55 protein-coding genes are annotated in these 56,277 nt (G+C 60.8%); 39 read left to right on the forward strand and 16 right to left on the reverse strand.

Annotated features, from left to right (window positions below; all coding sequences use genetic code 11):
* Positions 1-124 precede the first annotated feature (124 nt).
* The 21 genes from rpmH to glmS all read left to right on the forward strand — a co-directional run bounded on the left by rpmH (position 125) and on the right by glmS (position 20,327).
* Positions 125-259 carry a 50S ribosomal protein L34 gene (gene rpmH / locus LT40_RS16050; protein ID WP_043192020.1) on the forward strand — a complete coding sequence of 45 codons (135 nt, stop codon included), beginning with the start codon at positions 125-127 and terminating at the stop codon, positions 257-259.
* Positions 260-272: 13 nt separating this feature from the next.
* A complete protein-coding gene (gene rnpA / locus LT40_RS16055) occupies positions 273-677 on the forward strand; it encodes a ribonuclease P protein component (protein ID WP_043192022.1) in 405 nt (134 codons plus the stop codon).
* Positions 670-915: a membrane protein insertion efficiency factor YidD gene (gene yidD, locus LT40_RS21375; protein WP_084139832.1), complete on the forward strand. Its 246-nt coding sequence runs from the start codon at positions 670-672 to the stop codon at positions 913-915. Before rnpA ends, yidD begins: the two co-directional genes overlap by 8 nt.
* Positions 916-917: 2 nt before the next feature.
* Complete coding sequence (yidC, locus tag LT40_RS16060; protein ID WP_043192024.1) at positions 918-2,603, forward strand: membrane protein insertase YidC; 1,686 nt, start codon at positions 918-920, stop codon at positions 2,601-2,603.
* Positions 2,604-2,682: 79 nt separating this feature from the next.
* On the forward strand, positions 2,683-4,053 hold the full coding sequence (mnmE, locus tag LT40_RS16065) for a tRNA uridine-5-carboxymethylaminomethyl(34) synthesis GTPase MnmE (RefSeq protein WP_043192026.1): 1,371 nt from the start codon (positions 2,683-2,685) through the stop codon (positions 4,051-4,053).
* A 458-nt stretch (positions 4,054-4,511) separates the two neighbouring features.
* Positions 4,512-6,410, forward strand: coding sequence for a tRNA uridine-5-carboxymethylaminomethyl(34) synthesis enzyme MnmG (gene mnmG / locus LT40_RS16070; RefSeq protein WP_043192028.1), 1,899 nt, complete (start codon positions 4,512-4,514; stop codon positions 6,408-6,410).
* 5 nt (positions 6,411-6,415) lie between these two features.
* Positions 6,416-7,054, forward strand: a complete 639-nt coding sequence (rsmG, locus tag LT40_RS16075; RefSeq protein WP_148308621.1) for a 16S rRNA (guanine(527)-N(7))-methyltransferase RsmG — start codon at positions 6,416-6,418, stop codon at positions 7,052-7,054.
* Positions 7,055-7,072: 18 nt separating this feature from the next.
* Positions 7,073-7,864, forward strand: a complete 792-nt coding sequence (locus tag LT40_RS16080) for a ParA family protein (protein ID WP_043192032.1) — start codon at positions 7,073-7,075, stop codon at positions 7,862-7,864.
* Between the two features lie 8 nt (positions 7,865-7,872).
* A complete protein-coding gene (locus tag LT40_RS16085) occupies positions 7,873-8,745 on the forward strand; it encodes a ParB/RepB/Spo0J family partition protein (protein ID WP_043192035.1) in 873 nt (290 codons plus the stop codon).
* A gap of 148 nt (positions 8,746-8,893) precedes the next feature.
* Positions 8,894-9,301 (forward strand): F0F1 ATP synthase subunit I, encoded by a 408-nt coding sequence (locus LT40_RS16090; RefSeq protein WP_043192037.1) that lies wholly within the window; start codon positions 8,894-8,896, stop codon positions 9,299-9,301.
* Between the two features lie 16 nt (positions 9,302-9,317).
* Positions 9,318-10,187, forward strand: coding sequence for a F0F1 ATP synthase subunit A (gene atpB, locus LT40_RS16095; RefSeq protein ID WP_043192040.1), 870 nt, complete (start codon positions 9,318-9,320; stop codon positions 10,185-10,187).
* 134 nt (positions 10,188-10,321) lie between these two features.
* A complete protein-coding gene (gene atpE, locus LT40_RS21385; RefSeq protein WP_002555987.1) occupies positions 10,322-10,579 on the forward strand; it encodes a F0F1 ATP synthase subunit C in 258 nt (85 codons plus the stop codon).
* Positions 10,580-10,636: 57 nt separating this feature from the next.
* Positions 10,637-11,107 carry a F0F1 ATP synthase subunit B gene (locus LT40_RS16105; protein WP_043192045.1) on the forward strand — a complete coding sequence of 157 codons (471 nt, stop codon included), beginning with the start codon at positions 10,637-10,639 and terminating at the stop codon, positions 11,105-11,107.
* A 12-nt stretch (positions 11,108-11,119) separates the two neighbouring features.
* The gene (locus LT40_RS16110) at positions 11,120-11,656 is read left to right on the forward strand and encodes a F0F1 ATP synthase subunit delta (RefSeq protein WP_043192047.1); all 537 of its coding nucleotides are present in this window, start codon (positions 11,120-11,122) and stop codon (positions 11,654-11,656) included.
* A gap of 21 nt (positions 11,657-11,677) precedes the next feature.
* Entirely contained in the window at positions 11,678-13,222 is a 1,545-nt protein-coding gene (gene atpA, locus LT40_RS16115) for a F0F1 ATP synthase subunit alpha (protein ID WP_043192050.1), read from the forward strand.
* A gap of 50 nt (positions 13,223-13,272) precedes the next feature.
* Positions 13,273-14,133 (forward strand): F0F1 ATP synthase subunit gamma, encoded by an 861-nt coding sequence (gene atpG, locus LT40_RS16120; protein ID WP_043192052.1) that lies wholly within the window; start codon positions 13,273-13,275, stop codon positions 14,131-14,133.
* Between the two features lie 27 nt (positions 14,134-14,160).
* Positions 14,161-15,537, forward strand: a complete 1,377-nt coding sequence (gene atpD, locus LT40_RS16125; RefSeq protein ID WP_043192053.1) for a F0F1 ATP synthase subunit beta — start codon at positions 14,161-14,163, stop codon at positions 15,535-15,537.
* Between the two features lie 42 nt (positions 15,538-15,579).
* Entirely contained in the window at positions 15,580-16,005 is a 426-nt protein-coding gene (locus LT40_RS16130; protein ID WP_043192055.1) for a F0F1 ATP synthase subunit epsilon, read from the forward strand.
* A 112-nt stretch (positions 16,006-16,117) separates the two neighbouring features.
* Entirely contained in the window at positions 16,118-17,485 is a 1,368-nt protein-coding gene (gene glmU, locus LT40_RS16135; protein WP_043192057.1) for a bifunctional UDP-N-acetylglucosamine diphosphorylase/glucosamine-1-phosphate N-acetyltransferase GlmU, read from the forward strand.
* Between the two features lie 227 nt (positions 17,486-17,712).
* Complete coding sequence (locus tag LT40_RS16140) at positions 17,713-18,480, forward strand: DeoR family transcriptional regulator (RefSeq protein WP_043192059.1); 768 nt, start codon at positions 17,713-17,715, stop codon at positions 18,478-18,480.
* Positions 18,481-18,491: 11 nt separating this feature from the next.
* On the forward strand, positions 18,492-20,327 hold the full coding sequence (gene glmS, locus LT40_RS16145) for a glutamine--fructose-6-phosphate transaminase (isomerizing) (protein ID WP_043192061.1): 1,836 nt from the start codon (positions 18,492-18,494) through the stop codon (positions 20,325-20,327).
* A gap of 70 nt (positions 20,328-20,397) precedes the next feature.
* Here the strand turns inward: glmS and LT40_RS16150 are convergent, their stop codons facing one another.
* Positions 20,398-20,928 carry a DUF1003 domain-containing protein gene (locus tag LT40_RS16150; protein ID WP_043192063.1) on the reverse strand — a complete coding sequence of 177 codons (531 nt, stop codon included), beginning with the start codon at positions 20,926-20,928 and terminating at the stop codon, positions 20,398-20,400.
* A 158-nt stretch (positions 20,929-21,086) separates the two neighbouring features.
* On the opposite strand from LT40_RS16150, the gene LT40_RS16155 reads away from it, so the two are divergent.
* The 7 genes from LT40_RS16155 to LT40_RS16185 all read left to right on the forward strand — a co-directional run bounded on the left by LT40_RS16155 (position 21,087) and on the right by LT40_RS16185 (position 27,040).
* Positions 21,087-21,824, forward strand: coding sequence for an IclR family transcriptional regulator (locus tag LT40_RS16155; RefSeq protein WP_043192065.1), 738 nt, complete (start codon positions 21,087-21,089; stop codon positions 21,822-21,824).
* 59 nt (positions 21,825-21,883) lie between these two features.
* A complete protein-coding gene (locus LT40_RS16160; protein WP_043192067.1) occupies positions 21,884-22,639 on the forward strand; it encodes a transporter substrate-binding domain-containing protein in 756 nt (251 codons plus the stop codon).
* Positions 22,640-22,718: 79 nt separating this feature from the next.
* A complete protein-coding gene (locus tag LT40_RS16165; protein WP_043192069.1) occupies positions 22,719-23,384 on the forward strand; it encodes an amino acid ABC transporter permease in 666 nt (221 codons plus the stop codon).
* An 11-nt stretch (positions 23,385-23,395) separates the two neighbouring features.
* Positions 23,396-24,157, forward strand: coding sequence for an amino acid ABC transporter ATP-binding protein (locus LT40_RS16170; protein ID WP_202807715.1), 762 nt, complete (start codon positions 23,396-23,398; stop codon positions 24,155-24,157).
* Between the two features lie 40 nt (positions 24,158-24,197).
* Complete coding sequence (locus LT40_RS16175; RefSeq protein ID WP_043192073.1) at positions 24,198-25,616, forward strand: formimidoylglutamate deiminase; 1,419 nt, start codon at positions 24,198-24,200, stop codon at positions 25,614-25,616.
* Positions 25,613-26,416, forward strand: coding sequence for an N-formylglutamate deformylase (gene hutG, locus LT40_RS16180; RefSeq protein WP_052393451.1), 804 nt, complete (start codon positions 25,613-25,615; stop codon positions 26,414-26,416). The genes LT40_RS16175 and hutG overlap by 4 nt, the downstream gene beginning before the upstream one ends.
* Positions 26,417-26,440: 24 nt before the next feature.
* The gene (locus LT40_RS16185; RefSeq protein WP_043192075.1) at positions 26,441-27,040 is read left to right on the forward strand and encodes a HutD/Ves family protein; all 600 of its coding nucleotides are present in this window, start codon (positions 26,441-26,443) and stop codon (positions 27,038-27,040) included.
* An 85-nt stretch (positions 27,041-27,125) separates the two neighbouring features.
* Here LT40_RS16185 and LT40_RS16190 read toward each other — a convergent pair whose 3' ends face one another.
* Both LT40_RS16190 and cls read right to left on the reverse strand, forming a co-directional pair.
* The gene (locus tag LT40_RS16190; RefSeq protein WP_084139833.1) at positions 27,126-28,424 is read right to left on the reverse strand and encodes an acyltransferase family protein; all 1,299 of its coding nucleotides are present in this window, start codon (positions 28,422-28,424) and stop codon (positions 27,126-27,128) included.
* A gap of 125 nt (positions 28,425-28,549) precedes the next feature.
* Positions 28,550-29,989 (reverse strand): cardiolipin synthase, encoded by a 1,440-nt coding sequence (gene cls / locus LT40_RS16195; protein WP_043192077.1) that lies wholly within the window; start codon positions 29,987-29,989, stop codon positions 28,550-28,552.
* Between the two features lie 147 nt (positions 29,990-30,136).
* Here cls and LT40_RS16200 point away from each other — a divergent pair, with 147 nt between their 5' ends.
* Together LT40_RS16200 and zigA are read left to right on the forward strand one after the other, a co-directional pair.
* Positions 30,137-30,664 (forward strand): DUF3617 domain-containing protein, encoded by a 528-nt coding sequence (locus tag LT40_RS16200; RefSeq protein WP_043192079.1) that lies wholly within the window; start codon positions 30,137-30,139, stop codon positions 30,662-30,664.
* A gap of 160 nt (positions 30,665-30,824) precedes the next feature.
* Positions 30,825-32,036: a zinc metallochaperone GTPase ZigA gene (zigA, locus tag LT40_RS16205; RefSeq protein ID WP_043192081.1), complete on the forward strand. Its 1,212-nt coding sequence runs from the start codon at positions 30,825-30,827 to the stop codon at positions 32,034-32,036.
* 11 nt (positions 32,037-32,047) lie between these two features.
* Here zigA and LT40_RS16210 read toward each other — a convergent pair whose 3' ends face one another.
* Positions 32,048-32,398, reverse strand: coding sequence for a hypothetical protein (locus tag LT40_RS16210; protein WP_043192083.1), 351 nt, complete (start codon positions 32,396-32,398; stop codon positions 32,048-32,050).
* A 26-nt stretch (positions 32,399-32,424) separates the two neighbouring features.
* On the opposite strand from LT40_RS16210, the gene LT40_RS16215 reads away from it, so the two are divergent.
* On the forward strand, positions 32,425-33,390 hold the full coding sequence (locus LT40_RS16215) for a CobW family GTP-binding protein (RefSeq protein WP_043192085.1): 966 nt from the start codon (positions 32,425-32,427) through the stop codon (positions 33,388-33,390).
* 5 nt (positions 33,391-33,395) lie between these two features.
* On the opposite strand, the gene LT40_RS16220 is transcribed toward LT40_RS16215, so the two are convergent.
* Positions 33,396-33,785 (reverse strand): DUF3301 domain-containing protein, encoded by a 390-nt coding sequence (locus tag LT40_RS16220; protein ID WP_043192087.1) that lies wholly within the window; start codon positions 33,783-33,785, stop codon positions 33,396-33,398.
* 117 nt (positions 33,786-33,902) lie between these two features.
* Here LT40_RS16220 and pdxY point away from each other — a divergent pair, with 117 nt between their 5' ends.
* Entirely contained in the window at positions 33,903-34,769 is an 867-nt protein-coding gene (pdxY, locus tag LT40_RS16225; RefSeq protein WP_043192089.1) for a pyridoxal kinase PdxY, read from the forward strand.
* Here the strand turns inward: pdxY and LT40_RS16230 are convergent.
* Positions 34,766-35,251, reverse strand: coding sequence for an acyl-CoA thioesterase (locus LT40_RS16230; RefSeq protein ID WP_043192091.1), 486 nt, complete (start codon positions 35,249-35,251; stop codon positions 34,766-34,768). The genes pdxY and LT40_RS16230 overlap by 4 nt on opposite strands.
* 248 nt (positions 35,252-35,499) lie before the next feature.
* On the opposite strand from LT40_RS16230, the gene LT40_RS16235 reads away from it, so the two are divergent.
* Positions 35,500-37,254: a cation:proton antiporter gene (locus LT40_RS16235; RefSeq protein ID WP_043193761.1), complete on the forward strand. Its 1,755-nt coding sequence runs from the start codon at positions 35,500-35,502 to the stop codon at positions 37,252-37,254.
* Between the two features lie 100 nt (positions 37,255-37,354).
* Here LT40_RS16235 and LT40_RS16240 read toward each other — a convergent pair whose 3' ends face one another.
* The 4 genes from LT40_RS16240 to LT40_RS16255 form a co-directional block, all read right to left on the reverse strand.
* Positions 37,355-37,762 (reverse strand): SMI1/KNR4 family protein, encoded by a 408-nt coding sequence (locus LT40_RS16240; protein ID WP_043192094.1) that lies wholly within the window; start codon positions 37,760-37,762, stop codon positions 37,355-37,357.
* Positions 37,763-37,879: 117 nt separating this feature from the next.
* Positions 37,880-38,731, reverse strand: coding sequence for a Tim44 domain-containing protein (locus LT40_RS16245; RefSeq protein WP_043192096.1), 852 nt, complete (start codon positions 38,729-38,731; stop codon positions 37,880-37,882).
* A 191-nt stretch (positions 38,732-38,922) separates the two neighbouring features.
* Entirely contained in the window at positions 38,923-41,106 is a 2,184-nt protein-coding gene (gene uvrD, locus LT40_RS16250) for a DNA helicase II (protein WP_043192098.1), read from the reverse strand.
* 413 nt (positions 41,107-41,519) lie between these two features.
* The gene (locus LT40_RS16255) at positions 41,520-41,753 is read right to left on the reverse strand and encodes a hypothetical protein (RefSeq protein ID WP_043192100.1); all 234 of its coding nucleotides are present in this window, start codon (positions 41,751-41,753) and stop codon (positions 41,520-41,522) included.
* A gap of 651 nt (positions 41,754-42,404) precedes the next feature.
* On the opposite strand from LT40_RS16255, the gene hexR reads away from it, so the two are divergent.
* Together hexR and LT40_RS16265 are read left to right on the forward strand one after the other, a co-directional pair.
* Complete coding sequence (hexR, locus tag LT40_RS16260) at positions 42,405-43,280, forward strand: transcriptional regulator HexR (RefSeq protein WP_043192102.1); 876 nt, start codon at positions 42,405-42,407, stop codon at positions 43,278-43,280.
* Positions 43,281-43,380: 100 nt separating this feature from the next.
* The gene (locus tag LT40_RS16265; protein WP_043192104.1) at positions 43,381-43,596 is read left to right on the forward strand and encodes a PA3496 family putative envelope integrity protein; all 216 of its coding nucleotides are present in this window, start codon (positions 43,381-43,383) and stop codon (positions 43,594-43,596) included.
* On the opposite strand, the gene LT40_RS16270 is transcribed toward LT40_RS16265, so the two are convergent.
* A complete protein-coding gene (locus LT40_RS16270) occupies positions 43,538-44,500 on the reverse strand; it encodes a LysR family transcriptional regulator (protein WP_043192105.1) in 963 nt (320 codons plus the stop codon). The genes LT40_RS16265 and LT40_RS16270 overlap by 59 nt on opposite strands.
* A gap of 188 nt (positions 44,501-44,688) precedes the next feature.
* On the opposite strand from LT40_RS16270, the gene LT40_RS16275 reads away from it, so the two are divergent.
* Both LT40_RS16275 and oadA read left to right on the forward strand, forming a co-directional pair.
* The gene (locus LT40_RS16275) at positions 44,689-46,104 is read left to right on the forward strand and encodes an acetyl-CoA carboxylase biotin carboxylase subunit (RefSeq protein ID WP_043192108.1); all 1,416 of its coding nucleotides are present in this window, start codon (positions 44,689-44,691) and stop codon (positions 46,102-46,104) included.
* Positions 46,105-46,115: 11 nt separating this feature from the next.
* Entirely contained in the window at positions 46,116-47,939 is a 1,824-nt protein-coding gene (gene oadA, locus LT40_RS16280; protein WP_043192110.1) for a sodium-extruding oxaloacetate decarboxylase subunit alpha, read from the forward strand.
* Between the two features lie 66 nt (positions 47,940-48,005).
* Here oadA and LT40_RS16285 read toward each other — a convergent pair whose 3' ends face one another.
* Positions 48,006-48,683 (reverse strand): GNAT family N-acetyltransferase, encoded by a 678-nt coding sequence (locus LT40_RS16285; protein ID WP_043192112.1) that lies wholly within the window; start codon positions 48,681-48,683, stop codon positions 48,006-48,008.
* A gap of 8 nt (positions 48,684-48,691) precedes the next feature.
* A complete protein-coding gene (locus LT40_RS16290; RefSeq protein WP_043193762.1) occupies positions 48,692-49,138 on the reverse strand; it encodes a GNAT family N-acetyltransferase in 447 nt (148 codons plus the stop codon).
* Positions 49,139-49,480: 342 nt separating this feature from the next.
* On the opposite strand from LT40_RS16290, the gene LT40_RS16295 reads away from it, so the two are divergent.
* The gene (locus LT40_RS16295) at positions 49,481-50,692 is read left to right on the forward strand and encodes a YeeE/YedE family protein (protein ID WP_043192114.1); all 1,212 of its coding nucleotides are present in this window, start codon (positions 49,481-49,483) and stop codon (positions 50,690-50,692) included.
* 98 nt (positions 50,693-50,790) lie between these two features.
* On the opposite strand, the gene LT40_RS16300 is transcribed toward LT40_RS16295, so the two are convergent.
* From LT40_RS16300 to LT40_RS16310, 3 genes are all read right to left on the reverse strand, one after another.
* A complete protein-coding gene (locus LT40_RS16300; RefSeq protein ID WP_043192115.1) occupies positions 50,791-51,789 on the reverse strand; it encodes an asparaginase in 999 nt (332 codons plus the stop codon).
* 12 nt (positions 51,790-51,801) lie between these two features.
* Positions 51,802-53,244, reverse strand: coding sequence for an alanine/glycine:cation symporter family protein (locus LT40_RS16305; RefSeq protein ID WP_043192117.1), 1,443 nt, complete (start codon positions 53,242-53,244; stop codon positions 51,802-51,804).
* Between the two features lie 213 nt (positions 53,245-53,457).
* Positions 53,458-54,882: an aspartate ammonia-lyase gene (locus LT40_RS16310; RefSeq protein ID WP_043192120.1), complete on the reverse strand. Its 1,425-nt coding sequence runs from the start codon at positions 54,880-54,882 to the stop codon at positions 53,458-53,460.
* A 249-nt stretch (positions 54,883-55,131) separates the two neighbouring features.
* On the opposite strand from LT40_RS16310, the gene LT40_RS16315 reads away from it, so the two are divergent.
* Positions 55,132-56,040, forward strand: coding sequence for a LysR substrate-binding domain-containing protein (locus LT40_RS16315; RefSeq protein ID WP_043192122.1), 909 nt, complete (start codon positions 55,132-55,134; stop codon positions 56,038-56,040).
* The last annotated feature ends 237 nt before the right edge of the window (positions 56,041-56,277 follow it).

Raw genomic sequence — 56,277 nt, forward strand, 5'->3', positions numbered from 1 at the left:
GAGGAAAGGGGATAAAAAGTAATAGCTGGTTGGAAATTGACCTTCTGCCGCGCTTTCACTAGAATCGCCGGTCTCTTAAAACGGGGTCCATTCCGGCCCGTTGTGGACGAACCAGGTAACAACCATGAAACGTACTTTCCAACCCAGCACCATCAAGCGCGCTCGCACCCACGGTTTCCGTGCTCGCATGGCTACCAAGAACGGCCGTACCGTCCTGTCGCGTCGTCGCGCCAAGGGCCGCAAGCGTCTGGCAGTTTGATCCTTCGGCACGGGTGGTGAGTCAGGACTACGGTCGGGAAAAGCGTCTGCTGACAGCCCGGCATTTCAAAGCAGTCTTCGACTCGCCATCTGGCAAGGTACCCGGCAAGAACCTGCTGCTTCTTGCGCGTGAAAACGGCCTCGAGCATCCCCGTCTGGGGCTGGTCATTGGTAAAAAGAGCGTCAAGCTCGCCGTTCAACGCAACCGCTTGAAACGTTTGATGCGTGATTCGTTTCGCCTGCACCAGGGAATCCTGGCCGGCTGGGACATTGTCATTGTCGCGCGCAAAGGTTTGGGCGACGTGGAAAACCCTGAATTGCATGAGCATTTTGGCAAGCTCTGGAAGCGCCTTGCACGTAACCGGCCCGCTCCAGTGGTGAAGACCGAACCTGCAGGAGTGGACAGTCAAGATGCGTAAACTGGCAATCGTTCCGATCCAGTTCTACCGCTACGCCATCAGCCCTCTCATGGCGAATCACTGTCGTTTTTATCCCAGTTGCTCTTGCTACGCGCTCGAAGCCATCGAAATCCACGGCCTCTTGCGTGGAAGCTGGCTGACCGTTCGTCGCCTAGGCCGCTGTCACCCATGGAATGCCGGTGGTTTCGACCCGGTTCCAGACGCCCCATCACCCCGTACTTCTTCGATAGCCGAGTAATCATGGATATTAAACGCACGATCCTGATCGTCGCCCTGGCAGTCGTGGCCTACGTCATGGTCCTGAAATGGAACCAGGACTACGGTCAAGCCGCCTTGCCGACTCAGAATATGGCTACCCAGAATCCGACACCGGCCTTGCCGGAAACGGTACCGGGCACCAACACTCAAGCCAGTGCCGATGTACCCAGCGCCAATCCTGATGCCAATCTGCCCGTGCCGACCCCCGTTGTGGTCAGCAAGGACCTGATCTGGGTCAAGACCGACGTGCTCAACTTCGCTATCGATCCCACCGGTGGTGATATCGTCCAGCTGAACCTGCCTGAGTATCCTCGTCGCCAGGACATGCCGAACATTCCGTTCCAATTGTTCGACAACGGTGGTGAGCTGACCTACCTGGCCCAGAGCGGCCTGACCGGTACCAATGGCCCGGATGCACGTCCAAGCGGACGTCCCGTGTACAGCGCCACGCAGAAAAGTTATCAACTGGCCGATGGTCAGAACCAGCTCGTGGTCGACTTGACCTACAGCGACAACGGCGTCAACTACCTCAAGCGCTTCACCGTCGATCGTGGTGAATACGACCTGAAAGTCAGCTACCTTGTGGATAACCAGAGCGCGCAGAACTGGAGCGGCAACATGTTCGCCCAGCTCAAGCGTGACAACAGCTCCGATCCTTCGTCCACCACGGCAACCGGTACCGCTACCTACCTGGGCGCCGCCCTGTGGACAGCTGGCGAGCCGTACAAGAAAGTGTCGATGAAAGACATGGACAAGGCCGGCCTGAAGGAAACCGTCCAGGGCGGTTGGGTTGCCTGGCTGCAGCACTACTTCGTGACCGCCTGGATCCCGGCCGCGGGTGACAGCAACAACGTCATGACGCGCAAGGACAACCAGGGCAACTACATCATCGGCTATACCGGTCCTGTGTTGTCTGCAGCGCCAGGCGGCAAGGTCGAGACCACCGCTACCCTGTACGCAGGCCCCAAGGTTCAGGACAAACTCAAGGAGTTGTCCCCAGGCCTGGAGCTGACCGTCGACTACGGCATCCTGTGGTTCATTGCCCAACCAATCTTCTGGCTGCTCAAGCACATCCACGCAATCTTGGGTAACTGGGGCTTCTCGATCATTTGCCTGACGATCCTGATCAAGCTGTTGTTCTTCCCGCTGTCCGCCGCCAGCTACAGGTCGATGGCGCGCATGCGCGCCGTGGCACCGAAACTGGCTGCCCTCAAGGAACAGCATGGCGATGACCGGCAGAAAATGTCCCAGGCCATGATGGAGCTGTACAAGAAAGAGAAGATCAATCCGCTGGGCGGCTGCTTGCCGATCCTGGTGCAGATGCCAGTCTTCCTTTCCCTGTACTGGGTATTGCTGGAAAGTGTCGAGATGCGTCAGGCGCCTTGGCTGCTGTGGATAACCGACCTGTCGATCAAGGATCCGTTCTTCATCCTGCCGATCATCATGGGTGCGACCATGTTCATCCAGCAGCGCTTGAACCCAACGCCTCCGGATCCGATGCAGGCCAAGGTGATGAAGATGATGCCGATTGTGTTCACCTTCTTCTTCCTGTGGTTCCCGGCAGGTCTGGTACTGTACTGGGTGACCAACAACACCCTGTCGATTGCCCAGCAGTGGTACATCACGCGCAGCATCGAAAAAGCCGCGGCAAGCAAACCTGCCGTCTGACGGGTTGCTCGGCTAACCTGTGTACAAAGCGCCCCCTCGTGGGGCGTTTTGCTATCTGAAATTCGACCGGAGTACTTGCATGAATGTCGTTCGCGAAACCATCGCTGCCATTGCCACGGCTCAAGGTCGAGGGGGAGTAGGGATCGTACGCATCTCCGGGCCGCTGGCCAGCCAGGCCGCTCAGGCTATCATCGGCCGCGTGCCGACCCCTCGCCATGCACACTATGGCCCGATGCTCGATGCACAGTCGCAGGTCATCGATGAAGGGTTGGGCCTGTACTTTCCAGGGCCCAACTCATTCACCGGCGAGGACGTGCTTGAGCTACAGGGCCATGGCGGACCTGTGGTGATGGACATGTTGCTGCAGCGCTGCCTGGAACTGGGCTGTCGCCTGGCACGTCCCGGCGAGTTCAGCGAGCGGGCCTTTCTCAACGACAAGCTGGACCTGGCTCAGGCTGAGGCCATTGCCGATCTCATCGAAGCAAGCTCCGCTCAGGCAGCGCGTAACGCAGTACGTTCGTTGCAGGGTGCTTTCTCACGGCGTGTGGATAACTTGACCGAGCAGCTCATCGCGCTGCGGATCTATGTGGAAGCTGCCATCGACTTTCCTGAGGAAGAAATCGACTTCCTTGCCGATGGCCACGTGTTGAGCATGCTCGACAGGGTTCGCAGCGAGTTATCCATCGTACTGCGCGAAGCCGGGCAGGGTGCCTTGCTGCGTGACGGGATGAACGTCGTGATTGCCGGGCGACCGAATGCCGGCAAGTCCAGCCTGCTCAACCTGCTGGCCGGACGCGAGGCGGCCATTGTCACTGATATCGCCGGGACCACCCGTGACGTACTGCGTGAACATATCCACATCGACGGCATGCCGTTGCACGTGATCGATACCGCAGGGTTGCGTACCACCGCCGATGAAGTCGAGCAGATCGGCGTCCAGCGTGCGCTGAAGGCCATTGCCGAAGCGGATCGCATCCTGCTGGTAGTGGACGCGACTTCGGCCGAGGCTGCTGATCCGTTCGCCGTCTGGCCGGAGTTTCTCGAGCTTGCGCCCGACATCGGCAAGGTCACGGTCATTCGCAACAAGGCGGATCTGAGCGGTGAAGTGATCGGTATCCAGAATGACGACAATGGTCACGTGACCTTGAGTGTCACGGCCAAGGGAACTGGCCATGGCCTGGAATTGCTGCGTGACCATCTCAAGGCCTGCATGGGGTACGAGCAGACGGCTGAAAGCAGTTTCAGCGCTCGTCGACGTCATCTGGACGCCTTGCGCCATGCCGGTGACTATCTTGACCACGGACGTGATCAGCTGACGCTGGCGGGCGCTGGCGAGCTTCTGGCTGAAGACTTGCGCCTGGCCCAACATGCGCTGGGCGAAATTACCGGAGCATTCAGTTCGGACGACCTGCTGGGGCGTATTTTCTCGAGCTTCTGTATCGGCAAGTAGAAATCCCGGTATCCATGGCTGACCGCATGGCTCCCCCAAGCCACCTTTCGAGGTGGCTTTTTTTTTATACACGCTTCAGGAGCCCTGTGGAAAACCATGGCTAAGCCAGGTTGATAAGCAGGCCTGAAACCTGATGATAAAAGGGGCTGTGGGTAAGCGCACCTGTTATCAACAGGTTAATCCGAGTTATACACCTAGCTCATTGCCAGGTGAACACAACCTTTAATTCCTCTGTACATCAACAAATACGTGGCGCTCAGAGCTTTATCCACAGAACGCAGGGTGCATAGTAATAAACATAAAAACAAAGCTTTAATAAATCTCTCTCTTTTAATTTCTATTACCGAGTCTATCCACAGCTGGTTATTTTTTGTGCAGAAGGGTTCTTTAGCCGAGGCAAATTCCCTATACTGCGCAGCTATCCCAATTACCCACATAGAACAGGCACGAGGTGCGTGGTGGATTTCCCTTCCCGTTTTGAAGTGATCGTCATCGGCGGCGGTCATGCCGGTACCGAGGCAGCACTGGCCTCAGCACGCATGGGTGCAAAGACCCTGCTGTTGACGCACAACGTGGAAACCCTCGGTGCCATGAGTTGCAACCCGGCCATCGGCGGCATCGGCAAGAGCCATCTGGTTAAAGAAATCGATGCGCTCGGCGGTGCCATGGCGCTGGCCACCGATAAGGGCGGCATTCAGTTTCGCGTGCTCAACAACCGCAAAGGCCCAGCGGTGCGGGCTACCCGTGCGCAGGCCGACCGCGTTCTGTACAAGGCAGCGATTCGCGAGATTCTTGAGAATCAGCCCAACCTGTGGATATTCCAGCAGCCTGCCGACGACCTGATCGTCGAGCAGGACGAGGTCAAGGGTGTGGTCACGCAGATGGGCCTGCGTTTCATGGCTGACTCCGTGGTGCTGACCACCGGAACGTTCCTGGGCGGACTTATCCACATCGGTTTGCAAAATTATTCGGGTGGCCGTGCCGGCGATCCGCCATCCATCGCGTTGGCTCATCGTTTGCGCGAGCTGCCCCTGCGGGTAGGTCGCTTGAAGACCGGCACACCGCCGCGTATCGACGGCAAGTCGGTGGACTTCTCGGTCATGACCGAACAGCCAGGCGATACACCCATTCCGGTGATGTCGTTCATGGGCTCCAAGGCGCTGCACCCGCGCCAGGTCAGTTGCTGGATTACCCATACCAACGCGCGCACCCATGAAATCATCGCGGCCAACCTCGATCGCTCGCCGATGTACTCGGCTGCCGGCGAAATCGAAGGTGTTGGCCCACGGTACTGCCCGTCGATCGAAGACAAGATTCACCGCTTCGCCGACAAGCAGAGCCACCAGGTGTTCATCGAGCCCGAAGGCCTGACCACCCACGAGCTGTACCCCAACGGTATTTCCACGTCCTTGCCGTTCGACGTGCAGTTGCAGATCGTGCGTTCGATCCGCGGCATGGAAAACGCGCACATCATGCGACCCGGCTATGCCATCGAATACGATTACTTCGATCCACGCGATCTGAAGTACAGCCTGGAAACCAAGGTCATCGCCGGGTTGTTCTTCGCCGGGCAGATCAACGGCACCACCGGTTACGAAGAGGCCGGCGCCCAAGGGCTGCTGGCCGGTGCCAACGCCGCCTTGCGTGCCCAGGGCAAGGACGCCTGGTGCCCTCGCCGCGACGAGGCGTACATCGGCGTACTGGTCGACGACCTGATCACCCTGGGAACCCAGGAACCGTACCGGATGTTCACCTCGCGAGCCGAGTACCGCCTGATCCTGCGCGAAGACAACGCCGACCTGCGCCTGACCGAAAAGGGCCGTGAACTGGGTCTGGTCGATGACGCTCGCTGGGCGGCCTTCAGTGCCAAGCGCGAAGCGATCGAAATCGAAGAACAACGGCTCAAGAGCACTTGGGTACGGCCCAACACCGCCCAGGGCGATGCCGTTGCCGAGAAATTCGGTACACCGTTGACCCATGAATACAACCTGCTTAACCTGCTCAGCCGACCCGAGATCGACTATGTCGGCCTGGTTGAAGTGACGGGTGGGGGGGCGCAGGATCCGCAAGTGGCCGAACAGGTCGAGATCAAGACCAAGTACGCTGGCTACATCGATCGGCAACAGGACGAGATCGCCCGCCTGCGCGCCAGCGAAGAAACACGCCTGCCTGTGGATATCGACTATGTCGGTATTTCCGGGCTGTCCAAGGAAATCCAGGGCAAGCTGGGTGCGACCCGTCCTGAAACCCTGGGTCAGGCATCGCGAATCCCGGGCGTGACGCCTGCGGCCATTTCCCTGTTGATGATTCACCTGAAAAAACGCGGCGCAGGCCGTGAGTTGGAGCAAAGCGCTTGAGTTCCATGGTCACCGAACAACACCGCAAAGAGTTGTCCACAGGCGCCCGGCAATTGGGCGTGGAACTGTCTGAAAGTCAACGCGAGCAGCTATTGGCCTATCTGGCCCTGTTGATCAAATGGAACAAGGCGTACAACCTGACGGCTGTGCGCAACCCCGATGAGATGGTATCGCGGCACCTGCTCGACAGCCTGAGCATCCTGCCGCACCTGGGCGATGCCCAGCGTTGGCTGGACGTGGGCAGCGGCGGTGGCATGCCGGGCATCCCGCTGGCGATCATGTTTCCCGAAAAATATATCGCCACCCTCGACAGCAACGGCAAGAAGACCCGCTTCCAGACTCAGGTAAAACTGGAGCTGGGGCTGGCCAATCTGCACGTTATCCACAGCCGGGCCGAAACGTTCATCCCCGAGCAGCCTTTTGCCGGGATCGTTTCCCGCGCCTTCAGCAGCCTGCACGACTTCGCCCACTGGACGCGTCACCTGGGTGACCGCGATACACATTGGCTGGCGATGAAAGGGCTGCATCCGGCCGACGAACTGGTAGCATTGCCAGCGGACTTCCACCTTGATAGCGAACACGCCCTGGCCGTACCTGGTTGCCAAGGCCAACGCCATCTGCTGATACTGCGCCGCACGGCATGATTGGGAACACAAGCAATAATGGCTAAGGTATTCGCGATAGCGAACCAGAAAGGTGGTGTGGGCAAGACCACCACCTGCATCAACCTCGCAGCATCGCTGGTCGCGACCAAGCGCCGTGTGCTGCTGATCGACCTCGACCCGCAGGGCAACGCCACCATGGGTAGCGGTGTGGACAAGCATGCGCTGGAAAACTCGATCTACGACGTGTTGATCGGTGAGTGCGACCTGGGTCAGGCCATGCACTTCTCCGAACACGGCGGTTACCAGTTGCTGCCGGCCAACCGCGACCTGACGGCAGCCGAGGTAGTGCTGCTGGAAATGCAGATGAAGGAGAGTCGGCTGCGCAGTGCCTTGGCACCTGTGCGCAACAACTACGACTACATCCTCATCGATTGTCCGCCTTCGCTGTCGATGTTGACCCTCAATGCCCTGGTTGCCGCCGACGGCGTGATCATTCCCATGCAGTGCGAATATTTCGCGCTGGAAGGATTGAGCGACCTTGTGGATAACATCAAGCGCATCGCCGAGCTGCTGAACCCGGACCTCAAGGTCGAGGGCCTGCTACGAACCATGTACGACCCGAGGCTTAGCCTGATGAACGATGTCTCGGCACAGCTCAAGGAGCATTTTGGCGATCAGCTCTACGACACGGTGATCCCGCGCAACATTCGCCTGGCCGAAGCGCCCAGCTACGGGATGCCGGCGCTCACGTACGACAAATCATCGCGCGGCGCCCTGGCCTACCTGGCCCTGGCTGGCGAGATGGTTCGCCGGCAGCGTCGCCAATCTCGCACCGCTGCAGTCATTTAAGGAATCCAATGGCCGTCAAGAAACGTGGTCTCGGGCGTGGACTGGATGCGCTGCTCAGCGGTCCGACCGTCAGTGCGCTCGAGGAGCAGGCCGTCACGGTCGACCAGAACGAGCTGCAGCACCTGCCCCTGGACCTCATCCAGCGCGGCAAGTACCAGCCGCGCCGGGACATGGACCCGCAAGCGCTCGAAGAGCTGGCGCACTCGATCAAGACCCAGGGTGTGATGCAGCCGATCGTGGTGCGGCCGATAGCCAATGCGCGTTTCGAGATCATCGCCGGGGAGCGTCGCTGGCGCGCCGCGCAACAGGCCGGTCTGGAAACCATTCCGGCCATGGTTCGCGATGTGCCCGACGAAGCGGCGATTGCCATGGCGTTGATCGAGAACATCCAGCGTGAAGACCTCAATCCGGTGGAAGAGGCGATCGCTCTGCAACGTCTGCAGCACGAGTTCCAGCTGACCCAGCAACAGGTGGCCGATGCAGTGGGCAAGTCGCGTGTGACGGTGGCCAACCTGCTGCGCCTGATTGCCCTGCCTGAGGTCATCAAGACCATGCTTTCGCATGGCGATCTGGAAATGGGCCATGCGCGTGCATTGCTCGGTCTGCCTGAAGAACAACAGGTCGAAGGGGCGCGACACGTTGTCGCACGGGGCCTGACCGTACGTCAGACCGAGGCTTTGGTTCGCCAATGGCTGAGTGGCAAACCCGAGCCGGTCGAGCCTGCAAAACCCGACCCGGACATTACCCGGCTGGAACAGCGACTCGCCGAACGGCTGGGCTCTGCGGTGCAGATCCGCCATGGGCAGAAAGGAAAAGGCCAGCTGGTCATCCGCTACAACTCGTTGGATGAGCTGCAGGGTGTGCTTGCACACATTCGCTGAAACAATTCCTTGTGTAGCGCGCAGTCGGAAATCACTACCCGGCAGTTGAATAGGGGAGGAACCGCCCCTATACTCTGCGCGCATTTTGTCGGCACATTTTATGCCAAGTTACGGCTTATGGCACGTCGACCATTGAGGAGTCGTCACGATGGAAACCCGCACGCCAAACCGCCTGCCGTTCCATCAGTGGGTCGTTTTCCCGATGTTGTTGGCGCAAGGTGTCGTCGTGTTGCTGGCAGCGCTGGTGCTGTGGCAATGGCTCGGGGCGGTCAGCGGTTATTCGGGTCTTTGCGGAGGCCTGATCGCCTGGTTGCCTAATCTGTATTTCGCCTGGAAGGCTTTCCGGTTCACCGGGGCCCGGGCCGCACAAGCTATCGTCCGGTCGTTCTACGCCGGCGAGGCAGGCAAACTGATTTTGACGGCAGTGCTGTTCGCATTGACGTTCGCAGGAGTGAAACCACTGGCGCCGCTGGCTGTATTCGGCGTCTTCGGGCTGACCCAACTGGTCAGCTGGTTCGCACCCCTGCTCATGAAAACAAGACTTTCGAGACCTTAGGGCGTTTGAGGCAACCATGGCAGAAACAACCGCTTCGGGCTATATCCAGCACCACTTGCAGAACTTGACCTTCGGTCAGCTACCAGAAGGCGGCTGGGGCTTTGCCCACACCGCTGCAGAAGCCAAGGAAATGGGGTTTTGGGCGTTCCACGTCGATACCCTCGGCTGGTCGGTTGCCCTGGGCCTGATCTTCATCCTGATCTTCCGCATGGCGGCGAAGAAGGCGACGTCCGGTCAGCCGGGTGCCCTGCAGAACTTCGTCGAGGTGCTGGTCGAATTCGTCGATGGCAGCGTGCGTGACAGCTTCCACGGCCGCAGCGCGGTGATCGCGCCGTTGGCGCTGACGATCTTCGTCTGGGTGTTCCTGATGAACGCCATCGACCTGGTTCCAGTCGACTGGATTCCAATGGCCGCGGCCTGGATCTCCGGCGACTCGCACATTCCGTTCCGCGCCGTGCCGACCACCGACCCGAATGCGACCCTGGGCATGGCCCTGTCGGTGTTCGCGCTGATCATCTTCTACAGCATCAAGGTCAAGGGCATCGGCGGCTTCATCGGCGAACTGACCCTGCACCCGTTCGGCAGCAAGAACATCTTCGTTCAGATCCTGCTGATTCCGGTGAACTTCCTGCTCGAATTCGTCACCCTGGTCGCCAAGCCGATCTCGTTGGCCCTGCGACTGTTCGGCAACATGTATGCCGGCGAGCTGGTGTTCATCCTGATCGCCGTGATGTTCGGCAGCGGCCTGTTGTGGCTCAGCGGCTTGGGCGTCGTGCTGCAGTGGGCGTGGGCTGTGTTCCACATCCTGATCATCACGCTGCAGGCGTTCATCTTCATGATGCTGACCATCGTCTACCTTTCGATGGCTCACGAAGAAAATCATTAAGACGCGCCTGGCGAGTCTGATGCCCCTCGCGCTCTGGTGCGAGGGAGGCCCATGCGGGTCGAAACACCGGTTTGTAACACCGCTTTAAAACCTAAAAACCAAGCAAAAGACGACGTAAAAAGTCGGGAGGAAAGATGGAAACTGTAGTTGGTCTAACCGCTATCGCTGTTGCTCTGCTGATCGGCCTGGGCGCACTGGGTACCGCTATCGGCTTCGGCCTGCTGGGCGGCAAGTTCCTGGAAGGCGCTGCTCGCCAGCCAGAAATGGTCCCAATGCTGCAAGTTAAAATGTTCATCGTCGCCGGTCTGCTCGACGCCGTGACCATGATCGGTGTTGGTATCGCTCTGTTCTTCACCTTCGCGAACCCCTTCGTTGGTCAACTCGCTGGCTGATCTCTCGAACCTTCGAGTGGATTGGTGTGATGGACAAAGAACGAGCGAGGTGTTGGCGTGAACATTAATGCAACCCTGATTGGCCAGACCGTTGCGTTCTTCATTTTTGTGCTGTTCTGCATGAAGTTCGTGTGGCCTCCGGTCATCGCGGCTTTGCACGAACGTCAGAAGAAGATCGCTGATGGTTTGGACGCTGCCAGCCGAGCAGCTCGCGACCTGGAGTTGGCCCAAGAGAAAGTGGGTCAGCAACTGCGCGAAGCGAAAGCTCAGGCAGCCGAAATCATTGAGCAGGCAAAGAAACGCGGCAACCAGATCGTCGAAGAGGCCGTTGAAAAGGCCCGTATCGACGCTGACCGCGTGAAAGTGCAGGCTCAAGCCGAGATCGAGCAGGAACTGAACGGCGTCAAAGACGCGCTGCGTGCCCAACTGGGCGTGCTGGCCGTAGGCGGTGCCGAGAAGATCCTGGGCGCCACAATCGATCAAAACGCGCACGCGGAGCTGGTTAACAAACTGGCTGCTGAAATCTAAGCGAGGGCGATCATGGCAGAACTGACCACGTTGGCCCGACCTTACGCTAAGGCGGCCTTCGAGCACGCTCAGGCCCACCAGCAGCTGGCCAATTGGTCAGCCATGCTCGGCCTGGCTGCAGCGGTGGCGCAAGACGCCACCATGCAGAGCCTGCTCAAGGCCCCGCGACTGACTAGCGCAGACAAGGCCGCCACGTTCATTGACGTGTGCGGCGACAAGTTCGATGCCAAGGCACAGAATTTCATCCACGTCGTTGCCGAAAACGACCGTCTCCTGCTGTTGCCGGAGATCGCCGAACTGTTCGACCTGTACAAGGCCGAGCAGGAAAAATCGGTCGATGTGGAAGTCACCAGTGCCTTCGCATTGAACCAAGAACAGCAAGACAAACTCGCCAAGGTTCTCAGTGCACGACTCGACCGGGAAGTGCGCCTGCAAGTTGCGGAGGATGCCAGCCTGATCGGTGGCGTCGTCATCCGCGCCGGCGACCTGGTTATCGATGGCTCGATTCGCGGCAAACTCGCGAAACTGGCCGAAGCATTGAAATCTTGAGTTTGAAGGGGCAGCAGAGCAATGCAGCAACTCAATCCTTCCGAAATAAGTGAAATCATCAAGGGTCGCATCGACAAGCTCGATGTGACCTCCCAAGCCCGTAACGAAGGCACCGTCGTCAGCGTTTCCGACGGTATCGTACGGATTCACGGTCTGGCCGACGTCATGTACGGCGAAATGATCGAGTTTCCTGGCGGCGTCTTCGGCATGGCACTCAACCTGGAGCAGGACTCCGTAGGCGCCGTGGTACTGGGCGCGTACACCAGCCTGGCCGAAGGCATGAGCGCCAAGTGCACCGGCCGCATCCTGGAAGTTCCGGTCGGCAAGGAACTGCTGGGTCGCGTCGTCGACGCACTGGGCAACCCTGTCGATGGCAAGGGTCCTCTGGGCAACACCCAGACCGACGCAGTCGAAAAGGTTGCACCGGGCGTTATCTGGCGTAAGTCGGTAGACCAGCCTGTACAGACTGGCTACAAGGCTGTCGACGCCATGATCCCTGTCGGCCGTGGCCAGCGCGAGCTGATCATCGGTGACCGTCAGATCGGCAAGACCGCTCTGGCGATCGACGCGATCATCAACCAGAAGAACTCCGGTATCTTCTGCGTCTACGTTGCCATCGGTCAGAAGCAATCGACCATCGCCAACGTGGTTCGCAAGCTGGAAGAAAACGGCGCCCTGGCCAACACCATCGTGGTGGCTGCCAGTGCTTCGGAATCTCCTGCGCTGCAATTCCTGGCACCTTATGCCGGTTGCACCATGGGCGAGTTCTTCCGTGACCGTGGCGAAGACGCACTGATCGTCTACGACGACCTGTCCAAGCAAGCAGTGGCCTACCGCCAGATTTCCCTGCTGCTGCGTCGTCCACCAGGCCGTGAAGCCTACCCAGGCGACGTGTTCTATCTCCACTCCCGCTTGCTGGAGCGTGCATCGCGCGTTTCCGAAGAGTACGTCGAGAAGTTCACCAACGGCGCAGTGACTGGCAAGACCGGTTCCCTGACCGCGTTGCCGATCATCGAAACCCAGGCTGGCGACGTTTCCGCGTTCGTTCCGACCAACGTGATTTCCATCACCGACGGTCAGATCTTCCTGGAATCGGCCATGTTCAACTCGGGCATCCGCCCTGCAGTGAACGCCGGTGTTTCGGTATCCCGCGTAGGTGGTGCCGCTCAGACCAAGATCATCAAGAAGCTGTCCGGTGGTATCCGTACCGCCCTGGCTCAGTACCGTGAACTGGCGGCATTCGCCCAGTTCGCTTCTGACCTGGACGAAGCCACCCGCAAGCAGCTCGAACACGGCCAGCGCGTGACCGAGCTGATGAAGCAGAAGCAGTACTCGCCTATGTCGATCGCCGACATGGCGCTGTCGCTGTATGCAGCCGAGCGTGGTTTCCTGACCGACGTCGAGATCACCAAGGTTGGTAGCTTCGAGCAGGCCCTGATTGCTTACTTCAACCGCGATCACGCCGACCTGTTGGCGAAGATCAACGTGAAGGGTGACTTCAATGACGAAATCGACGCTGGCCTCAAGGCTGGTATCGAGAAGTTCAAGGCCACCCAAACCTGGTAAGCCGCAGCAGGGGCCGCAAGGCCCCTGCTTGCTAACCTGATAGGTGTTACATGGCAGGCGCAAAAGAGATTCGCAGTAAGATTGCGAGCATCAAAAGCACGCAAAAGATTACCAGCGCCATGGAAAAAGTGGCGGTCAGCAAAATGCGCAAGGCACAAATGCGCATGGCAGCCAGCCGTCCCTACGCGGAACGTATCCGCCAGGTGATTGGGCATCTGGCCAACGCCAACCCGGAATACCGCCACCCGTTCATGATCGAACGCGCCGTCAAGCGCGTCGGCTATATCGTGGTGAGCAGCGACCGTGGTCTGTGCGGCGGCTTGAACACCAACCTGTTCAAGGCCCTGGTCAAGGACATGGCGGCCAATCGCGAACGCGGTGTCGAGATCGACCTGTGCGTGATCGGCAGCAAGGGTGCAGCGTTCTTTCGCAACTTCGGCGGCAACGTCGTGGCAGCGATCAGCCATCTGGGCGAAGAGCCGTCGATCAATGATCTGATCGGCAGCGTCAAGGTGATGCTGGACGCGTACCTGGAAGGCCGTATCGATCGCCTGTCCGTGGTGTCCAACAAGTTCATCAATACCATGACGCAACAACCGACGGTGGAGCAGTTGATCCCGTTGGAGGCAACCCCGGATCAAGAACTCAAGCATCACTGGGATTACCTGTACGAACCCGACGCCAAAGAGCTGCTTGAAGGCCTGATGGTGCGTTACGTGGAGTCGCAGGTGTACCAGGCGGTGGTCGAGAACAACGCTGCTGAACAAGCGGCGCGGATGATCGCGATGAAGAATGCAACCGACAACGCCGGCGACCTGATCAGCGATTTGCAGCTGATCTACAACAAGGCACGTCAGGCTGCGATCACCCAAGAGATCTCGGAAATCGTCGGCGGCGCTGCCGCGGTTTAACGGTTCAAATATTCAGAGGATCCAGCTATGAGTAGCGGACGTATCGTTCAAATCATCGGCGCCGTTATCGACGTGGAATTTCCACGCGACAGCGTACCGAGCATCTACAACGCGCTGAAGGTACAAGGCGCTGAAACCACTCTCGAAGTCCAGCAGCAGCTGGGCGACGGCGTGGTTCGTACCATCGCCATGGGTTCCACCGAAGGCCTGAAACGCGGCCTGAACGTGCTCGACAGCGGCGCAGCCATTTCCGTCCCTGTCGGCAAGGCCACCCTGGGCCGCATCATGGACGTTCTGGGCAACCCGATCGACGAAGCGGGCCCGATCGATACCGAAGAGCGCTGGGGCATTCACCGTCCAGCACCTTCCTTCGCGGAACAGGCAGGCGGCAACGACCTGCTGGAAACCGGCATCAAGGTCATCGACCTGGTCTGCCCGTTTGCCAAGGGTGGTAAAGTCGGTCTGTTCGGTGGTGCCGGTGTCGGCAAGACCGTGAACATGATGGAACTGATCCGTAACATCGCCATCGAGCACAGCGGTTATTCCGTGTTCGCCGGTGTGGGCGAGCGTACCCGTGAGGGTAACGACTTCTACCACGAGATGAAGGACTCCAACGTTCTGGACAAAGTGGCACTGGTTTACGGTCAGATGAACGAGCCGCCGGGTAACCGTCTGCGCGTCGCCCTGACTGGCCTGACCATGGCCGAGAAATTCCGTGACGAAGGTAACGACGTTCTGCTGTTCGTCGACAACATCTATCGTTACACCCTGGCCGGTACCGAAGTATCCGCACTGCTGGGCCGTATGCCTTCGGCAGTAGGCTACCAGCCGACCCTGGCCGAAGAGATGGGCGTTCTGCAGGAACGTATCACTTCGACCAAGGAAGGTTCGATCACTTCGATCCAAGCGGTATACGTACCTGCGGATGACTTGACCGACCCGTCGCCGGCGACCACCTTCGCCCACTTGGACGCCACCGTCGTACTGTCCCGTGACATCGCCTCCCTGGGTATCTACCCAGCGGTCGATCCACTGGACTCGACGTCGCGCCAGCTGGACCCGAACGTGATCGGCCAGGAGCACTACGACACCGCTCGCGGCGTCCAGTACGTGCTGCAGCGCTACAAAGAGCTGAAGGACATCATTGCGATCCTGGGTATGGACGAGCTGTCGGAAGCCGACAAGCAGTTGGTAAACCGTGCTCGTAAGATCCAGCGCTTCCTGTCGCAGCCGTTCTTCGTGGCTGAAGTCTTCACCGGTGCCTCGGGTAAATACGTTTCCCTGAAAGACACCATCGCAGGCTTCAAAGGCATCCTCAACGGCGACTACGACCACCTGCCGGAACAAGCGTTCTACATGGTCGGCGGCATCGAAGAAGCAATCGAGAAAGCCAAGAAACTGTAATCCTGGCGCCCGGCGACGGGCGCTAATCAGGTTGAGGCAAGTATGGCTATGACAGTCCATTGCGATATCGTCAGCGCGGAAGGGGAAATCTTTTCCGGTCTGGTCGAGATGGTGATTGCGCACGGTAACCTGGGTGATATCGGTATCGCTCCAGGCCACGCCCCGCTGATCACCGATCTCAAGCCAGGTCCGATCCGCCTGATCAAGCAGGGTGGCGAAGCCGAGGTGTTCTACATCTCTGGTGGTTTCCTCGAGGTTCAGCCGAACATGGTCAAGGTTCTTGCCGACACCGTGCAGCGCGCTGCCGACCTGGATGAAGCTTCCGCTCAGGAAGCCGTCAAGGCTGCCGAGAAGGCCCTGAACGAAAAAGGCGCAGACTTCGATTACGGATCTGCCGCCGCACGTCTGGCCGAGGCTGCAGCCCAGCTGCGCACCGTCCAGCAGATCCGCAAGAAATTCGGCGGCTGATGCGTCGATTCACTTGCGATTGAGTAAAAGGGTAGCCTCGGCTACCCTTTTTCTTTTTCAGCATTTCCTCCCCGGTCAGCCTGCTGGCCATTCTCCGGATTGGTAGCCGTCCATGTCTCTCGATATCGTCATTCTCGCCGCTGGCCAGGGCACGCGCATGCGCTCGGCTCTGCCCAAGGTATTGCACCCGGTCGCCGGCAATTCCATGCTCGGCCATGTTATCCACAGCGCGCGCCAACTCCAGCCGCAGGGCATTCACGTGGTGATCGGCCATGGCGCCGATGCGGTACGCGAACGCCTCGCTGCCGATGATCTGAATTTCGTGTTGCAGGACAAGCAACTGGGGACAGGCCATGCGGTTGCGCAGGCAGTTCCGGGCCTGAGCGCCGACAATGTATTGATTCTCTACGGTGACGTACCGCTGATCGAAGTCGCTACCCTGCAGCGGCTGCTGCAGAAGGTCAGCGCCGATCAGTTGGGTCTGCTCACCGTCAACCTGACCGACCCCACAGGGTATGGGCGCATCGTCCGTGATGGCGATGGGCAGGTGCAGGCCATCGTTGAGCACAAGGACGCCAGCGACGCGCAGAAAGCGATCAAGGAAGGCAACACCGGTATTCTTGCGGTCCCAGGGAAGCGCCTGGCCGAGTGGCTGGCGCGCCTGTCCAACGACAACGCCCAGGGCGAGTATTACCTGACCGACGTGATCGCCATGGCGGTCAGCGACGGCTTGGTGGTTGCCACTGAAACCGCCCAGGACCCGATGGAAGTGCAGGGCGCCAACGACCGCCGTCAGCTTGCGGAATTGGAGCGGCACTATCAGTTGCGTGAAGGTCGTCGCCTGATGGCCCTAGGTGTGACCTTGCGCGACCCGGCACGCTTCGATGTGCGCGGAGACGTCACCGTGGGCCGCGATGTCCTGATCGACGTCAACGTGGTGCTCGAAGGCCGCGTGGTGATCGAGGACGACGTGGTCATCGGTCCCAATTGCTACATCAAGGACAGCACCCTGGGCCGTGGTGTGGTGGTCAAGGCCAACAGCCATCTGGACGGCGCGGTGTTGCACGAAGGCAGCGACGCCGGCCCGTTCGCGCGGCTGCGACCGGGTACGGTGCTGGAAGCTCGCGCCCATGTGGGTAACTTCGTCGAGCTGAAGAACGCGCGCATTGGCGAGGGCGCCAAGGCCGGTCACTTGAGCTACCTGGGCGATGCGGACATCGGTGCTGGCAGCAACATCGGTGCGGGGACCATTACCTGCAACTACGACGGCGCGAACAAGTGGAAGACCACGATCGGTGAAGACGTGTTCATTGGTTCGAACAATTCACTGGTAGCGCCTGTGGATATCTTGGCGGGGGCAACCACTGCTGCGGGTTCGACCATTACCCAAGAGGTGCCGGAAGGGCAGTTGGCAGTGGCGCGGACCCGGCAGCGCAATGTCGAAGGGTGGAAACGGCCGGTGAAGATCAAAAAGCCCTAGTTATCCACAGCACAGTGATCTTGTCACTGGCCTCTTCGCAGGCAGAGGGCTTGGCCGCCCGCCCCGTTCCAACAGTGTCCTGTGTTCCCAACTCGTAAGAGCGAGGCGGGCGGTTAGCCCTCCGCCCCACGAAGAGGTTACAGAAAAGCCTTGCCTAACCATTGACGAACCTTTCAGTTTAGGTTTCTATTGCCTTCGTTATCTTTCGAAACGAAACTTAGGTCGTCATGTCGAAGCGCAATACGCCCCAACGTCGTCACAGCATTCTCGCCTTGCTCAATGAGCAGGGCGAAGTGAGTGTGGATAACTTGGCCAAGCATTTCGCCACTTCCGAAGTGACTATTCGCAAGGATCTTGCCGCCCTTGAAAGTCATGGACTGCTCCTGCGTCGCTACGGCGGTGCGGTGACCATGCCTCAAGAGCTCATTGGCGAACCGGGTCCACGCGTCTCGGCCATCAAGCAATCCATTGCCCGTGCAGCCGTTCTGCGTATCAAGGAACACGCGCGGATCATCATCGACAGTGGCAGCACCACGGCGGCGATGATTCCGGAGTTGGGCAAGCAGCCGGGTCTGGTCGTCATGACCAACTCGCTGCACGTGGCCAACGCTCTGGGTGCGCTGGAGCACGAACCCGTACTGCTGATGACTGGTGGCACCTGGGATCCGCACTCCGAGTCGTTTCAGGGCCAGGTGGCCGAGCAGGTGTTGCGTTCCTACGACTTCGATCAGCTCTTCATCGGTGCCGACGGCATCGATCTGGAGCGCGGCACGACCACCTTCAACGAGTTGCTGGGCCTGAGCAGGGTAATGGCCGAAGTCGCCCGCGAAGTGATCGTCATGGTCGAGTCCGACAAGGTCGGACGCAAGATTCCCAATCTGGAGCTGCCCTGGGGCCGCATCAGTACCCTCATCACCGATGATCGTCTGCCGCTCGAAGCGCGCGATCAGATTCAGGCGCGCGGGATCGATCTCGTGCTCGCCGCTACCAGCTAGGAGAAGCGAATATGTGTGGAATCGTCGGCGCCATTGCGGAGCGCAACATCACAGCCATTCTGGTCGAGGGTCTCAAGCGCCTGGAATATCGCGGCTACGACAGCGCCGGTGTCGCGGTGCTGGACGAGGCTGGCAGCGTGCAGCGCCGACGTCGTGTGGGCAAGGTCGCCGAACTGCAAACGGCGCTGGCGGATGAGCCACTGCTCGGCAAGCTCGGGATTGCTCACACCCGTTGGGCTACTCACGGTGCGCCGACCGAACAGAACGCTCACCCGCACTTTTCCACAGGCGAAGTAGCCGTGGTGCACAACGGCATCATCGAAAACCACGAAGTGTTGCGCACTCAGCTCAAGGAGCTGGGCTACGTGTTCACCTCGCAGACCGATACCGAAGTCATCGCCCACTTGCTGCACCACACCCTCAAGGCCTTGCCGGACCTGGCCGACGCGCTCAAGGCGACGGTCAAGCAACTACACGGCGCCTACGGCCTGGCTGCCATCAGCGTGCACCAGCCCGATCGTCTGGTTGCCGCCCGCAGCGGCAGTCCGCTGGTGATCGGCCTGGGCATGGGCGAGAACTTCCTGGCCTCCGACCAGTTGGCCCTGCGCCAGGTGACCGACCGCTTCATGTATCTCGAGGAGGGTGACATTGCCGAGATCCGCCGTGAAAGCGTGCAGATCTGGGATGCCGCGGGCGCACCTGTGGAACGCGAAAGCGTGCAGTACCACGAAGGCGCCGAGGCTGCCGACAAGGGCGAATATCGCCACTTCATGATGAAGGAGATCCACGAGCAACCTACCGTGGTACAGCGCACCCTGGAAGGCCGTCTTGGCCAGAACCAGGTGCTGGTGCAGGCCTTCGGCCCGCAAGCAGCCGAACTGTTCGCCAAGGTGCGCAACGTACAGATCGTAGCGTGCGGCACCAGCTATCACGCGGGTATGGTTGCCCGCTACTGGCTCGAAGGCCTGGCCGGCATCCCTTGCCAGGTCGAAGTGGCCAGCGAGTTCCGCTATCGCAAGGTCGTGGTGCAGCCCAACACGCTGTTCGTCTCCATCTCCCAGTCCGGCGAAACGGCCGATACCCTGGCCGCGTTGCGCAACGGCAAGCAACTCGGGTTTCTCGGCAGCCTGGCCATCTGCAACGTCGGCATCAGCTCGCTGGTGCGCGAGTCCGACCTGACCTTGCTGACCCAGGCAGGCCCGGAGATCGGCGTCGCTTCGACCAAGGCGTTCACCACTCAGCTGGTCGCGCTGATGTTGCTGACACTTTCCCTTGGCCAGGTACACGGATCCTTGGAGGAGGGTGTCGAGGCGCAGCTGGTGGCCGAACTCCGCCGCCTGCCCACCCGCCTGGGCGAAGCCCTGGCCATGGACACCACCATCGAGCGTATCGCCGAGCTGTTCGCCGAGAAACACCACACGCTGTTCCTGGGCCGCGGCGCACAGTTCCCGGTGGCAATGGAAGGTGCGCTGAAGCTCAAGGAGATCTCCTACATCCATGCCGAAGCCTATCCTGCTGGCGAATTGAAGCACGGCCCGCTGGCGCTGGTGGACAAGGACATGCCGGTGGTCACCGTGGCGCCGAACAACGAGCTGCTGGAAAAACTCAAATCCAACCTGCAGGAAGTGCGCGCACGCGGCGGCGAGCTGGTGGTGTTCGCTGATGAACAGGCGCAATTGAGTAACGGCCCCGGCACCCACGTCGTGGCCATGCCGCACATCATCGATGCCCTGGCGCCGATCCTCTACACCATTCCTTTGCAGTTGCTTTCGTACTATGTGGCGGTGCTGAAGGGGACGGATGTGGATCAGCCGCGAAATTTGGCGAAGTCGGTGACGGTGGAGTGAGGGGGGAGGGTTGCGAACTCTATGACCGCCAATCCCCCTGAACCCCTGCCTGCCAGGCCCAAGCGTACGCTCACACCGTCCCCTTGGGCTCTAACCCCGCCAAAATCCGATCCAACCGCTCGACAATCTCCTTGTCGATCTTTTCATGCAGTCGCATGATCTCCAGCTCCGCGCGCAGGTTCACCTCGAAGTCCAGGCTCGCGGCCAGGCGATCTTTGGCTGACTGGCGGTTCTGGCTCATCATGATCACCGGCGCCTGAATGGCTGCGACGGTGGACAGCATCAGGTTGAGGAAGATGTACGGGTAGGGGTCGAAGGCCAGGCCGAAGTGCTCGAGCACATCGGTGTTGAGCAGCATCCAGCCCAGCAGGATGATGGTGAAGGCGATGATGAAGGCCCATGAACCACCGATCTCAGCTACCCGGTCGGACAGCCGTGCACCGAAAGAGGCTGCCTCGTCGGAAGCGTCCCCGGCATCGCGGCTGACGGGCAAGCGTTTTTTCATCTGCTCCAGCACGTGGATTTCTTCGGGTTCGAGCTGATGGGGGTGTTTGCCTAGGAAGCGTCGAGCCAGCGGTTCAAGTGGGTGCTTGGTGGCCATGGGTATATCTTCAGATAGGTGAAAAGACGCTAACTATCCCATGAAGTCCATATCGCTGTGGTGGTTCGGATAGTCCCTGTCCGACCGTGTAGTAGGTTTTTTTCCCGCTCAGTGAGAATCGTCCTTCAGAATCGAGAATTTATTCTTATAGTGCAGTCATGAACGACCCACGAACCACAGGCATCGTCGACCGAGTGCTGCAGGTACTAACCTGCGTGGCCAAGGCCGGACAACCGATAGCGGCCAAGCGCATTGCCGCGCAGGTTGAGCTGCCGCTGAGCACGGTCTACCGGCATCTGGCGTCGCTGAAGAAGTGGGGCTTGCTGCAAGAGCACATGACCACCGGGCTGTACGAACCCGGTGCGACCGGGGTGCAACTGGCCTGGGGGTTCGATCAGACGTCTCATCTGATCAACCAGAGCCGCGACGAGATCGGTGCCCTGGCTGAACGCACGGGCGAAAGCGTTGGCCTGCTGGTGTACAGCAACGGCCAGATGGTGTGCATCGCCATGGAGGAGAGCAGCAGCTCGCTGCGTTGCTCGTTCACCAAGGGCCGCGCGCATTCCATGATGCAGGGTGCATCGGCCAAGAGCCTGCTGGCGTTTCTGCCCGAGCCGGTGCAGCGCCAGTTGCTCGCAGAGCAAGCGCAACAAGGCACCGTGGACGTCGCGGCGCTGGAAAAGGAGATCGCCCGAATTCGCAAGAATGGCTATGCCACCAGTGACAGTGAAGTCGATCTGGGTGTCTGGGGCGTCAGTGTCCCGTTGGTTTCAGCGGACGGTGGCCTGGAAGGTACCATTACGTTGATGGCGCCGTCATTGCGCGTTGGCCCACGGGAGGCTGAGCTGATCAGTCTCACCAGAAAAGCAGCCAGCCGCATCTGCAATCGCTTCTAACTGCCGCTCAATCCATGTTTCGGGTCCTGACGGACTCACCCTTGCCGAAGGAATCTGTGATGAAAGCGTTGAAGTTGTTCACCCCCCTGGCTGCCGCGCTGACGCTGATGGCCTCGCTCTGCACCTCGGCCCAGGCAGCCGATGATGTGATGCGTGTCGGCACCGATGCCACCTTCCCACCCATGGAGTTCGTGCAGGATGGCAAGCGCACCGGCTTCGATATCGAATTGATCGAAGCGATCGGCAAGCAATTGAACAAGAAGGTCGAATGGGTCGACATCGGCTTCAAGGGGCTGATCCCCGGCCTGATTTCGAACCGCTTCGATGTCGCCGCATCGGCCATCTACATGACCGAAGAGCGTCAGAAGGTGGTCAACTTCACCGACTCCTACTATCGCGGGGGCCTGGCTGTATTGGTCCTGAAGGAGGACGCCAGCATCGACAAGCCTGCCGATCTGGTGGCGGGCAAGAAGGTTTCGGCCCAGGTGGGTACCAAGTCCATCGACTTTCTGAAAACCAACTACCCCGCAGTGACTGTGGTGGAAGTGGAGAAGAACCAGGCCATGTTTGACCTGTTGGCCATTGGCCGGGTCAACGCTGCGGTCACTGGGCGTCCGGCGGCAGTGGAATACGCCAAGCGTCAGCCCAAGGTCCGGGTGCTGGACGAAGGCCTGACCACCGAACTGTACGGTTTCGCCATTCGCAAGAATGACACCGAGTTGCAACAGCAGATGAACCAGGCGCTGCAGACCCTGCGCAGCAACGGCGAATATGCCGCCCTGACCCAGAAATGGTTCGGCACCACCAAAGAATAAGCCGCCGCTGCAGGTCCGCGCGATGCTTGCGACGGACCTGCACATCACGCCTTTAACCGTAGCCTGTGCGGAGTACTTCATGGATCTCGACTTTTCCCCGGTCTGGGACGGCTGGCGCGCGCTTGCCTCCGGCACCCTGATCACCATCGAAATCACGGCTGCGGCATTGGTGCTGGGCTGTGTGCTGGGCCTGTTGATCGGGCTGGGCCGGCTCAATCCCGATCGCAAGATCATCTATGGGCTGTGCACCACCTACCTGACGCTGGTCCGCGGCACGCCGCTGCTGGTGCAGTTGTTCATTCTGTTCTTCGGCCTGCCGCATTTCGGCATCCAATTGCCGGCCTATGTATGCGGGATCTTCGGCCTGGGCATCTACAGCGCGGCCTATGTTTCAGAGATCGTCCGCGGTTCGATCCAGTCCGTGGAAAAGGGCCAGATGGAAGCCGCCCGATCCTTGGGGCTGCCGCACAAGCTGGCGATGCGCAAGGTCATCCTGCCCCAGGCCTTCGTGCGCATGATTCCCGCCCTGGGCAACGAATTCATTGCCTTGATCAAGAACTCGGCGCTGGTGTCGTTGCTGACCATTGCCGACGTCATGCACGAAGGCGAGAAAATCATCAGCGTGTCCTATCGCTCGCTCGAAGTGTACCTGGCCATCGCTTTCATCTACCTGATGCTGACCAGCATCACCACCTTGATCCTGCGCCGCACCGAGAAAGTGCTGCGCGCCGACGGGAGAGTGTGATGAGCACCGCCATCATCGACATTCAGAACCTGAGCAAATCCTTCGGTAGCCATCAGGTGCTGCACAACATCGACTTCAGCGTGCAGCCCAGCCAGGTTGTGGTGGTGATCGGTCCCAGCGGTTCGGGCAAGAGCACCTTCCTGCGTTGCATGAACGGCCTGGAGACCGCCGAAGGCGGAACGTTGCGCGCTTGCGGCCACACGGTGGTGGAGCAGGGGCGGATGATGTCCGAAAGCAAACTCGACGCCCTGCGCAGCGAAGTCGGCATGGTGTTCCAATCGTTCAACCTGTTCCCCCACCTCAGCGTGCTGGACAACATCACCCTGGCGCCCATGGCCTTGCGCGGCAAGTCGCGCCACGCCGCAGAAGAGCAGGGTTTGCGCCTGTTGAACAAGGTCGGCCTCGAACACAAGGCCAAGGTCTATCCCGGCACCCTGTCGGGCGGGCAGAAGCAGCGCGTGGCGATCGCCCGTGCATTGGCCATGGAACCCAAGGTCATGCTGTTCGACGAGCCGACCTCGGCACTGGACCCGGAGCTGGTGGGTGAGGTGTTGCAGGTCATGAAGACCCTGGCGAACGAAGGCATGACCATGATCATCGTCACCCACGAAATGGGTTTTGCCCGGGAAGTGGCCGATGTGGTGGTGGTCATGGACCAAGGCGCCATCGTCGAAGCCGCGCCGCCAGCCCAGCTGTTCACCGCGCCTCGCGAAGCCCGTACGCGCAGTTTCCTGCAAAGCGTGCTGTCGCGAGACGCGGCGCCTGTTCTCTGATTGCCTGCGCCTGACTCATTGCCCAGAGGTTCATGTGGATATGCCTTTAGACTCACCCGCCAGCCAAGCTCAGGGCAGCCTGTTTGCCCACAGCGCCTTACTGCCTAACGGCTGGCAGCGCAATGTGCTGCTGAGCTGGAACGCCGTCGGCGATCTGACCACCGTCAGCATCGATGCCGTGCCCACGGCCGGCACGCCGGTGGCGCGGGGTCCGGTGATCAGTGGCATGCCGAACCTGCATTCCCATACCTTTCAGCGCGCCATGGCCGGGTTGACCGAAACCCTGGGCGACCCGAGAGACTCCTTCTGGAGCTGGCGCACCCTGATGTATCGCTTCGCCCAGCGCCTGCAACCGCGGCACCTGCAGGCCATCGGCCGGCATCTGTACATCGAGATGCTCAAGGCCGGATACACCTCGGTCTGCGAGTTTCACTACGTGCACCATGGCGCTGACGGCCAGCCCTATGCCAACCCCGCCGAACTGTCCCTGCGCGTGGTTCGTGCAGCCGAGGAGGTGGGCATCGGCATGACCCTGCTGCCGGTGCTGTACCAGTACGGCGGCCTGGGTCAGGCAGAACCGTTGCCGCATCAACGCCGCTTCATCAATTCACCCGAGTGGATCCTCGAACTGCGTCAGCACCTGCAAAAAGCCATGCCGCAGAACGGCAACCGGCGCTACGGCGTAGCGCCACACTCGTTGCGCGCTGTGAGCGAAGCTTCCTTGTCGAGCCTGATCCAGGGCTTGGACCGTGAAGACCCGAAGGCGCCCGTGCATATCCATATCGCCGAGCAGACCCGCGAGGTCGATGACTGCGTGGCCATCCTCGGCCAGCGGCCGGTGCAGTGGTTGCTGGACCGCCAACCATTGGACAAACGATGGTGCCTGGTGCACGCCACCCACATGGACGACGCTGAATATGCGGCGTTGGCGCGCAGTGGTGCCGTCGTCGGGCTGTGTCCGACCACCGAAGCCAATCTTGGCGATGGTTTGTTCGATGCGCAGCGTTTCCTGGCCGACAAGGGAAATTGGGGTATCGGTTCGGACAGCAACGTGGCGGTCAATCCGTGGGCCGAACTGCGTTTGCTGGAGTACGGCCAACGCCTGTTGCACCGCCGCCGCAACGTGCTGGCCAGCGCCGAAGCACCGGTGGTGGCGGATCGCCTGTTCGCTCAGGCGGTGAGTGGCGGGGCGCAGGCTACGGGCCGCTCGGTGAGCGGACTGGTGGTCGGCCAGCGCGCCGACCTGGTCGTGATCGATTCGGACGCCGCCACTATCGCCCCGGGCAATCCGGCACAGCTGTTGTCCTCGATGGTGTTCTGCGAGCACGGCACCCACCCCGTACGCGATGTCTTCGTCGGCGGCAGGCAGGTCATCGACAACGGCCAGCACGCTCAGCAGGTGGAAGCGCTGCATGGTTACCGCGCCACCCTGGCCGACCTCTTGGAGCAAACGATATGAATCGGGAACACACGTTCGAGCTGCATGAGGGCATCGGCCCCTTGCTGATCTCCATGCCCCATGTGGGCACTGAACTGCCGGACGATCTGAAGACGCATTACAGCCCGGTCGGCCCGGCGGTCGACGACACCGACTGGCATATTCATGAGCTGTACGACTTCGCGACCGCGCTGGGGGCGTCGACACTGCGTCCACGCTTTTCGCGCTACGTGATCGACCTGAATCGGCCGGCCGATGGCGCCAGCTTGTACCCCGGTCAGAACACCACCGGACTCTGCCCGCTGGCGACCTTCGACGACGTGCCGCTGTATCAACCGGGGCACGAGCCTGACGACACTGAAATCGCCCGGCGCCTGGCGCACTATTGGCAGCCGTACCATCGGGCCTTGCACCAGCAATTGCAGCGAATCAAAGCCATCCACGGGTATGCCCTGCTGTGGGATGCCCACTCGATCCGCTCGGTCATCCCGCACCTGTTCGAAGGCGAGTTGCCGGTGTTCAACTTCGGTACGGCAAGCGGCAGCGCTTGCGCACCTGGCGTTGGCGAGCAGTTGCACGCCTTGGCCGAGCAGTTGGCCCCGCAGTTGCCAGTGGTGCTCAATGGTCGTTTCAAGGGCGGCTACATCACTCGCCAGTACGGCAGCCCGGTCCATGGGGTTCACGCGGTTCAGCTGGAGCTGGCGCAGCGTGCCTACATGCAGGAAGCGCCGCCCTACGGGTTGCAACAGGCCAAGGTCGACACCTTGCGACCGGTACTGCGTGCGCTGATCGAGCGCTTCATGGCGTTCAAGCCTGCCTGACATGCCTTTGGTAGCCCGATTCCGATGACCGATTCGCACCTGTACCGACCCGAAGGGTACACGGCCATGCCCTGGAAAAACGGGGCTGGCAGCACTCTGGAAATTGCCCAGCAGCGCTGCGTCGATGACAGCGGCTATGACTGGCGCCTGTCGATCGCCCAGATCACTGCCGATGGAGCCTTTTCCGTGTTCCCCGGCTATAGCCGGATCATTACCGTGCTGCACGGCGATGGGATGGTGTTGGAAGTGAACGGCGTGGACAGTGAGGCGCTGGGCCCTTTCAAGCCATTGAGCTTCGACGGTGGAGCAAGGGTGCAGTGCCGGTTGCTGGGTTCGGTCATCGAAGACTTCAACTTGATCTACCGCAAGGATCGGGTTCAGGCATCGCTGCGCTGGGTGGAGTGTCATCCGGCCGTGGTGTTGGCGTCGGCGGCGGCTGAAGCGATCTTCTTCAACGCAGCATCCGGGGTCGTCAAGGTGACGCAAGCCGGTGATGGGCGGCGACATGAGTTGGGTTCGCGAGCGACGTTGCGCTGCACCAACGCCGGCGGCCAGTTGCAGCGTTACAGTCTGGAGGGCGCGGCCGCACAGGTGTGCGTGGTGGAGTTGGACAAGGTGGGCTGATCGTTGTGATGGTAGCGCCTGGACGGATAGCCTGGGAGGCCCAGGCTGATCACGGTCAAGCAGGCGCTTGACCTGTCCATGTGGGTCAGCCTCGACCCATGCTCGCCTGCATGCCGTTGGTGTTGCCCGAAGTGCTACGCTTGCTCTTGACCACCCACCGGCTCAAGGGCCCCTGCAGCAGCCAGAGCCGCGTGCGATTGCCGATCTGTTCCTGGAACACCACGCACAGGATGATGCAGATCAGCAGCAGCAGCGGGTAGTAGGTCAGCGATAGCGGGTGACCCTTGGCTTGCGCAACGCAGGCAGCCGCATTGCTGAAGCATAACTGCACGTCGATGTTGGCCAGCATTTCCAACCGACGGAAGACGATGAAGATCGGCGTGTGCAAGGCGAACATCGGCAGCGATGCCGCGCCCAGCCTGCGCGCCCATTTGATGTGGCGCTCGCTCTGCGAACCCGAGGCCATGGCGCACAGGGCGATGACACTGAGCACCATCGGCAGCAGCAGACCATTGTGCAGCAGCACATACCAGTGGCTCTCACCGCGCCAGTTGACCTCGGCGGCGATCGCCACACCAAAGCCCAAGGCAATTACGGCCATCAGCTTGCCAGGGCCGCGTAGCCCGATGCCTGCCAAGCGATGCTCGCGAAACAGCAGATAGGCCACGATTCCTGCAAGGAAGACCGGCAGGCGCAGCAACGGAAAGTGGTGGAGGAAGCCGATCCAGATCGAACTGTAGTCATCGTTGAAGACCACCAGCAACGGCGGAACCAGGCACGCGGCCCAGATGATCAGCAACAGCCGGACCTTGTGCTTGGCAGCCGCCAGGCGCGGCGCGAACCAGGGAAAGACCAGATAGAAGAAGAACAACGCCGAGATCGACCACAGCGGGCCGTTGTAGGCGAGATAGATTGGGTTCCAGGCTTGCAGCAAGGTCACCTGCAGCACCGCGTTGACGGCTATCTGGAAATCGCTGAGGTGATACTTGAGCAGCTCGGGGGCCGTTCGCTTGAGCAGGTCGTCGGACCGATACGCCACGCTCAGGTCGGTGTTGCTGTCGAACAGACCGGTGAGCGATATCAGGACCACACAGCTCGCGAGGCCAAACAGGTGAATGGGGTAGAGATTGGCAAAGCGCTTGGTCATGAAGGAAAGCGGCGGTTCGCGCAGCTTGTTGCCATCGAGATAAACGTGCGCCAGCAGAAAGCCCGACAACGCGAAAAAGCTACTAGTGGCAAAGAAACCCAGTTCGGTGAATTCCACCAGACCACTGAGCTGCGTGTACTCTTCGTAGAATGGCAGCGTGTGAAACATCACCAGGTATACACCCAGGAAAAAACGCAGCCACTCCAAACCGATGAATCTCTCTTTGTCTGCGTTCATGCAGGACCACTTCCCTTTAGTAATATCGAAGCCCGCTCATGGTACACCAAGCGATTCCAATGTTTCCTAATATGTCGAAATGCAGGCAAAGTAGGCGATATGCTGGCAATTGGCCTGATCAGGATCTACAAGATCGGCGAGATCAAACGTGCCACACGCATACCTAACTTCTCCAAACGATGTGTCTCTTTGCTATCACGGACATCGATTTCTCGCGACTGGGCGAAGTCATCGAGCAACATCCGTTCCACTTCGCAGGTGAACGCCTTGTCGACTGTCAGTAACATGATTTCGAAATTCAAACGGAAGGAACGGTTGTCCATGTTGGCACTGCCGATGGCGGTGATTTCGTCATCGATCAACACCACCTTCTGATGCAGGAAACCGGGCCCGTAGCGGAATATCTTGACGCCCGCGCGCACCGCTTCGATGGCATACAGGCTCGAGGCGGCATACACCACCTTGTGATCCGGACGGGACGGCAACAGGATCCGTACGTCCACGCCGCGCAGGACTGCCAGGCGCAACGCTGCAAAAACCGCTTCGTCGGGGATGAAGTAGGGGGTGGTGATCCAGACCCTGTCATTGGCCGCATGGATCGATTCGACGAAAAACAGCGAGCACGTCTCAAAGGGGTCGGCTGGACCACTGGCCAGCACCTGGCACAGCACGCCATCTTCCTCGTAGGCCTCCGGCAGAATCAACGGTGGCAATTCACGTGCTGCCCAGAACCAGTCTTCGGCAAAGGATTCCTGGAGGCAAGCGATCACCGGCCCACTGATGCTGACGTGGGTATCACGCCAGGGCGATAGCTTGGGATTGCCGCCCAGGTATTCATCGCCCACGTTATGCCCACCAATGAAGCCCTTGATGCCGTCCACCACGACAATCTTGCGGTGGTTGCGAAAATTCACCTGGAACCTGTTCAGCCATCCGCTCTGGGTGGCGAACGCCTTCACTTGTACGCCGCCCTCGCGCAGCCGCTCGGTGTAGTCTCGGGGTAGGGCATGGCTGCCCACCTGGTCATAGAGAACATAAACCTGCACGCCCTCGGACGCTTTCTGCAGCAACAAGCCTTGAAGCTGCCGTCCTATGTGGTCGTCGTGAATGATGAAGAACTGCACCAATACCGCGCGTTTGGCTTCTCGGATGGCCGCAAAGATGGCATCGAACGTGGCATGACCATTGATCAGCAAGCCAACTCGATTATTGGCCAGGCAAGGCATCCGGCCCAGTTTGGGCATGGCGCGCAGCGAGGCATACGATGTCGACTTGCGGGCAGCCAGCGCTTCTTCTATCCAGGGACGCCAGTCCATGTCGGCGATGGCGCTGTGCATTTCCTTGTTCGCGTGACGGCGCGCCTTGATGTAGGCGTCGAAGGTGCTGCGACCGAACACCAGGTAAGGGATCAATGTAAGGTACGGGATGAACAACAGTGACAGCGCCCATGCGATCGAACCCTGCGCGGTGCGTACGGTGAGCACCGCATGCACGGCGGCAGCAATGCCCAACACGTGCAGCAGGCCAAATAGATACCCAAAAAATATCGGACTGTGATAATCCATTGCACGGCGACTCCTTGATGCGCTGTGCTAACAGACCACGTTCGGGCGCAGTTGTCGCGTTTTTATTCCCGCGCAACTCGGCTGCTTTTTCGGCGTCAAAGCCGGGGTGCCCGCGCTTTTCCCAATGATCTTCAGGAGTGACATCAGATGAGATTCAAATGGCCGATGGCAGCATTGTTGGTAGGCCTTTCGGCGACCGGGGCGCAGGCGCAGATGCTGCAACCCGGCCTGTGGGAAATGACCACCAGCAACATGCAGGTCGATGGCAAGCCGCTGCCGGATATGCAGGTCATGCTGGGCCAGCTGAAAATGCTTCCGCCTGAGCAACGAGCAATGATGGAAGGGGTGCTCGCCAATCAAGGCATCACCGTGGGCGGGAATGGCATACGCTCATGCCTGACGCCGGAGCAGGTCAAGACCAACGATATTCCGCTGCAGGATCCCAAGTCGGGCTGCACGCAGAAGATTACCGAGCGTAACGGCAATGTCTGGAAATTCCAGTTCAGCTGTCCCAAAGCCCAAGGGGCCGGACAAGCGCAGTTTCTCAGCGACCGCGAGTTCCTTACCACGGTCAGCGGCACTTTCAATGCCTCAGGTGCAGCTCAGAAAGGCAGCATGAATACACGTGCTGTGTGGTTGGGCAGCAACTGCGGCACGGTGAAGCCTCGCACTTGATGCATATCGTGCGTGTTCCACGTGGAACACGCGCGGATTTAGCGGTTTGCACCTCTAACAGTACTGAAGTTAGAACTAAGCAATAAGTGCTTTTATGTTATGTTATAACAATAAAAGCAACGTATTGCTCGTTCCAACCGTTACTGATGAGGTCCCTGCCATGCCCAACCGCTTACCCGTCACCGTGCTTTCAGGCTTTCTAGGGGCCGGCAAGAGCACGCTGCTCAACCACATACTGCGCAATCGAGAAGACCTGCGCGTCGCCGTGATCGTTAACGACATGAGCGAAATCAACATCGACGGCAGTGAGGTGCAGCGCGATGTCAGCCTGAACCGTGCCGAAGAAAAGCTGGTGGAGATGAGCAATGGCTGTATCTGCTGCACGCTGCGCGAAGACCTCCTTGAAGAAGTGGCCAAGCTGGCTGCCGACGGTCGTTTCGATTACCTGCTGATCGAGTCCACGGGCATTTCCGAGCCACTACCGGTGGCTGAAACCTTTACCTTTCGCGATGAGCAAGGCCAGAGCCTGGCTGATCTGGCCCGGCTCGACACCATGGTCACGGTCGTCGACGGGGTCAATTTCCTGCTCGACTACCAGGCGGCCGAAAGCCTGGCCACTCGAGGCGAAACGCTGGGCGAGGACGATGAGCGGGCCATTACGGATCTGCTGATCGAGCAGGTGGAGTTTGCCGACGTAATTCTGATCAGCAAGATCGACCTCATCAGCCAGGCCGAGCGCACCGAGCTGACGGCGGTGCTGCAAAGGCTCAACCCTGGCGCGCAGGTTTTACCGATGGTCATGGGCCAAGTGCCATTGGCACGTATCCTGGACACCGGGCTGTTCGATTTCGAGCGCGCGGCTCAGGCACCCGGTTGGCTGAAAGAGCTGAGGGGCGAGCATGCTGCGGAAACCGAGGAGTACGGCATCGCATCGACTGCCTACCGTGCCCGTCGCCCATTCCATCCGCAGCGCTTTCACGCGTTCATCGACAAACCCTGGACGAACGGCAAGCTGCTGCGCTCCAAGGGCTTCTTCTGGCTGGCCAGCAAACCGCAGGAAGCCGGAAGCTGGTCACAGGCGGGTGGGTTGATGCGCTATGGGTTTGCCGGACGCTGGTGGCGCTTTGTGCCTGAAGCGCAATGGCCGCAGGATGCCGAGAGCGTGGCTGCCATCCGGCAGAACTGGACTGTCGACACCGGCGACTGCCGACAGGAGCTGGTGTTCATCGGCCAGAACATCGACTTCGCAGCCCTGAGCCGCGACCTGGACGGTTGCCTGCTCGATGACGAGGAACTGGCATCGGGTGCGCAAAGCTGGACGAAGTGGCCGGATCCGTTCGGCGATTGGCACGACCAGGCCTCAGGCGCGTAGATCTGCTCCGATCACGGGGTCTGCCAATGGCCCCCGCTGTTCTGCTCGCAGAAAGGCTTGAGGTACGCGGCGTCGCTCGCTACGCCATAGTAGTGGATGTCCTGTTCATAGGGCATGCGCTCCACCCGGGCGCCGAGACAGATACCATAGGCACCCTGCGGGCATTGTTCCAGATGCTGCACCTCGACCTGTTGGCCCGGCAGGTTGGGCTGGCAAAATCCGTCATGAAACAACTTCGGCGGTATAGTGCGATTCTGTTGGCACACCTTGACGCTCACCCGTTCAGCCTGGCTCTGCACCACACAGGCCTCGGCCCATACCTGAGTGCTGGCCAACAAGCCCAGCAGAACCCACCCACGCATCGTTCAACCTCCATAGACATTCGACCATGCTGCAGAACATTCCCACACATGTCATCGCAGGCCCCCTGGGAGCCGGCAAGACCAGCCTGATTCGCCGCCTGCTGAAAGACAAGCCGGCCGATGAACGCTGGGCCGTCTTGATCAACGAATTTGGCCTGGTGGGTATCGATGCCGCGTTGTTGGCGACAGCGGACGATGGTATCGCAATCGGTGAAATCGCCGGAGGTTGTCTGTGTTGCGTCAATGGCGCACCGTTTCAGATAGGCCTGGCCCGGCTGCTGCGCCGGGCTCGTCCGGATCGCCTGTTCATCGAACCCTCGGGCCTGGGCCACCCGTTGCAGATCCTTGCACAGCTGGGCGACGCCCCATGGCGTGGGGTACTGGCCGTGCAGCCGCTGGTGATGGTGCTCGACGCGCACGCACTCGAGACGGGCAGTCCGATGCCTGCGGCGCAGTATGAAGCGGCCAGCACTGCGGGCGTACTGATCATGAACAAGGCCTCAGAAAAATCACATCTGTGCATAACTTCTGGCTTACCCACAGCCCGAATGCTTTGGGTGGACGTCGATCGAGTGACCCTCGACCAATTGCCAGCTGTGGATAATCCAGTTGTATCTATTGTGGACAAGCTGACGAACCATCCCGAGGCGCTGGGCGAGGTCTGGGTGGATAAGTTCCGCGCCCAGTGCCACGTGCACGACCATGCGGATGGCTGGAGCATTGGCTGGCGTTGGCACGCTCAAATCCAGTTCGACTTGCAGGCAGTTGAGCGCTGGCTCGAGCCAGGATCCTGGCGTCGAGCCAAGCTGGTTATCCACAGCCCGACCGGATGGCGGTCTGCCAACTGTCTGGACGGTCAGCCTGCGCGGTGGAAACCGAGTGAATGGCGTCGTGATTCGCGCCTGGAACTGGTATTCGCCATACCGCAGGACGCCGCGGCCTTGCAGGATGGGCTACAACGAGCAGTGATGATCGACCCGCCGCCGAACTGACTCGTTCAGGGGCGCCAGCGCTTATGCTCCTGGCGCCACTGGCTCATTTCAATGACCTCGGCGCTGGTCGGCGTTTTCACTTCGAAAGGGTAGGGTGCCAGTTCTATCTGGACGGCGTGTGGCCCGAACTGCGTGGCGATGCCAGCATGGCGCTGCTCGCCAGTGACCGTGAATTCGAAGCTGTACACCCGCGCCAGGCGCTTGCGGCCATTGGCATCGGCCAGCCAGGCGAAGCGCTTGAACGCTACGTTATCGTCGAGCAGTTCCAGGTCGAGCTTGGCGCAATGCTGCTTGACCCGCTCCAGGGCTTTTTCGCGCAGGCCATGGTTGTGCCACAGCCAGGCCGCACCTGCAGCCAGTAACATCAGGATGAACATATTGCCAAGGGTCAACATCGAAGGGCGCTCCAACCGGTTGCTCGCAGCTTAACTGTGTCTCCGGCCTGTCGTACAGGCTGCATTTCGCGCGATACTGCGCGGCACGAAGTCCTGTCACCGGTCCGGAATCCTTGCATGAAACGTACACCACACCTGCTCGCCATCCAGTCCCATGTCGTGTTCGGCCACGCCGGCAACAGCGCGGCGGTTTTCCCGATGCAGCGGGTGGGGGTCAAGGTCTGGCCTTTGAATACGGTGCAGTTCTCCAATCACACACAGTATGGTCAGTGGACGGGAGAAGTGTTGGCGCCGCAACACATTCCCGCACTGGTTGAAGGGATTGCGACGATTGGCGAGTTGGGCAACTGCGATGCGGTGCTCAGCGGCTACCTGGGCAGCGCTGCCCAGGGGCGGGCGATCCTTGGAGTGGTCCGTCGGGTCAAGGCGGCCAACCCCAAGGCCCTGTATCTCTGCGACCCGGTGATGGGGCATGCCGAGAAAGGCTGCGTGGTGCCCGCCGAGGTCAGCGACTTTCTGCTCGCTGAAGCGGTTGCGGCGGCCGATGTGCTATGCCCAAACCAGTTGGAACTCGACAGCTTCAATGGCCGCAAGGCCGACTCCCTGCAGGACTGCGTGGCCATGGCCCGTGCCCTGCTGGCGCGGGGGCCCAAAGCCGTGCTGGTGAAGCACCTGGCCTACCCAGGGAAATCACCCGAGGACTTCGAAATGCTGCTGGTCACAGCCGCCGGCAGCTGGCACCTGCGACGCCCGTTGCTGGCATTTCCCCGCCAGCCGGTGGGCGTAGGGGATCTGACCAGTGGCCTGTTCCTGGCCAGACTGCTGCTGGGCGATGACTGGCTGGCCGCGTTCGAGTTCACAGCGGCGGCAGTACACGAAGTGCTGCTGGAAACCCAGGCCTGCGCCAGCTACGAGCTGGAGCTGGTGCGCGCCCAGGACCGGATCGTGCACCCGCGCCTGCGGTTCGAAGCCGTGGCGCTTTAAATCGGCTCGTCCTTGAGGTCACGGTAGCGCTTTTCCAGTTCCTGGCGGATCTGCCGGCGCTGCTGGGCCTGGATGAAGCGCCGCGTGCCCTCGGCATCCTGTGGCTTCAAAGGCGGTACGTGGGCGGGCTTGCGCTGGTCGTCCACTGCCACCATGGTGAAGAAGCAACTGTTGGTGTGGCGTACCGAACGTTCGCGGATGTTCTCGGTGACCACCTTGATCCCCACTTCCATCGACGTGTTGCCGGTGTAGTTGACCGAGGCCAGAAAGGTCACCAGTTCGCCCACATGAATGGGCTCGCGAAAGATCACCTGGTCCACCGACAAGGTCACTACATACCGGCCGGCATAGCGGCTGGCGCAGGCGTAGGCCACTTCGTCGAGGTATTTGAGCAGCGTTCCTCCATGCACATTGCCGGAAAAATTGGCCATGTCCGGCGTCATCAGTACCGTCATCGACAGCTGGGCGTTTCCAGGTTCCATAGTGAACTCACGGTTGGTTGGCAGAAGGACAAGGGCGTCGCCTATATTGGCGTTGGCCGCGTCGACAGTTTCCATCCAGAGGCGGACGCCGAACGATGGGCTGCCGTCACGTCTATCGTGCCATTACGTAGGGCATAGCGGCGATCTGTTTCCGCATATTGCGCCGACGTTTGCCCGCGATGGGCGGTGTTAACCTGCCTTCTGAAACAATTGGTACAGCAATCTGAATAGCAATGGAGGCTATCACCGTGCATGCCATCAGTTTTATCCAGGACCTGGCGGTGATCATGCTGGTGGCCGGGGTGGTGACGATTCTGTTCCACCGGCTGCGGCAACCCGTAGTGCTGGGCTACATCGTCGCCGGTTTCATCATCGGCCCCCATACCCCGCCATTCGGCCTGATCCACGACGAAGACACCATCAAGACCCTCGCCGAGCTTGGGGTGATCTTCCTGATGTTCAGCCTTGGTCTGGAATTCAGCCTGCGCAAGCTGTTCAAGGTCGGTGCCACGGCCTTCATCGCCGCGTTCCTGGAAATCGTGCTGATGATCTGGATCGGCTACGAGATCGGCCGCTGGTTCGATTGGGGCACTATGGACTCACTGTTCCTGGGCGCCATCCTGGCCATTTCCTCGACCACCATCATCGTCAAGGCGCTCAACGACCTGAAGATGAAGAACGAGCGGTTCGCCCAGCTGATTTTCGGCGTGCTGATCGTCGAGGACATCCTGGGCATCGGCATCATCGCCTTGCTGTCGGGGATCGCCGTCAGCGGCGCGGTCAGCTCGGGCGAGGTGTTCTCCACAGTCGGCAAGCTCTCGCTGTTCATGATCATCGCTCTGGTCGTGGGCATTCTGGTGGTGCCGCGGCTGCTGGCCTACGTGGCCACCTTCGAAAGCAACGAAATGCTGCTGGTGACCGTGCTGGGCCTGTGCTTTGGCTTCTGCCTGCTGGTGGTCAAGCTTGAATACAGCATGGTACTGGGGGCCTTCCTGATCGGTGCGATCATGGCCGAATCGCGACAACTGCTGAAAATCGAGCGCCTGATCGAACCCATCCGCGACATGTTCAGCGCGATTTTCTTCGTCGCCATCGGCTTGATGCTCGACCCTGCCATCCTGCTCGACTATGCCTGGCCGATCGCGGTCATCACCGTGGCCGTGGTGCTGGGAAAGATCGTCTCCTGTGGACTGGGCGCATTCATCGCCGGTAACGACGGCAAGACGTCCCTGCGGGTCGGCATGGGCTTGTCGCAGATCGGCGAGTTCTCGTTCATCATCGCCGCGCTGGGCATGACCTTGCAGGTCACCAGCGATTTTCTCTATCCCGTCGCCGTCGCGGTGTCGGTGCTGACGACGTTGTCCACACCCTATCTGATCCGTGCCGCAGACCCCCTGTCTCACCGCCTCGGCGCTCTGGTGCCCCAGCGCGTGGCGCGTGTACTGGGAATGTACGGAGAATGGTTGCGCAGTATCCAGCCGCGCGGGCAGGGCGCCATGCTGGCGTCGATGATCCGCAAGATCCTGCTGCAGGTGGGGGTCAACCTGGCGCTGGTGATCGGTATCTTCCTGGCCGGGGCGTATTTCGCCGAGCGGATCGGTGGCTACCTGACCACATGGGTGGCCGGTTCAGCAGGGCAGAAAGCCTTGATCTGGGGCGCAGCCTTGCTGCTGTCGTTGCCGTTTTTAATCGCGGCTTATCGCAAGCTCAAGGCGCTCTCGATGCTGTTGGCGGAAATGGGTGTGAAACCCGAGATGGCGGGCAGGCATACCCAGCGGGTTCGGCGCATCATTGCCGAAGTCATTCCGCTGCTGTCGCTGCTGGTGATTTTCGTGCTGTTGGCGGCCCTGTCGGCGAGCATCTTGCCGACCATGGAGTTGCTGCTGCTGATCGCCGTGGTGGCGGCAGCGGTAGTGGCCGTGTTGTGGCGCTGGTTCATACGCGTGCACACGCGGATGCAAGTGGCGTTGCTGGAGACCTTGGATAACAACGTCGAGCATTGAATTTGGGTTAGGCAGGTTTGGCCTCTTCGCGGGTAGAACCCGCTCCCACAGGGTTGGCGGCGAGCCATCCAGCGGTGAAGGTCAGACCTGCCTGTACCGATCAACTTTCCAGCCAGACGTCCCGTACCCAGTGCCAGACCGATTCCCAGCTTTCCTCGGTGACCAGTTCTTCGTCACCGGACCACAGCACCACGGTGCCGTCTTCTTCGACACAGTAGTAGTCCTCACCGTCCTGACAGATCGGAATCAGCTCGCGTGGGACGCCCAGGTCCCACGCCGTTGCTGCAACGTCCGGCAAGTAGGTGTGGGACTGCGGGTCGGTCACAGTGACCGGCTCCAGACTGCCGTAGACCACGTCGCTGACGGTAAGCAGATACTCCTTGAAGACGAATGGAATGTTGATGAACAACTGCTCTTCGATCTCGACCAGCAGGTCTTCGTCTGGCAGTTCCAGGGGAACCGGTACCGGTTCGTTGGCTTCTCGGAGCTGCTCGATCACTTCTTCCACGATAGTTTCCTCTGACCAGAATACGCGCTGCGGTTTATACCTTAGCTGGAAATGGATGCAACGTTCAAAATGCAAAAGCCCCGACCAGGGCCGGGGCTTCGCAAAGCGTGACGTGTATCAGTTCTGGCGGATACCCGCTACCAGCCATGGCTGGTTCTCGCCCTGGGCGCGTTCCATGTTCCAGCTTTCGCTGAAGGGTTCACCCTTGTCGAAGCGCGAGGTCTTCGATACGCCGACGAACGTCAGGGTAGCGATGGTCTTCTCGGCGCGATCATCGACACCTTCCAACTGGACTTGCAGGTCGTCGATGTAGGTGGACTGGAAGCCATCACCCAGGTCTGCACGTTCCTGCTGCAACGATTGCAGCATCTGCGGGGTGACGAACTCGGCGATCTTGTCCATCTCGTTCGCGTCCCAGTGCTGCTGCAACGACTGGAAGTGGTTGCGTGCGGCGTTCAGGAAGTTCTCTTCGTTGAACCAGGCCGGTGCGTTGATTACCGGACGGGCCGCGGACGCACCGTTTGCACCACCGAAGATCGACGGTTGGACAGGGGCCTGGTTGATCGTTTCACGCTGGTAAGGTGCACCGGCGCCAGCCATTTGCGGGCCTTGCTGCTTGCGACGGCGAGCGGCGATGAAGCGGAAGATCAGGAAGGCAATGACCGCCATGATCAGGAAGTCGAAGATCTGCATGCCTTGGAAGCCGTCGCCCATGAACATGGACGCCAGCAGGCCACCGGCGGCGAGGCCGGCCAGAGGGCCCAACCAGCGCGAGGCGCCGCTGGCGGCAGGGGCGGCACGGCCTGGTACCGCTGCTGTTGCACCTGGAGTGGTAGGCGCGGCCTGGCGCGTCTGGTGAGTCGGGGCTGCGCCCATGCTCTTGCCGCCGCCGAAGCGTTTGGCACTGGCATCCAGGCTCATGGTCAGGCCAATGCAAAGGGCCAGAGCCATGCTGAGAAATCGTTGCATAGGTTCATTCCGTTAGGTGGATTGCACGCGAGTCATGTTGCACAGGTGTGCTGTACATAGCTAGTGACAACATGTTTCGAGCTTTTGCGTAAATGTGAAACGCGGCGTAGGAAGTTTCGCTGCCGGTGAAGGATGCAGCGCTGGCTTCTTCGCGGCCGCCGAGCACCGCGAAGAAACCTTGAAGCAAGCCGCTAGACCGCCTCCAGTTTCGCGTACCCCAGCATCAGCCACTTGCTGCCTTCGGCGAAGTTGACCTGTACCCGCGCCTGGGCGCCGGAGCCTTCGAAGTTGAGGATCACGCCCTCGCCGAAAACCGAATGCTGCACCCGCTGGCCCAGGTTGAACTGGGTGTCCGGAATGTTCGCGGCACCGAACAGGCTGCCCGAGTTCTGCGCCTGGCCGCCGCCGAACGGGCGACTCACGCTGTTGGACAGGCGCACTTCCTGAATCAGCCCGGCAGGCACCTCGCGCACGAAGCGCGAGACCTTGTTGTAGGTCTCACTGCCGTACAAGCGACGTGTTTCGGCGTAGGTCATGACCAGTTGCTGCATGGCCCGAGTGATGCCGACATAGGCCAGGCGACGTTCTTCTTCCAGGCGTCCCGGCTCTTCCAGGCTCATCTTGTGCGGAAACAGGCCCTCTTCCATGCCCACCAGGAACACATAGGGAAACTCCAGGCCCTTGGCACTGTGCAGGGTCATCAACTGAACGCTGTCTTCGTGCTCGTCGGCCTGGGTGTCGCCGGCTTCCAGCGAAGCATGGCCGAGGAATGCGGCCAGCGGCGTCAGGTCGGCGTCTGCTTCGCCGTTTTCGAAGTTGCGCGCGGCGCTGACCAGTTCCTCGAGGTTCTCTACCCGGGCCTGGCCTTTCTCGCCCTTTTCTTCCTGGTGGTAGATGATCAGGCCGGACTGCTCGATGACCGTCTGGGTCATCAGGTGCAGCGGCATCTGCATGACCTTGGCGGCCAGGTTTTCGATCAGCTCTATGAACGCGCCCAGGGCATTGGCGGCACGCCCGGTCAGGCCCTTGTTGGCCACCAGTTGCCGACCGGCTTCCCACATCGACAGCTCGGCGTGACGCGCATGCTGGCGGATGGCTTCGATGGTCTTTTCACCCAGGCCGCGGGGCGGGACGTTGATTACCCGCTCCAGGGCGGCGTCGTTGCCGCGCCCTTCGAGCAGGCGCAGGTAGGCCATGGCGTTCTTGATTTCGGCGCGTTCGAAGAAGCGCTGCCCACCATAGATGCGGTAGGGGATGCGCTCGCGCAACAGGGCTTCTTCCAGCACCCGCGACTGGGCGTTGGAGCGATACAGAATCGCGATATCGTTGCGCGCCAGGCCGGTCTTGAGCGCGCTTTCGATGGTTTCGACCACATAGCGCGCCTCGTCGTGTTCGTTGAACGCGGCGTACAGGCTCAGCGGCTCACCGTCGCCACCGTCGGTCCACAGCTCTTTGCCCAGGCGCCCGCTGTTGTTGGCGATCAGCGCGTTGGCGGCCTTTAGAATGCCGGCCGTGGAGCGGTAGTTCTGCTCCAGGCGAATCAGCTGCGAATCCGGGAAGTCGGCGGAATACTGGTGAATGTTCTCGATCTTGGCGCCGCGCCAGCCGTAGATCGACTGATCGTCGTCGCCCACCACCATCAGGCTGTCGCCACCTTGAGCCAGCAGCCTTAGCCAGGCGTACTGCACGGCGTTGGTATCCTGGAACTCGTCGACCAGCACGTGGCGGAAACGGCGTTGGTAATGCGCCAGCAGCCCTGGATTGTCGCGCCACAGGTCGAGGGCGCGCAGCAGCAGTTCGGAGAAGTCGATGACGCCGGCCCGCGCACAGGCGGCTTCGTAGGCTTCGTAGACCGAGCGCATGGTCGCCAGGAACAGGTCGCCGGCAGGCTGGATGTGCTGCGGGCGCAAGCCCTCGTCCTTCTGCCCGTTGATGAACCACTGCGCCTGGCGCACCGGCCACTTCTGTTCATCCAGGCCCAGCTCGCGCATGACCCGCTTGACCAGGCGTTGCTGGTCGTCGCTGTCGAGAATCTGGAAGTTCTGGTTCAGGTTGGCTTCCTGCCAGTGCGCCCGCAGCAGGCGGTGCGCGAGGCCGTGGAAGGTGCCTACCCACATGCCGGCCGGGTTGATACCCATCAACTGCTCGATGCGCTGGCGCATCTCGGCAGCAGCCTTGTTGGTGAACGTCACCGACAGGATGGAGTGGGGCGAGGCGTTTTCGACCTGGATCAACCAGGCGATACGGTGCACCAGCACTCGGGTTTTACCGGAGCCAGCACCGGCCAGGACCAACTGACGGCCGACGGAGGCTGCTACGGCCTGGCGTTGGGCATCGTTGAGGGAATTCAGCAGAAGGGAGAGGTCATCGCGCATTCCGGCATTTTAGGGTGCGCGGTGGAGTTGGGGCAAACAAGAGTTGCGGCCAGTCCACGTAAAAATCGTCAATTCCTATGGACGGTAGCGTCTGGGCCGTAGATGTCGGCCCATCGATTCACCATCCCGCTATAGGAACACTGCCTATGGCACCTTGTCCCAATACGCTGGACAGCCGCGGGCATGTGCAAAAAAGCGGCGGGCTTTTCCACGGCTTTGTGGACGCTGGAGCATCCCGACCTTTTGTAGATGCCCTTATCGGTCGAGAAAGGTGCGTAGGTCTGGTGTACCCCAGCGCATAGTGCGCGGACCGTTCTTACTGAAGATCCGCATAACCCTTCGAGGACAGATAGCAGATGCGATAGCAGCGATCCGGGCTGTGTAAGACAGGAGAGGGCACCTAGGCAGGGGAGTTAGTTAGGTGGCGTAATCATGACGATGAAATCTCCTGACTTCGGGTCAGCCGGCTTGTGCAGATCCTGAAAATGAAGATGATCGACCCTGAGTTTCTTCTTGCCTTCCATTTCTGCCACAGCACGCTTGAGCATCTTGATCACCGTTTTCAGCTCCCGTGGCGTTGCTACGATCGAAACTTCCTTCATTGTTTCGAGCCGCTTTCCTTTTCGTTTGTATCCATAGATTTGCATATCTGGCTTCCTTCCGGCAATCGGTACTGTGTGTTGAACACTGGCCCCCATCAGGTTCAGGGCTCAATGATTTCACTCAATTGGGAAGAAAAACATACTCAATTTTTACCCTTTTCTCCTCGAAAAAAATCTAACAGTTTGTATGTTTTAGAGTTTTTTCCAGGGTCTGATCCGCGACTAACACAACCGTCCCACCTGATGACGACTTCAAATTTTTTCTTCTGCACCATATGGGCATGGGATTGGCCCGCGATATCAGAAGGGACCAATGCGGACGGTCATTTTAGCGCCTAGAGTCTTTCCGGGTACGCCAGCGCTCGCCCTACCAGCTCTTACCGAAGTCTTGTGTTCGTTTTCAGAACACTTGATCGAGCAGAAACATGAGTGTCAGCTGTCTGTCTGTCTGTCTGTCTCGTCGCTTGTCGTAGATAGATATTTTGGTCGGCCACATCCACCCTGCAGCGTATGTACCTGATGGGGGCGCCGACACAGGGATCAAGCGAATAGGTCGGCAGAGGCGCCTTACAGCTGCGGACGGACGACGCTGAAAAGGTCTGCTGAGACGTTTAACTGGGCGATCACAAAGGCTTGTAGTATAACTGCAAGCTAGCTACATCCCGGCCCTTCGACTCCTTTAGCGGAAGCTGTCCCTTGAACCTGCTGCAACACATCGACCAGTCTCGCCACCTGCTGCGCAAATCCGAACTCAAGGTTGCCGAGCATGTGCTGCTGGACCCTGCGGCGGTGATGCACAGCTCCATGGCCGACCTGGCGCACAGCGTGGGCATCAGCGAGCCGACCATCGTGCGCTTCTGCCGGGCGATCGGCTGCACCGGCTTTCAGGACCTCAAGCTCAAGCTGGCGCAGAGCCTGGCAGCGGGGGCGAGCTTCGGCCAGTTCGCCATCCACGAAGACGATTCGGTGGCCGACTACAGCCTAAAGATCTTCGACACCACCCTGCATACCCTCATGGAAGTGCGCGAGAAGCTCGACCCCGAGGCCTTGCAGCGGGCGATCAGCGCCATGGTCACCGCACAGCGGGTCGAGTTCTATGGTTTTGGTGCTTCCGGCGCGGTGGCGGCCGATGCCCAGCACAAGTTCTTCCGCCTGTTGCTCACAGCCGCGGCGTATTCGGACCCGCACATGCAGGCCATGTCGGCGGTGACCCTCAAGCCGACCGATGTGGCTGTGTGCATCTCGCAGTCGGGGCGTTCCAAGGACCTGCTGATCACCGCCAACCTGGTGCGCGAAACCGGCGCCACGTTGATCTCCCTGTGTCCTGGGCAGACGCCGCTGGCAGAACTGGCGACGGTCAACCTGGCGGTCGACGTGCACGAAGACACCGAGATCTACACGCCTCTGGCCTCGCGCATCGCTCACCTGGTAGTGATCGACGTGCTGGCCATGGGTGTGGCCATGGCTCGCGGTCCAGACCTGGTCAACCATTTGAAAAGCGTCAAGCGCAGTCTGCGCAGCCTGCGCCTGTCGCCCAAGTCGGTGAAAGCCCACGAGGCTCACGAGGACTGAACGGCGGTTGTGGGTTTAATCCGATGTTCACCGCCTCGTCGCCAAACCTTCATACACCCACGCCACCCTGTACTCCCGAACTCGAACTGGGAGACACGCAATGGCTCGTTACTTCGACGGCACGCAAGCGCAGGGCAATAGCGCCACCCGCACCAAACGTCAGCAGGAAGATCAGCGCCGCATGGAGTTTCGCCGCGCGATCGAGACCTACGCCGAGCAGCGTCGCCTGCTTCAGGAGACCGGTGACGATGCCGAGCTCAACTACTGGCAGGCCGCACCGGCGGGTGCCCGGCAAAGCGCTCGACCAGCGCCGTGATCTGCGCCCGCTCGGTACGAATGAACGCAGCAAAGGCCAACGCCACCGGCGACTGACGCCGGGCCTTGGCCTGTACCACGCACCAGCTGCGTTGCAGCGGCAGCTCTTCCACGCGCAACTCGCGCAGCGTGCCTGCAGATAGCTCTCGGGCCACCGCATGGCGTGTCAGCAGCGCTAGGCCCAGCCCGGCGATCACGCACTCACGCTGGGCTTCGGCAGACGCCACTTCGAGTGTCTGCGTGAAGTGCACGCGTTTCTCCTTGAAGTATTCCTCGCAGGCCCGTCGTGTGCCCGAGCCTTGCTCGCGCACCAGCAACGGATAGGCTTGCAGGTCCTGCAGGTTGACCCGGTCGAGCTGGCACAGCGGGTGCTCGGGCGGCGCCACCGCCACGATCGGATTGTTGAGGAAGGGCATGAAGTCCAGCCCCATGTCCTGCGGCACCATCGACATGATGGTCACGTCGTCGCGGTTGTCACTCAAGCGGCGAACCACCTGGGCGCGGTTGACCACCGTGAGCTGCAGATTGACCTCTGGATGCAGGGTGCGGAATGCGGCGAACAGGTGTGGCGTGAAGTACTTGGCACTGGACTCGACCGCCAGCTTGAGCTGACCCTGCAACGAGCCCTGCATGTCGGAGAGCTGCATGTCGAGGTTTTCCAGGCGGCCGAAAATGTCGCGACTGGCAGCCTGCAATGCTTCGGCGGCCTCGGTCAAGTAGAGCTTCTTGCCCACATAGTCGAACAACGGCTGGCCGACCAGCTCTTCCAGCTGGCGAATCTGCAAGCTGACCGCCGGTTGGGTCAGCGACATTTCTTCGGCTGCACGGCTGTAGGAGCGCAGATCGCACACCTCGTTGAACACCTGCAATTGGCGCAATGTCAGGCGCATCAGTGACTTACGCATATCTCGATCCAATGTTCGAACGATTATCAGCCAACTATAAGCTTTAGCTAATATGTAACCTAACAAAGATTGATTTTTATTAATCCTCGTACCGCGCTAGCTTGCAGAGGCGACCAGGAAACAACTGGTTACCCAAAGGGTCGGCCACGCACCGACCCGAATGGATTCATCGGTCGAGGAAATTCCAAGTGATAAAAAAGATCCTGATCGCCAACCGAGGTGAGATTGCCGTACGCATCGTACGAGCCTGCGCCGAAATGGGCATTCGTTCGGTCGCGATCTATTCCGAAGCCGATCGTCACGCGCTGCACGTCAAGCGCGCAGACGAAGCCCACAGCATCGGCGCCGAGCCCCTGGCCGGTTACCTGAACCCCCGCAAGCTGGTCAACCTGGCGGTGGAAACCGGCTGCGATGCCTTGCACCCAGGCTATGGCTTTCTCTCCGAGAACGCCGAACTGGCGGACATCTGCGCCGAGCGCGGGGTGAAGTTCATCGGGCCGTCGGCCGAGGTCATCCGCCGTATGGGCGACAAGACCGAAGCCCGGCGCAGCATGATCAAGGCGGGCGTGCCCGTCACGCCCGGCACCGAGGGCAACGTCGCCGATATCCACGAGGCGTTGGCCGAGGGTGAGCGCATTGGCTACCCGGTCATGCTCAAGGCCACCTCGGGCGGCGGCGGGCGCGGCATTCGCCGTTGCAACAGCCGCGAGGAACTGGAGCAGGCCTTTCCACGGGTGATTTCCGAAGCGACCAAGGCCTTTGGCTCTGCCGAGGTGTTCCTGGAAAAGTGCATCGTCAACCCCAAGCACATCGAGGCGCAGATCCTGGGTGACCGCTTCGGTAATGTGGTGCACCTGTTCGAACGCGACTGTTCGATCCAGCGACGCAACCAGAAGCTCATCGAGATCGCCCCCAGCCCGCAATTGACCCCCGAGCAGCGCGCCTACATCGGTGACCTGTCGGTGCGCGCGGCCAAGGCGGTCGGCTACGAGAACGCCGGTACCGTGGAGTTCCTGCTCGCCGAGGGCGAGGTGTATTTCATGGAGATGAATACCCGGGTGCAGGTGGAGCACACCATCACCGAGGAAATCACCGGTATCGACATCGTCCGCGAGCAGATCCGCATCGCTTCCGGCCTTGCGCTGTCGGTGAAGCAGGAAGACATCGTGCACCGCGGCTTTGCCCTGCAGTTCCGCATCAATGCCGAGGATCCGAAGAACAACTTCCTGCCCAGCTTCGGCAAGATCACCCGCTACTACGCCCCCGGCGGGCCGGGCGTGCGCACCGACACAGCGATCTATACCGGCTACACCATTCCGCCGTTCTACGATTCCATGTGCCTCAAACTGGTGGTCTGGGCCCTGACCTGGGAGGAAGCCATGGACCGCGGCCTGCGGGCGCTCGATGACATGCGCCTGCAAGGCATCAAGACCACCGCGGCCTACTACCAGGAAATCCTGCGCAACCCCGAGTTCCGCAGCGGCCAGTTCAACACCAGCTTCGTCGACAGCCATCCCGAGCTGACCCAGTATTCGATCAAGCGCAAACCCGAAGAGCTGGCCCTGGCCATCGCCGCCGCCATTGCCGCCCACGCCGGCCTGTGAGGAACACAACAATGTCCAATACTCCTGTTTCCAAGCGCATATTCGTCACCGACACCATTCTGCGCGACGCGCATCAGTCGCTGCTGGCAACCCGCATGCGCACCGAAGACATGCTGCCCATCTGCGACAAGCTCGACCGGGTCGGCTACTGGTCGCTGGAAGTGTGGGGCGGCGCCACCTTCGATGCCTGTGTGCGCTTTCTCAAGGAAGATCCGTGGGAGCGCCTGCGCAAACTGCGCCAGGCGCTGCCCAACACCCGCTTGCAGATGCTCCTGCGCGGGCAGAACCTGCTCGGCTACCGGCATTACAGCGACGATGTGGTCCGGGCTTTCGTGGCCAAGGCGGCCGACAACGGCATCGATGTATTCCGCATCTTCGATGCCATGAACGACGTGCGTAACCTGCGCGTGGCGATCGAGGCCGTGAAGGCCGCCGGCAAACATGCCCAGGGCACCATTGCCTACACCACCAGCCCGGTGCACACGGTCGCGGCGTTCGTCGCCCAGGCCAAGCAGATGGAAGCCATGGGTTGCGATTCGGTCGCGATCAAGGACATGGCCGGGCTGCTGACGCCCTATGCGACCGGCGAGTTGGTCAGGGCCTTGAAGGCCGAGCAGTCGCTGCCAGTGTTCATCCACAGCCATGACACCGCAGGCCTGGCCGCGATGTGCCAGCTCAAGGCGGTGGAAAATGGCGCCGATCATATCGACACGGCCATCTCCAGCTTCGCCTGGGGCACCAGCCATCCGGGCACCGAGTCCATGGTCGCGGCGCTCAAGGGCAGCGAATTCGACACCGGCCTGAGCCTGGAGCTGCTGCAGGAGATCGGCCTGTATTTCTATGCCGTGCGCAAGAAATACCATCAGTTCGAGAGCGAATTCACGGCGGTCGATACCCGTGTGCAGGTCAACCAGGTGCCCGGCGGCATGATTTCCAATTTGGCCAACCAGCTGAAGGAGCAGGGTGCGCTGAACCGTATGAACGAGGTGCTGGCCGAGATCCCCAAGGTGCGTGAAGACCTGGGCTTCCCGCCGCTGGTCACACCTACTTCGCAAATCGTCGGTACCCAGGCGTTTTTCAACGTGTTAGCCGGCGAGCGCTACAAGACCATCACCAACGAAGTGAAATTGTACCTGCAAGGCGGTTACGGCCAGGCGCCGGGCAAGGTCGATGAAAAGCTGCGTCGCCAGGCGATCGGTAGCGAAGAGGTCATCGACGTGCGTCCGGCCGACCTGCTCAAGCCGGAGATGGACAAGCTGCGCAAGGACATTGGCGAGCTGGCCCAGTCGGAAGAAGATGTGCTGACCTTCGCCATGTTCCCCGACATTGGCCGCAAGTTTCTCGAAGAGCGTGCCGCCGGCACCCTGGTGCCTGAAGTGCTGCTGCCGATTCCCGAGGCGGGAACCCAGGTCGCGCGCAGCGGGGAAGGGGTACCGACAGAGTTCGTCATCGATGTGCACGGCGAAAGCTATCGGGTCGACATCACTGGGGTCGGGGTCAAGGCCGAAGGCAAGCGGCATTTCTACCTGTCCATCGACGGCATGCCTGAAGAAGTGGTGTTCGAGCCCTTGAACGAGTTCGTCGGTGGCGGTATCGGCAAACGCAAGCAGGCCAGCGAACCGGGCCATGTCAGCACTGCCATGCCGGGCAATATCGTCGACGTGCTGGTCAAGCAGGGCGATGCGGTCAAGGCTGGGCAGGCGGTGTTGATCACCGAGGCGATGAAGATGGAAACCGAGGTTCAGGCCGGTGTGGCCGGCAAGGTCGTGGCCATCCATGTGGCCAAGGGCGACCGTGTGAACCCGGGCGAGATATTGATCGAGATCGAGGGCTGACCTCGGGTTGCAAGGTTTTCCTCTGGGGGCCGGGTGGCCCCCTTTTTTTTGTTATCCACAGGCGTTTCAAGCGCTCGCGCGAAACTGTTCCAACGACTTCACCTGTCCTGAAGCCGGCTGGTTGTCCGCTGCCAGCCACCCCTCGAACGCGTCCTCGATCGCGGGCCATTCGCTGTCGGTGATAGAGAAGTAGGCCGTGTCACGGTTATGCCCCTTGACCATCATGTGCTGGCGGAACACGCCTTCCAGGCTGAAGCCGACTCGTTCGGCAGCGCGACGCGAGCGCTTGTTGGCGTTGTCGCACTTCCATTCGACCCGGCGATAGCCCTGGCTGAAGGCCAGCTTGAGCGCCAGGTAGATAGCCTCGGTGCCCTTGGGCGTGCGCTGCATGGAGGCAGCGAAGGCGACGTGGCCGACTTCGAGGCGACCGTGCGCCGGGACGATGGACATCAGGCTGAGGATGCCTTCGGCCTTGCCGGTGTGCTGGTCGACCACGCAGAAACCCAGTGGGTCATTGCTGATGGCATAGCCGTCGAGCCAGATGTAGAACAGTTCCAGGTCGTTGAAAGGGCCATAGGGCAGGTAGTCCCACAGCTGTGCGTCGGACTGCGGACCTTGCAGGGCTTCCCAGAGGTCTTCGCCGTGGCGCTTGGGGTCGAGCTTCTCCAGGCGGATGTAGCGGCCATTCATGGTGGTCGCCACGGGCGGCTTGACGGGCTTCCAATCGATTGCGGAGGTAGGCATGGCAGCTCCTAGAGTGTCTTGCGGAATTGGATGAAGCCGGGTTGTTCGGCGACACGCTGGTACAACCCGATGGCAGTGTCGTTGGTTTCGTGGGTCAGCCAGTGCACCTTGGCACACCCCGCGGTTTTGGCAGTGGCGTAGACGTATTCGATCAACTGGCGACCCACACCTGCGCCGCGTGCCGCGTCGTCCACCAGCAGGTCCTGCAGATAACAGGAATTTTCGATGGTCCAGCACGAGCGGTGATAGATGTAATGGACCATACCGACCGCCACACCGTCCAGCCAGGCGAGCGCGGCGTTGATGGGTTCGGCGTCATCGAGCATGCGCTGCCAGGTAACCTGAGTCACGGTTTCGGGGATGTCGGTCTTGTAGAAACGCTGATAGGCCTGCCAGAGGTTCAGCCAAACGGAATAATCGGCAGCGTTGACAGGACGAATTGCAAGGTCGGACATGCTCAGGCACCGGTGATGGATGGCTGCCATCTTGGCAGTTCGTCACGCTGGACGCATCCATGTCCTCGTTCGGAAATTATCCACATAAGTATCCACAGGGTTATACCCCTGTTTATACACAGGCTTATCCACAGATGAATCCAATCATCTGGTTTTACATACAGTGAAATGGCTTGCTACCCGATTATTGGCTAGTTTCTGACCGGGGCCGGCAAAGAACGTTGCAGTGAAGTTGTTCACAAATCGCATGTGCAGCGCTTTGCCGCTTTGAGTAAGGCTTACCGTCCTGGCGATGCATTAGGTTTTATACTGCCACACTGTTTTTCTTATCTGGAAGCTTCCATGAACTCGACTGTTTCTGTTGCCCCGCGACGCGCCCTGGGCACGCCGTTGGTGGCGGTATCGTTGCTGGTGCTCGGTGCGGTGTTTCTCGCCGCGGCGGTGGGTTCACGCCAGGTGCTGTTGTGGGCGGTCGGTGCCGCCCTGGGTTTGACGCTCTATCATGCGGCGTTCGGCTTCACGTCTGCCTGGCGGGTGTTCATCCGTGATCGACGCGGTGCAGGCTTGCGTGCGCAGATGGTCATGCTCGCGGTGGCCGTGCTGCTGTTTTTCCCGGTCCTGGGCGCGGGCAGCCTGTTGGGTCAGCCGGTGGTGGGGCTGGTCGCTCCCGCTGGTTTGTCGGTGGTCTTCGGCGCCTTCATTTTCGGCATCGGCATGCAGCTAGGTGGCGGTTGCGCGTCGGGCACACTGTTCACCGTCGGAGGCGGCAACGCGCGCATGCTGGTGACCCTGCTGTTTTTCATCTGCGGCTCGCTGATCGCCACGCACCATGTGGATTGGTGGTTCGCCCTGCCATCGCTGCCGGCGATCTCGATCGTCAAGAGTCTGGGAGTAATGCCAGCACTGCTGTTGAGCCTGGGTGTGTTCGCCATGATCGCACTGGTCACGGTGGGCCTGGAGCGACGCCGACACGGTGGGCTGGAAACACCTGCCAGCAACGGAGCGCCGGGTGCCAACCGTTTCATTCGGGGGCCGTGGCCGCTGGTCTGGGGAGCAGTGGCGCTGGCGTTGCTGAACTTTGCGACCCTGGCATTGGCTGGGCGTCCATGGGGGATCACCTCGGCGTTTGCCCTGTGGGGGGCGAAAGTGGCCAGTGGGTTAGGAGTGGACGTGGGCAGTTGGGCATTCTGGCAGACCGCGGCCAATGCCAAGGCCCTGGCAGCGCCAGTGTGGGAAGACATCACCAGCGTCATGGACATCGGTATCGTGCTCGGTGCGTTGCTGGCGGCGGGGTTGGCCGGGCATTTCGCGCCCAGCTTGAAGATTCCAGATCGGTCGCTGGTGGCTGCCGTGATCGGCGGGTTGCTGCTGGGGTATGGATCGCGCCTGGCTTACGGCTGCAACATCGGCGCGTATTTCAGCGGTATCGCGTCCGGTAGCCTGCACGGTTGGCTCTGGCTGGTCGCCGCGTTCATAGGTAACAGCGTTGGCGTTCGCTTGCGGCCGTGGTTCTTCCCCGGCGAGGCGCGTGTGGAAAGGCTGACTGGCTGCTGAGTGACAGTAGCACCGTAGCGCCTGCTTCGCGGCCAAAGACCGCTCCTACGGGTTCGTAGGTGCGGTCTTTGGTCGCGAAGGACGTGCTGGGGTTTCGATCAGGCGAGTTCGCCGCACAGGTCGAGTTCTACCAGGCGACGGACCTCTGCCACGGGCAGGCCGGCGCCGAGCAGGGCATGCAGCTTGCCCAATGCCGTCTCGCGGGTCATGCCGCCGCCGGAGAGCACACCGGCATCGCGCAGGCGGCTGCCCGCTTCATACACATCCAGCTCGACCCCGCCTTCCTGGCATTGCGTCAACGCCACGACCACGATGCCCCGGTCGGTGGCCGAGCGCAGTGTGTCCAGAAACGGTGCGTTGTCGGATGGACCTGTGCCGCTGCCATAGCATTCGAGCAGCAAGGCCTGGACCCCGCTGTCCAGCACCGCTTGCAACAGCGGGACGCCGAGGCCGGGGTACAGCGGCAACACGCCGATGCTGGCCGGCTGGCGTGGCTGGCGGTAATCCAGTGCCGCTGGCATCGGCGCAACCCTGGCGGCGCCGCCCGTGCGCCGCAGTGCAGCGAACGGATTGCGCCCCGAGCTGCGCACCTTCGCGCAGCGGGTCGGCGGCAGCAGGGCGCCATGGAAATGCAGGTGCACACCCGCTTCCAGGCCCCGGGCGAGATCACCCAGGGCGCCGTTGACGTTCTCCCAGGCATCGCTGCCTTCGACACCGGCTGGCAGCATGGAGCCGGTGAACAGCACCGGTGCCCTGAGCCCCAGCAACTGGAAACTCATCGCCGCCGCGCTGTACGCCAGTGTGTCGGTGCCATGCAGAATCAACACGGCATCGCAACCCTGCCCATCCACCGCTTGCACCACGGCTTCGCGCAGACGCTGCCAGTAGGCCGGCGTCATGTTGGCGCTGTCGATCAGCGGCAGCAACTCTTCGAAGCTCCAGTTCGGCACCACCAGGTCGGGCTGCGCGGCAAGCTGCTCACGCATGCGCGCCTCGAAGCCCGAGGCTGGAGCCAGGCCGTTGGCACTGGCCTGCATGCCGATGGTGCCGCCGGTGTACAGCACCCGTACGTGCCGGGCGGGGGATGCGATGCTCATGCCGATGGCTCCTTAACGCTGAACGGGCTGGGCTGCCTGGGCCTTCTCGCTGGCAGCCGAAGGGTTCGGCACCGGCCAGGCCTTGGGGTCCAGGTCGAGATCGGCGAACTGCCGCGCATCGAACACCGGTACCTTGATGCCGGCACTGCGCTGTGCATCGTAGTCGCGCAACAGACGCAGGCCGACCTTGAACAGCATAGCCAGGGCGATCAGGTTGACGAAGGCCAGCAGGGTCATGGTGATGTCGGCGAAGGCAAACACCGTTTCCAGGTTTTCGATAGCGCCCCAGAAGATCAGCAACAGCACGATCGCGCGGTACACCAGCACGGCTTTGCGGTTGTCGCCAATGAGGAAGCGCAGGCTGTTCTCGCCCAGATAGTAGTTGTAGAGAATCGAAGTGAACACGAACAGCGACAGGGCGACACTGATGAATACCCGGCCCCATTCACCCACCACGTTGGCCAGCGAATTCTGCGTCAGCGCAATGCCATCGCCTTCGAAGCCCGGCGTGTAAAAACCCGACAGCAGAATGACCAGTGCGGTACAGGTACAGATCACGAAGGTGTCGAGGAAGACGCTGAACGCCTGCACCACGCCCTGTGCGACCGGGTGCTCGACCTGCGCCACGGCAGCCACGTTGGGCGCACTGCCCAGGCCTGCTTCGTTGGCGAACACGCCGCGTTTCACGCCCATGACGATGGCACTGCCGAGGAGGCCGCCGAACACCGGGTCCAGGCCGAAGGCGCTACGTACGATGGTGGCGAGCATTTCCGGCACCTGGTCGAACTGCAGGACGATGACGTACAGGCTCACGGCGATGTAGGCCAGGGTCTTGACCGGCACCAGCAGGTCGGCGACCGCGGCGATCCGCTTGATCCCACCGAAGAACACCAGCCCCAGCAAGGCAGCCAGGCCCACGCCGGTCCAGGTGGTGGACAGGCCGAAGGCATCGTTCAGCGAGCTGGTGACGGCGTGCGATTGCAGGCCGTTGAAGGCGAAGCCGAAGGTCAGCAGCAACAGCACCGCCATGACCATGCCCAGCCAACGCTTGCCCAGGCCATGCTGGATATAGAACGAAGGACCGCCACGGTACTGGCCGTCGGGATCGCAGCGCTTGTAGGCTTGCGCCAGGGTGCATTCGAAGAAGCTGCTGGCCATGCCCACCAGGGCGGTGACCCACATCCAGAATACCGCGCCCGGACCACCCAGGGTCACGGCAATGCCGACGCCTGCGATGTTACCGGCGCCGACTCGACCGGCCAGGCTGAGCATCAGCGCCTGGAACGAGCTGAGCTGGTCTGAACTGTTGCGCAGGCTGTCGCGGAACACACTGAACATGTGCAGGAAGTGGCGCAGTTGGACGAAGCGCGAGCGCACGGTGAAATAGCCACCGAGGCCGACGATAAGCACGATCAGGACTTTTCCCGAGAGGAAGTCGTTGATGACTTCAAGCATGGGGGTTACCTCGTCAAGTTCAAAAGGGCGGCACTATACCCATAGGCGCATGGCCGCGCAGCTTTTTGGTGCATAGGACTGGGCATATTCATCTTGTGGGATATGTGGCCCAGGGCGTTACAGCGGCACAAAAAAAGGGCTCCGAAATCACTCTCGGAGCCCTCAAAAGGTGAGAGGTGTCTAGTCCCTCGACCTGGTGAGCGTACGGCCGGCTCAGGCCTTCAAGGGCACGAGGCGCGGCGCGATCATGTTTTCCGGGCGCAGGATGTCGGCCAGCATGGCGTCGTCGAGCAAGCCTTCCTCGCGCACCAGTTCCAGCACACCGCGGCCGGTCTGCAGGGCGATGCGGGCGATACGGGTGGCGTTTTCATAGCCGATGTAAGGGTTCAGCGCCGTGACCAGGCCGATGGAGTGCTCCACCAGCTCGCGGCAGCGCTGTTCGTTGGCAGTGATGCCGACGATGCAATGTTCGCGCAGCATGTCCATGGCACGCTGGAGCAGGCGGATGGAGTCGAAGATCTTGTAGGCGATCAGCGGTTCCATGACGTTGAGCTGCAACTGGCCGCCCTCGGCGGCGATGGTCAGGGCCAGGTCGTTGCCCATGATCTCGAAGGCGCACATGTTGACGGCCTCCGGAATCACCGGGTTGACCTTGCCCGGCATGATCGAGCTGCCTGGCTGGCGCGCCGGCAGGTTGATTTCGTTTATGCCGGTGCGTGGGCCGCTGGACAGCAGGCGCAGGTCGTTGCAGATCTTCGATAGCTTCACCGCAGTGCGCTTGAGCATGCCGGAGAACAGCACGAAGGCGCCCATGTCGGAGGTGGCCTCGATCAGGTCGGCAGCCGGCACCAGCGGCTGGCCGCTGATGGTGGCCAGGCGCGACACGGCCAGGGCCTGATAGCCCGGGTCGGCGTTGATGCCGGTACCGATGGCGGTGCCGCCCAGGTTTACTTCGGTCAGCAGTTCGGGAGCCAGGCTGCGCAGGCGATTGAGGTCTTCGGTCAACGTGGTGGCGAAGGCCTTGAATTCCTGGCCCAGGGTCATCGGCACGGCGTCCTGCAGCTGGGTGCGGCCCATCTTCAGCACGTGGGCGAATTCCACGCCCTTGGCGGCGAAGGCCTGGATGAGGCTGTCGAGGCTGGCCAGCAAGGCATCGTGGCCCAGCAGCAGCCCCAAACGAATGGCGGTCGGGTAGGCGTCGTTGGTCGACTGCGCCATGTTCACGTCGTTGTTGGGGTGCAGGTACTGGTACTCGCCTTTCTGATGGCCCATGACTTCCAAGGCGATGTTGGCGATCACCTCGTTGGCATTCATGTTGGTGGACGTACCGGCGCCACCCTGGATCATGTCGACCACGAACTGATCGTGGAAATCGCCGCGCACCAGACGGGCACAGGCTTCACTGATGGCCGCATGCTTGGCGGCATTGAGATGACCCAGCTGATGGTTGGCATCGGCGGCGGCCTGCTTGACCATGGCCAGGGCCACGACCAGCTTGGGGTAGTGCGACAACGGCACGCCGGAAAGGCGGAAGTTGTGCACGGCACGCAGCGTTTGAATGCCGTAATAGGCTTCAGCCGGGACTTGGAGAACGCCGAGCAGGTCTTTTTCAGTGCGCAGTGATGCGGCGGAGGACATGATAGAGAGAGTCTCTGTAGAGGCCCGGCAACCGCCGGAATGCTGGCAATCCTAGGCCTGCAGGGAATTTCCGGCTAATGCTGATGCTTGCTGGGGTATGCATAATCGGCATAATGGCGAATGTGACGCGCGCGAGCGATCAGGCGTATTCCCTTGATCTGAGTGTTGTCCGCCGATGCGATCCCGTAGCAGCGGCGCAAGCCGCGTCAGGCCGTTGCACGCGGGTGAATCCATGAAACGAGAACCGACATGAACCTGGAAAGCAAATGGCTGGAAGACTTCAGCGCGCTGGCGGCCACCCGCAGCTTTTCGCAGGCGGCCGAGCGCCGTTTCGTTACCCAGCCTGCGTTCAGTCGCCGTATCCGCAGCCTGGAATCGGCCCTGGGCCTGACCCTGGTGAACCGGTCGCGCACGCCCATCGAGTTGACCGAGGCCGGTCAGTTGTTTCTGGTCACGGCGCGCACGGTGGTCGATCAACTGGGCGAGGTGCTCCGCCATCTGCATCACCTGGAGGGCGGCCAGGGCGAGGTGATGCAGGTAGCCGCAGCGCACTCGCTGGCACTGGGTTTCTTTCCGGGCTGGATCGCCAGGCTGCGCAACGAAGGTCTGCCCATCGCCACACGCCTGATTGCCACCAACGTCGGTGATGCGGTGCATGCGCTGCGCGAGGGCGGCTGCGATCTGATGCTGGCCTTCTACGATCCCGATTCGGCCATGCAGATGGACCCGGAGATATTTCCGTCGCTGCACCTGGGCACCACCGAGATGCTGCCCGTCTGCGCCAGCGATGCCCAGGGCCAGCCGCTGTTCGACCTGGAAGGCGAGGGCAGCATTCCATTGCTGGCCTACACCGCAGGGGCGTTTCTCGGGCGTTCGGTGAATCTGCTGCTGCGCCAGCGCAGCCTGCGCTACACCACGGTGTACGAGACCGCCATGGCCGACAGCCTGAAAAGCATGGCGCTGGAGGGGTTGGGGATCGCCTGGGTGCCACGCCTGAGCGTACGCGCCGAGCTGGCTCGCGGCGAGCTGGTGGTGTGTGGCGGGCCACAGTGGCACGTGCCGCTGGAGATCCGCGCGTACCGCTGCGCGCTGGTGCGCAAGGCCAATGTGCGATTGCTGTGGAAGCGGCTGGAGGGTGCGGCGGCGGGCAGTGCCTGACTCGAGTCGGCGGTGCGGCCTTCGCGGCCACTGGCCGCTCCCACGAAAAGCCATCGCGACTTCTGCGAAAAGCCATCGCGATTCCTGTAGGAGCGGCCAGTGGCCGCGAAGCATTCACCGCCGATTTCACTGACCTGAAAGTCAATAAAACCGCGCTCCGCAGCCATTTGACGACCGGTCAAGATGGCTGCAATAAATCTTCATTCTTGCGGTATACTGCGCGGCCTTCGGCCGGTC

Origin of the sequence: Pseudomonas rhizosphaerae, from assembly GCF_000761155.1 — a bacterium.
In the GTDB taxonomy this organism is placed as follows: domain Bacteria; phylum Pseudomonadota; class Gammaproteobacteria; order Pseudomonadales; family Pseudomonadaceae; genus Aquipseudomonas; species Aquipseudomonas rhizosphaerae.

What these genes read in the sequence shown, in the direction of transcription:
- rpmH (WP_043192020.1), top strand. Translation starts at nt 125, where the DNA reads ATGAAACGTACTTTCCAACCCAGCACCATCAAGCGCGCTCGCACCCAC.
- yidD (WP_084139832.1), top strand. Translation starts at nt 670, where the DNA reads ATGCGTAAACTGGCAATCGTTCCGATCCAGTTCTACCGCTACGCCATC.
- yidC (WP_043192024.1), top strand. Translation starts at nt 918, where the DNA reads ATGGATATTAAACGCACGATCCTGATCGTCGCCCTGGCAGTCGTGGCC.
- mnmE (WP_043192026.1), top strand. Translation starts at nt 2,683, where the DNA reads ATGAATGTCGTTCGCGAAACCATCGCTGCCATTGCCACGGCTCAAGGT.
- rsmG (WP_148308621.1), top strand. Translation starts at nt 6,416, where the DNA reads ATGGTCACCGAACAACACCGCAAAGAGTTGTCCACAGGCGCCCGGCAA.
- LT40_RS16080 (WP_043192032.1), top strand. Translation starts at nt 7,073, where the DNA reads ATGGCTAAGGTATTCGCGATAGCGAACCAGAAAGGTGGTGTGGGCAAG.
- LT40_RS16085 (WP_043192035.1), top strand. Translation starts at nt 7,873, where the DNA reads ATGGCCGTCAAGAAACGTGGTCTCGGGCGTGGACTGGATGCGCTGCTC.
- LT40_RS16090 (WP_043192037.1), top strand. Translation starts at nt 8,894, where the DNA reads ATGGAAACCCGCACGCCAAACCGCCTGCCGTTCCATCAGTGGGTCGTT.
- atpB (WP_043192040.1), top strand. Translation starts at nt 9,318, where the DNA reads ATGGCAGAAACAACCGCTTCGGGCTATATCCAGCACCACTTGCAGAAC.
- atpE (WP_002555987.1), top strand. Translation starts at nt 10,322, where the DNA reads ATGGAAACTGTAGTTGGTCTAACCGCTATCGCTGTTGCTCTGCTGATC.
- LT40_RS16110 (WP_043192047.1), top strand. Translation starts at nt 11,120, where the DNA reads ATGGCAGAACTGACCACGTTGGCCCGACCTTACGCTAAGGCGGCCTTC.
- atpA (WP_043192050.1), top strand. Translation starts at nt 11,678, where the DNA reads ATGCAGCAACTCAATCCTTCCGAAATAAGTGAAATCATCAAGGGTCGC.
- atpG (WP_043192052.1), top strand. Translation starts at nt 13,273, where the DNA reads ATGGCAGGCGCAAAAGAGATTCGCAGTAAGATTGCGAGCATCAAAAGC.
- atpD (WP_043192053.1), top strand. Translation starts at nt 14,161, where the DNA reads ATGAGTAGCGGACGTATCGTTCAAATCATCGGCGCCGTTATCGACGTG.
- LT40_RS16130 (WP_043192055.1), top strand. Translation starts at nt 15,580, where the DNA reads ATGGCTATGACAGTCCATTGCGATATCGTCAGCGCGGAAGGGGAAATC.
- glmU (WP_043192057.1), top strand. Translation starts at nt 16,118, where the DNA reads ATGTCTCTCGATATCGTCATTCTCGCCGCTGGCCAGGGCACGCGCATG.
- LT40_RS16140 (WP_043192059.1), top strand. Translation starts at nt 17,713, where the DNA reads ATGTCGAAGCGCAATACGCCCCAACGTCGTCACAGCATTCTCGCCTTG.
- glmS (WP_043192061.1), top strand. Translation starts at nt 18,492, where the DNA reads ATGTGTGGAATCGTCGGCGCCATTGCGGAGCGCAACATCACAGCCATT.
- LT40_RS16150 (WP_043192063.1), bottom strand. Translation starts at nt 20,928, where the DNA reads ATGGCCACCAAGCACCCACTTGAACCGCTGGCTCGACGCTTCCTAGGC.
- LT40_RS16155 (WP_043192065.1), top strand. Translation starts at nt 21,087, where the DNA reads ATGAACGACCCACGAACCACAGGCATCGTCGACCGAGTGCTGCAGGTA.
- LT40_RS16160 (WP_043192067.1), top strand. Translation starts at nt 21,884, where the DNA reads ATGAAAGCGTTGAAGTTGTTCACCCCCCTGGCTGCCGCGCTGACGCTG.
- LT40_RS16165 (WP_043192069.1), top strand. Translation starts at nt 22,719, where the DNA reads ATGGATCTCGACTTTTCCCCGGTCTGGGACGGCTGGCGCGCGCTTGCC.
- LT40_RS16175 (WP_043192073.1), top strand. Translation starts at nt 24,198, where the DNA reads ATGCCTTTAGACTCACCCGCCAGCCAAGCTCAGGGCAGCCTGTTTGCC.
- hutG (WP_052393451.1), top strand. Translation starts at nt 25,613, where the DNA reads ATGAATCGGGAACACACGTTCGAGCTGCATGAGGGCATCGGCCCCTTG.
- LT40_RS16185 (WP_043192075.1), top strand. Translation starts at nt 26,441, where the DNA reads ATGACCGATTCGCACCTGTACCGACCCGAAGGGTACACGGCCATGCCC.
- LT40_RS16190 (WP_084139833.1), bottom strand. Translation starts at nt 28,424, where the DNA reads ATGAACGCAGACAAAGAGAGATTCATCGGTTTGGAGTGGCTGCGTTTT.
- cls (WP_043192077.1), bottom strand. Translation starts at nt 29,989, where the DNA reads ATGGATTATCACAGTCCGATATTTTTTGGGTATCTATTTGGCCTGCTG.
- LT40_RS16200 (WP_043192079.1), top strand. Translation starts at nt 30,137, where the DNA reads ATGAGATTCAAATGGCCGATGGCAGCATTGTTGGTAGGCCTTTCGGCG.
- zigA (WP_043192081.1), top strand. Translation starts at nt 30,825, where the DNA reads ATGCCCAACCGCTTACCCGTCACCGTGCTTTCAGGCTTTCTAGGGGCC.
- LT40_RS16210 (WP_043192083.1), bottom strand. Translation starts at nt 32,398, where the DNA reads ATGCGTGGGTGGGTTCTGCTGGGCTTGTTGGCCAGCACTCAGGTATGG.
- LT40_RS16215 (WP_043192085.1), top strand. Translation starts at nt 32,425, where the DNA reads ATGCTGCAGAACATTCCCACACATGTCATCGCAGGCCCCCTGGGAGCC.
- LT40_RS16220 (WP_043192087.1), bottom strand. Translation starts at nt 33,785, where the DNA reads ATGTTGACCCTTGGCAATATGTTCATCCTGATGTTACTGGCTGCAGGT.
- pdxY (WP_043192089.1), top strand. Translation starts at nt 33,903, where the DNA reads ATGAAACGTACACCACACCTGCTCGCCATCCAGTCCCATGTCGTGTTC.
- LT40_RS16230 (WP_043192091.1), bottom strand. Translation starts at nt 35,251, where the DNA reads ATGGAACCTGGAAACGCCCAGCTGTCGATGACGGTACTGATGACGCCG.
- LT40_RS16245 (WP_043192096.1), bottom strand. Translation starts at nt 38,731, where the DNA reads ATGCAACGATTTCTCAGCATGGCTCTGGCCCTTTGCATTGGCCTGACC.
- uvrD (WP_043192098.1), bottom strand. Translation starts at nt 41,106, where the DNA reads ATGCGCGATGACCTCTCCCTTCTGCTGAATTCCCTCAACGATGCCCAA.
- LT40_RS16255 (WP_043192100.1), bottom strand. Translation starts at nt 41,753, where the DNA reads ATGCAAATCTATGGATACAAACGAAAAGGAAAGCGGCTCGAAACAATG.
- LT40_RS16265 (WP_043192104.1), top strand. Translation starts at nt 43,381, where the DNA reads ATGGCTCGTTACTTCGACGGCACGCAAGCGCAGGGCAATAGCGCCACC.
- LT40_RS16270 (WP_043192105.1), bottom strand. Translation starts at nt 44,500, where the DNA reads ATGCGTAAGTCACTGATGCGCCTGACATTGCGCCAATTGCAGGTGTTC.
- oadA (WP_043192110.1), top strand. Translation starts at nt 46,116, where the DNA reads ATGTCCAATACTCCTGTTTCCAAGCGCATATTCGTCACCGACACCATT.
- LT40_RS16285 (WP_043192112.1), bottom strand. Translation starts at nt 48,683, where the DNA reads ATGCCTACCTCCGCAATCGATTGGAAGCCCGTCAAGCCGCCCGTGGCG.
- LT40_RS16290 (WP_043193762.1), bottom strand. Translation starts at nt 49,138, where the DNA reads ATGTCCGACCTTGCAATTCGTCCTGTCAACGCTGCCGATTATTCCGTT.
- LT40_RS16295 (WP_043192114.1), top strand. Translation starts at nt 49,481, where the DNA reads ATGAACTCGACTGTTTCTGTTGCCCCGCGACGCGCCCTGGGCACGCCG.
- LT40_RS16300 (WP_043192115.1), bottom strand. Translation starts at nt 51,789, where the DNA reads ATGAGCATCGCATCCCCCGCCCGGCACGTACGGGTGCTGTACACCGGC.
- LT40_RS16305 (WP_043192117.1), bottom strand. Translation starts at nt 53,244, where the DNA reads ATGCTTGAAGTCATCAACGACTTCCTCTCGGGAAAAGTCCTGATCGTG.
- LT40_RS16310 (WP_043192120.1), bottom strand. Translation starts at nt 54,882, where the DNA reads ATGTCCTCCGCCGCATCACTGCGCACTGAAAAAGACCTGCTCGGCGTT.
- LT40_RS16315 (WP_043192122.1), top strand. Translation starts at nt 55,132, where the DNA reads ATGAACCTGGAAAGCAAATGGCTGGAAGACTTCAGCGCGCTGGCGGCC.